Below are 55905 nucleotides of genomic sequence, written 5' to 3' on the forward strand. Positions count from 1 at the left end.
GCACGACGGCTTCGTTCGCGCGGCGCGCTCCTCTGTCTCGCAGCGAGGGCGGCTCGATGCTCCCTGGCGCGTGCTGAAGGTCGTGCGCGAGCACGCCGGCTCGGTCCCGATGCGGCGGCTCCGTGATGCGTGCGCCTTGCAGGCCGGCGAGCACGTCTCCATCGATCCGGAGCAGGCGCTGAAGCTCCTGCGCGCGGCCGGTCTGGTGAGGGTCGAGGGCTCAATGCTCGCCGACCCCGCAGCAGCCTGGCCCATCGCCTCGATCTTGAACCTGCCGGAGCTCCCGGCGAGTTCGGGCGACCCTATCGATCGTCTGATCCAGGACGTCTGCGCGGCGCTGGCGAACCTGCGGCGCGTCGGGCGCGATTTTCACGGCAAATCCGGGCTGCTGGAAGAGCAGGTGTTCAGCTCCTTCATCGCGGCGGTGCTGGCTGTCCTCGGATGGGAGACGGAACGCGAGGCAATTCAGGTGGCGGGTTTCACCGACGTGAAGGTGCGCCTGACGCGGCCCGGCCTCGACGGCCACGCCCTGATCGAGACCAAGATCTGGCGCGGCGCGGCTCACAACCAGGGAATCCAGGAGCAGATCGACGACTACCGCGTCTCGGACAGCCTTCACGGCATCGCCGTGACGCTGGGCGTGCGTGACGCGTCGGGCTGGCCGGAAGCGTATGAGCGGATGTGCCTTGCGGGCCGCAGCATGGAGCGACTGCCGACGCCGCCGGATCTCGTGGGCCGCTGGCGGGTCCAGCAGACCGACCCGGACGGCAGGGTGTGGCGCACCGACCACCTGGTGGTGCAGCTCCCGAAGCGCAGGTGATCCTGACGAGAGCGTGGGCTGGCGCGACCTCCGGCGCCAGGCCGCTGAGTGCGACCTACGCCGGAACAGGTGCGCGTGCGCCGACCGGCAAAGGGACCGCTCGCCGGCCCGCCCGGCGCTCCCTCCGGCAGGCGCTCACGCGGGCGTGCTCTCTTCCGCCTCCGGCTCCTCGGCGTCCCCCTCCTCCGCGGCGTCCTCCTCCGGCGCGGCGGCCGCCGGGGCGCGCTGCGGGCTGCGCTCCAGGAGCGCGAGGAACGGCGCGTGGAGCGCCTGGAGCAGGTCGCGCTGCTTGCCGCTCGGCGTGTGCTCGATGAGCCAGCCGAGCTCGCCGTGGATGGCGTTGAACGCCTGCGTGCAGCCGGCCACCGCCTCGCGGATGCGCTTCGAGCGCGCTACCGCGCGCTTCTGGCCGGAGGTGCGGCCGAGGCCTCTGGCGAGCGCCTCCGTCGCCTCCTCGACGCGCTTCAGGTACGCGCCGGCGCCGACCTTCTTCACGTCGGCGGCGAGCGGCGGCTTGCCCGCGAGCGCGACCTGGTGCCAGCCGTAGTCGACCTCGGCGTCATACGCGTACTGGGTCTGCTCGGTGCCCGCCCCCGCGAGCAAGGCGCCGCGGAGCCGCACCGCCGCGTCGCGCTGCGCCGGGTCCTTGCTCTCGGCCGCCGAGGCCAGGAACAGGTGCAGCGCCCGCTGGGCCGTGTCCCACTCCATGTCGAGCTCGGCGAGCACCGCGGCCGAGGCGACGCCGAGCGCCTCGTCGAGCGCCGCGATGCTCCAGCGCGCGCGCAGCTTCCAGACCACCGGCCTGGGCGCCTCGAAGAGCAACGTCGCCGGGACGCGGTTCGGGACATCGTACTTGTCTATCGAGACGCCCTTCCACGCTCCCTGCTCGAGATCCCGCGCGAACGCGCTGAACGCCTTGTCCGTGACGAAGCTGTATCCATAGGCTGCCATCGTTCTCTTCTCCGATCCTCCTCCAGGAAACTGGGCATCTTAGCGGGAGCGCCTCGAGCGGCCGCAACCGCTTTGCGCAAAGGGTCCTGTCGGAACCGTGCTCTGCACGGCCATTGGCCAGGGGCCAGAGGCCATTGGCCGGAGGCCGGAGGCCAGTGGCCATGGGCCAGTGGGCCAGTGGCCAGCGGTCAGCGGGCATGGGAGGGCCGCCGGGCCGTGGGCGCCCGGTGGTGGTCGGCGGTCGCGTCGTTTTCGAAGGGGGAGACGTCGATTGGGTGAGCACTCCGGCGGCGCCGTACCGACATGGGTAGGCGACGGCAGCGCCTCCAGAGGAGGGGCGCTCGCCCGAGAGGCACCCGCCCATGGACAACGCGATGCTCCCGCTCACGGAACCCACGAGACGGCCGGCCTTCGTCACGGCGGCGCTGGCCCTCACGGCGGACCTGCCCACCGCCGCGCTGGCCGTCACCGAGGCGTTCCCGCCGCAGCAGCCGGCGAGTAGGGTGGACGCTGGGAAGGAGCGTGACAGCGCCGTGAGCGACGCCGAGGAACCGATCGAGCGGCAGGTGTTCCAGCCGGGGCAGGTCTTCCACCAGATGGAGATCGTGCGGTTCGTCGGAGCCGGGTACTCCGGCGAGGTGTACGAGGTCCGCCACCGGATCAGCGGGGCGCGGTGCGCCCTCAAGATGATGCACCTGCGCGACCGGAAGGACGCGAGGAAGGCGGAGCGGAGCCTGGCCGAGGCCCACGGGACGTTCGGGATCCAGCACGCCAACGTGGTCGAGGTCTACGACATCGGCTGCGAGGCCGACGGCACGGCGTGGATGCTCATGGAGTTCCTCGACGGGCCGACGCTGAGCACCATCCTGGAGCGCCAGGGGAGGCTGTCGCCGCTGTTCGCGCTGCACGTCGCGCTCGAGGCCGCGTGGGGCTCGACGCGGCGCACGAGAACCAGATCATCCACCGCGACGTGAAGCCGGACAACATCGTCTTCACCGCGGACGGGATGGTGAAGGTCGTCGATTTCTCGATCGCGAAGGTCATCCCCTACGAGATGCGGACGACCCAGCGCAACGTGCGCCTCGGGACGGCCGCGTACATGGCGCCCGAGAACCTCGCCGGGAACGAGGCGGACGCGCGCGTCGACGTGTACTCGCTGGGGCTCGTGCTCTGGGAGATGATCGCCGGCCGCCACCCGTTCCGCGACGCCTTCGACGACCGGACGAAGCTCGTGAACTGGCAGTTCTTCGCGGATCCTGCGCCGCTGTCGGAGGTGGCGGGGCTGCCGGCGTACGTGGACGAGGTGATCCGGCGCGCGACGGCGAAGCAGCCGGCGGCGCGGTACCTGTCGATGGCCGAGATGGCGCAGGGCATGATCGCGCTGCGCAGGCGCCTCGAGCAGGACGAGGCGGAGGGCCGGATCTCGCTGGCGACGCCGCCCGGCGAGCCGCCGATCCCGGGCCGGCCGGGGCGGCGCGCGGTCTACCGGGCGCCGGTGACGGGGCCGACGCGGTCCTGGTGCCAGAGGCACGCCGGGCGCGACGCTGAACGGTGGCATGGGTGAGGAAGGAAGCACGGTCTGCACCGACGGGATTGCAGGCGAGAGCGGGCCCGAGGGCGGCCCTGGTGCGGGCGCGACCGGTCTCGGCGAGATCAGCGCCAGCGGTTTCACGGGCACCTCCGGCGGCGAAGGCGCGAAGGGCGGCACCGCGCAAGGCGGAGGCGGAGGCGGAGGAGCGAAGGGCGGCGCGGGCGCAGACAAGTGCTCGAGCGAAGCGTCGGCGGGCGGAGCGAGCGGCGGCTCTGGCGGAGCGGGCGGTTGCGGTGGAGCCGGCGGGAGGGGTGGCGGAGCGGGCGGATCGAGCATCGCGTTGATCAGCCTGAACGCGGAGCTGAGCTTCGATGCGGTGAAGCTGAAGACGGGGCGCGGCGGAGCGGGCGGGAAGGGTGGAGCCGGGCAGGAAGGCGGCGACGGTGGGGCGGGCGGCGTTGGAGGCACGAAAGCTGAAGGCGCGACGATGCTGCACGACGCGTGCGCCGGGGGCGTCGGCGGCAAGGGAGGCGCCGGCGGTCCCGGTGGCGGCGGTCGCGGCGGTCACGCGCTGGGGATCGCGTACAAGGGCGCGGCGCCGGCTGTGGAAGGAGCGACGGTGGAGCTCGGCGAAGCGGGCGCCGGCGGTCCGGGCGCGACCGCGGAGGGCGAGGGAGCGGCGGGCGTGAAGGCCGAGGTGCAGGCGTTCTGACGTGAGGTCGTGAGCGCTGCGGCTGCTGCGGCGGAGCGTGCACCGCCGCAGCGGCACGAAGCAGGGCGGAGAAGACGACGTGGAGACGGCGCGCTGAGGCAGGCGCGACGAAGGACGGACGTGTGCGCGCGGCGCGAGGCCGAGCGCGGCGCGTGAGCGAGCAGCGAGCACGTGGATGGCGGACGTTGCGAGGACGAGGGAGCGACCGTGAAGCGAGAGCTGCAGGCGGGGTGGTTGGCGATGTCGTTGTTGCTCGCGAGCACGGCGGCGACGACGAGCGCCCGCGGAGACGAGGAGCGAGCGACGCCGGGGCCGAACGCGGAGAGTGAGCGTGAGCGGGCGGTGCGTGACTTCGAGGACGGGCGGAAGGCGCACGTGGCGGGTCGCTTGGAGGACGCGGAGCTCGCGTCCCTGCGTGCGTGGTCGCGGCTGATCTGTGAAGATGAGCGCGATGAGAACGCCGAAGGACACGAGCGTCTCGCCCAACGCCCGGGAAGCCTCCGTCGGCCGGTGGACCGATCCGGTGTGGTGCGCGATGACGCCGGAGGCGGAGAAGAAGCGCATCGCGCAGGTGGAGGCGCGACGGGCGATGGCAGCGCACGGGATCGAGGACGCCCGGCTGGAGGCGACGCTCGTGCAGCTGGCCGGTTGGGTGGAGAAGTGGGCCGCCGAGGAGCGCGAGGCAACGCAGGCGGACGACGACGTGTGGGTGAGCGCGGTGCCTGTGAAGGGTGAGGTCGACCAGCGCAGGTCGCGCCTGGCGCTCGTCGGCACGGTGCTCTTCGTGCTGGGGGTCTTGTGCGGCGTGGTGCTGGCAGCGCTGCGGCTGCGCTGAGGTAACGACGTAGCGAAGCCGCGCGCGGCGCGGCTTCGTCGGGTGCAGAAGAACGCGCGCCGCCGTCTGCGGCGCGCCATGGCTCGGCTCGTCCCGAAGACGAGCGCGCGAGGAGGACGATCGTGTATCCAACGCTCGCCATCGAGGCGGCAGCGCAGTCGGACGTGGGCCGGCGGCGCAGTCACAACGAGGACAGCTTCGCGGCGCTGCCGTGCCTGGGGCTGTTCATGGTGGCCGACGGCCTGGGCGGCAACGCGGCCGGCGAGGTCGCGTCCCGCATGGCCATCGAGGTCGTCAAGGGCTGCTTCGAGGTGGACGAGGATCTCGAGGAGACGTGGCCGTACGGCACGGGGCGTCCGCACGACCGGGACGAGGTGCGGCTGGTGATGAGCGCGCGGCGTGCGAACCGGGCGATCTACGAGGCGAGCCAGAAGAAAGAGGAGGTGCGTGGCATGGCGACGACGTTCGCGGGCGTGCTGCTCGGAGCAGGGATGGCGTACATCGCGCACGTGGGCGACTCGCGTGTGTACCGGATGCGCGGCGGCAAGCTGGAGCGGCTGACGCGGGATCACACGCTGCTGGAGGAGCTGCTGAGCGAGGGGGACGGCGCGCTTGCAGCGCTGGAGGCGCTGAACGGGCGGGCGGACGCGGTGACTCGCGCGCTCGGGTGCGACAAGAGCGTGGAGATCGAGTCGCGCGTGGAGCCGACGCAGCCGGGCGACGTGTTCCTCGTCTGCTCCGACGGCCTGTGGGGCCCGGTGCCCGAGGCGCGGATCGAGGGCGTGCTGGCAAGGCACCGGGACCTGAGCCTGGCGGCGAGCCTGCTGGTCGACATCGCCAACGAGCACGGCGGACCGGACAACGTCACATGCGTGCTGGCACGCCTTGGAGGCGGGTGACGTGTGAGGCGATGACGCGCTGCTGCCTCCCGTCACGGGCGCACCGAGACCCGAGTGGTGTGCGCGTGCGGCGAGATGCCGAATTTTTGAGAATTTCACGCAACCCAACGTAAATCTGGGCGATGTCTCGGATTCGGCGAGAGCGCGCTTGGCGAGCGGTTTCGTCAGCGGCAGAATGGGCGCCCTTATCCCAAGAGGAGCGCTCATGGCCAAGGCTCGGCGGTTCAGCGGCAGCGGCATGCGTCGTTCGGGCAACGTGATTCACGTGAGTCCAAGGCTCATGTGGGAGCTCGCGTGGCTGCGGAAGCTGGGGCTCGAGGACGTCGACTGGGATCCGGAGCTCTGTTGCCTGCACTGCAGAGCAGAGCGAGCCGAACGAGGGGAGCCGGTGGAGGACCTCGCGCCGCCCTCCGGGGCATGGCTCAAGCTCCCGCTGCACGACGACCAGCACGAATGATCGGCGGGCGCCGCTGCGAGGGCGCCCGTCCAGGCGAGCTCCGCGCTCACGGCATCACCCGCCCCTGGGTGGGTTGTCCTGGGTTCGGGCAGAAGGGCCTCTGATCTGTTGGCCCCTTCTGCATCGAGCGGCGAGCGCGGAGATCCTCGGACCGTCGCTCCGAGCAGCCCTTCAGCAGGTCGATCTATCGCGGCGTGGCAGCTGCCGTCGGTGGCTGCGGCGGGGCGGACGCGCCGCACCGGCCGCGAGCGCGTGGCGCCCGAGCCCTGCGCAGGCGGCTCGCCGCGCGCCACCGTCGCCAGGGTTCTGCTCGGGTCCGGAATGGCGTACATCACCTACGTGGGCGACTCGCGGGTTTACCCGATGCGCGGAGATGTGACGTGCGCGCTGGTGCGCCGCGGAGGCGGGTGACGTGGCGGGCGAGCACAGCGGCGCGCCGCGCGGTGGACACCCGGACGATGAGCGGCTGTTCGGCCCCGATGCCGTCCGGACGCTGCGCGTGGCCTTCGAGGAGGTGACGTGGCTCCTCGGCCGCGGCTATCCGCTGCGCACCGCGATCCGGACCGCCGGCGACCACCACCAGCTGGCCGCACGCCAGCGCCTCGCGCTGCAGCGGGCCGCGTGCTCGGACGCGCAGCGGGCGTCGCGCCTCGCGCGCTGCGCCACGTCCTCGTCGCTCCAGGGCGCGGAGGCGAACATCGACGGCTTCAACCTGATCATCACCCTGGAGGTGGCGCTCGCGGGCGGGCTGCTCGTGCGCGGGCCGGAGGGGGCGCTGCGCGATCTCGCGGGGCTGCGCGGCAGCTACGCGCCGATCGCGGAGACCGACGCAGCCATCGATCGGATCGGCGACGCGCTGTCCGGCGCCGGCGCGGCGCGCGCGCGCTTCCTCCTCGACGCGGCCATCCCCAGCTCCGGGCGGCTGCGCGCGCGGATCCTGGAGCGGCTCGGGGGCGCGCCCCTCTCGATCGAGGCGACGCTCGTCCCGGATCCCGACCGCCTCCTCGCGGGGGCGGCGGGCGTGATCTCGTCCGACAGCGTCGTCCTCGATCGCTGCGTGGGCTGGGTCAACCTCGCAGACGAGATCGTGGGCGCGCGCGTGCCGGCGGCGCGCGTGGTCGAGCTCGTCCCTCGCGGAGGCGGCGCCGGCGCGTGAGGGCGCGGCGCGCCCGTCACCGGCAGAGTCCGAGCCGCCTCGTTTGCCAGGCGACCTGCGCCGCGAGCCCCTCGCGCAGGGGCACCCGGGGCACGTACCGGAGCGCCGCCTGCGCCGCCGCGGTGTCCGCCCAGGTGCGCCGGACGTCGCCGGGCTGCGGCTCTCCCCGCTCGACGCGCACGGGGCCTGCGAGCTCCCCCAGCAGCCCGAGCGCGTCGTTGAGGCTCACCCGCGAGCCGCCGCCGATGTTGAACACGCCGACCGCGCCGCCATCCATGGCGTCGACGTTGGCCTGCACCGCGTCGCTCACGTACGTGAAATCGCGCGTCTGCTCGCCGTCACCGTACACGCGGACCGGCTCGCCCTTCAGCACGGCGGCGATGAACCGGTGAAACGCCATGTCGGGACGCTGCCTGGGGCCGTACACCGTGAAGTACCGGAGCGAGATCGTGGGCAGGCCGAAGTTGCGCCGGTACAGCTCGCAGAGCTGCTCGGCGGCGAGCTTCGTCACCCCATAGGGCGAGTGGGGGGCGGTCCGGCTGGATTCGTGCATGGGCATATCGCCCGTGTTGCCGGAGGGGTCGCCGTAGACGGAGGAGGACGAGGCATAGACGAGCTTGCGCACCTGGCCGTGCGCCCTGGCTGCCTCCAGCAGCCGCTGCGTTGCGAGCACGTTGTCGCGCAGGTAGACTTCGAAGCTCTGTCCCCAGCTCGGGCGCACGCCTGCCTGCGCTGCCTGGTGGAAGACGACCTCGCGGTCCGAGAGCAGCGGGCGGAGATCGTCTGTCGCGAGGTCGGCCGTCGAGAGCGAGAAGCGCGGTTCGCCGCGCAGCCGTGCAAGGTTCCCCTCCTTGAGCTCGCGGGCGTAGTAGTCGGTGAAGCGGTCTACCCCGAGCACCTCGTGTCCGAGCTCGATCAGCCGCTCCGCCAGGTGGGAGCCGATGAATCCGGCCACCCCCGTCACCAGACAACGCATCCGCCTTCCGTCCTGGTCCTGCCGCGTCGCGGCCTCGCGTCCTCGTCCAGCCGCGCCGCGGCCTCCGGTCCCGGGCCTGCCGCGTCGCGGCGCGGCGATGCTAGCACCTTGGGCCGTCCGTTGAGTCGGGCAGCAGCCCGCCGCGCCGCTGAGCTCGCTTCGGGGTTCGGGAACCGAGCGGGGACCGACCGGGGTTGAGGACCGACCGAGGTTGAGGACCGACCGAGGTTGAGGACCGACCGAGGTTGAGGACCGACCGACCGAGGTTGAGGACCGACCGAGGTTGAGGACCGACCGACCGAGGTTGAGGACCGACCGACCGAGGTTGAGGACTGAGGACTGAGGACTGACCGACCGAGGTTGAGGACCGACCGACCGAGGTTGAGGACTGACCGACCCGGGAGGGGGGCGGCCTGAGCACGGGCTCCGCGCTTCCTGCCCTCTGTCAGCCCTCTTGCAACAGCACCCCCCACGCTTCTTGCAAATACGCCCACCTTTCCGATGTGTATTTCTGAATCTGGTTGCGCCTACCCGCCCGGCGGGCGACGCTGGTGCGCGCTCGGGCCCCTCGCTTTTTCTGTCCGAGGCGCGGTCGAGACGGGTCGGAAGGCTAGCTGTTGCTTATGGGAATTGTTGTCGAGCGGCTCACGAAGCGGTTCGGTCCGAACAAGGTGGTCGATGACGTCTCGTTCGAGATCGAGAGCGGCGCGCTGGTCGCGCTCCTCGGGCCGAGCGGAGGTGGCAAGAGCACCGTCCTGCGCATCATCGCCGGGCTCGAGAGCCCCGACTCCGGCGAGGTCATCCTGAACGGCAAGAACGCGACCACCACCCGCGTCCAGGACCGGAACATCGGCTTCGTCTTCCAGAACTACGCGCTGTTCAGGCACATGAGCGTGCGCGACAACATCGGCTTCGGCCTCAGCATCCGGAAGCGGCCACGGAAGGAGATCGCGGCCACCGTCGACGAGCTCCTCAGCCTCGTGCAGCTCGACGGGCTCGGCGGCAGGCTCCCGCACGAGCTCTCCGGCGGCCAGCGGCAGCGCGTCGCGCTGGCGCGCGCGCTCGCGCCAGGCTCGTCGCTGCTCCTGCTCGACGAGCCGTTCGGGGCGCTCGACGCCAAGGTCCGCCTCGAGCTGCGCGAGTGGATCCGGAGGCTCCACAAGGAGCGAGGGATCACGAGCGTCTTCGTGACCCACGACCAGGAAGAGGCGATGGACCTCGCCGATCGGGTCATCGTGCTGCACAAGGGGCGGGTCGAGCAGATCGGCACCCCGGAGGAGATCTACGATCGTCCGGCGACCGAGTTCGTCGCGAGCTTCGTCGGGTCGATCAACGTGCTCAAGGGGGAGGTGCGCGACGGCCAGGCGGCGCTCGGGACCCTCGCGGTGCACGCTCCCCCCGGGACCGGCGACGGCGCGAGCGTGCACGCCTTCGTGCGTCCGCACGACATCGAGGTCCACACCCGGATCGACTCCTCGAAGACGCCTGCCGCCGACGACGCCAGCGTCGCGCGCGTCGAGCGGCTGTCGCGGGTCGGGTGGATGGTCAAGGCGGAGCTCCGCCTCTCCGACGGCCAGCCGCTCTCCGTCGAGCTGACCAAGGATCGCGTCGCCGAGCTCGGCCTGTCCGAGGGGGACAGGGTGCTGGTAAATCTCCGAGACGCCAAGATCTTCGTGCAAGATTACTCCATCTAGCCCGCTGGCCGGCGCTCCCGTCCGGCCAACGGCCACCACGGGAGGCGGCACGTGGCTTCAATCTTCGACGACATCGCGGCGACGATCGGGCGCACCCCCCTCGTCCGCCTGAGCTCTGCGGGCAAGGGTCTGCGCGCCGAGCTGATCGGCAAGGTCGAGAGCCGGAACCCCGGCGGCAGCGTCAAGGATCGCATCGGCCTCGCGATGGTCGAGGACGCGGAGCGGCAGGGCAAGCTGAAGGCCGGGAGCGTCCTCGTCGAGCCGACGAGCGGCAACACGGGCCTCGCGCTGGCGATGATCGCCGCGGCCAAGGGCTACCGGCTGATCCTCACGATGCCCGAGTCGATGAGCCCGGAGCGGATCGCGCTGCTCCGGGCGTTCGGGGTCGAGGTGCTGCTGACGCCCGGGTCGCTCATGGTGCAGGCCGTCGCGCGGGCGCGCCAGATCGTGGAAGAGACGCCCGGCGCGGTGATGCTCCAGCAGTTCGAGAACCCGGCGAACCCCGCCGCGCACCGCGTGACGACCGCGCGCGAGATCTGGGAGGACACGGACGGGACGGTCGACGTCGTGGTCGCCGGCGTGGGGACCGGCGGGACGATCACCGGCGTGGGCGAGGTGCTCAAGCAGAAGAAGCCGGGCGTGAAGATGATCGCGGTCGAGCCCAGGAACGCGGCCGTGCTGAGCGGCGGCCGCGTGGGCGCGCACCTGATCCAGGGCATCGGCGCGGGTTTCGTCCCGAAGATCCTCCGGCGCGAGCTCATCGACGAGGTGGTGCCCGTGTCCGAGGACGAGTCGTTCGACGCCGCGCGCCGGCTCGCCAAGACCGAGGGCATCCTCGTCGGCATCTCCGGCGGGGCGGCGATGGCGGCGGCGCTGTCGATCGCGGCGCGCGACGAGATGCAGGGAAAGAGGATCGTGGTGATTCTCCCCGACGGCGGGGAGCGGTACGTCACCTCGCCGCTCTTCAAGGAGCTCGTCGGCTGCGCTCGCGCGGCCGTGCCCCGCTGACCCGCCAGGGAAGGCCGCCGCACATCGGGTCGCCTTCCCTGCAGAAGCACTCCGTCTTCCTGGGCGCCTGCGGCGCCGCCGGTCTCGCGGCCTCGATCACTCGATGCGGACGGCGACGAGGACCTTCATCCACACCCCTTCGGGCGGGATCGTCTTCGTCAGATCGACCTTGCCTTCCCAGTCGACGTGCACCGTGTAATCGCCGCTCTCGTCGTCCTTGTAGAAGAAGGGCCGGATGTCGTCGTGATAGACCCGATCGAGCGGGACGATGCGCTCCCCGGCAGGCATCGGCGCCTTCTTGGCGACGACGGTCGACTTGCCGTCGACGACGGCCGAGGCGGAGACGCTCTTGAGGAAGGTCAGGTCAGGCACGTTGTCGTCGCGTGCTTCCAGCCGGATGTACATGAGCTCGGCCCTGTCGACGGAGCTCGGGTCCTCCGAGACGGAGAGCTCGCTCCATCCGGAGAAGGTCGACTGCGAGGTGGGCTTCACGAGGAACTTGGTCTCCACCTCATGCTCGCCGATGACCGCGGTACAGGCGCTCGCGCCGAGCGACAGCGCCACGGTGAGCGCCGCGCCGGTGCGCGCGGCGAGGCAGTGCGAAGCGAGCCCACGGCGACAGGTCAACATAAGCATCCTCCTTCGCAAGACATAGCATGGCGAGCTCCGATCGACGCGCGGGGCGCGGCCGGCTATCGTCGTCGGCCGAGGGCGACCAGATGGCGGCGGAATCAGGCGCGGGTATTGACGGCGGTCAGGGCACGGCCCCTGCGTCCTTCGAGGCGAGGCTCGAGCTCGCCCAGCGGACGAGCACGCGGCTGCGAGACGCGATCGGGCAGGCCGTGGTCGGGCAGGACGACGTCATCGAGCAGACGCTGTGGGGGATCCTCGCGGGAGGGCACGTCCTCCTCGAGGGGGCGCCCGGGCTGGGCAAGACGCTCCTCGTCAGGACCATCGCCGGCTGCCTGGATCTCGCGTTCTCGCGCATCCAGTTCACCCCGGATCTCATGCCGAGCGACGTGACGGGCACGAACGTGCTCGTCGCGGCGGCGGACGGCTCGCGCCACTTCTCGCTGCACAAGGGGCCGATCTTCGGGCAGGTGATCCTGGCCGACGAGATCAACCGGGCGACGCCGAAGACGCAGAGCGCGCTGCTCGAGGCCATGCAGGAGCACGCGTGCACCATCGCGGGCACGCGGTACGCGATGGAGGAGCCGTTCTTCGTGCTGGCGACCGAGAACCCGATCGAGATGGAAGGGACCTACCCGCTGCCGGAGGCGCAGCTCGATCGGTTCCTGCTCAAGGTGCTCGTGCCGAGCCCGACCGAGGATGAAATGACCGAGATCCTCGCCCGGACCACGGGCCACGATCGCGGGCCGCCGCCGCGGGTGCTCACCCGCGACGACGTGCTCTCGCTGCGGTCGCTCTGCCGCGACATCGCGGTCGCCGAGCCCGTCATGCGGTACGCGTCGCGGCTCACCCGGGCGAGCGATCCGGCCGCCGAGGGGGCGCCCGAGATCGTGCGGAGGTCGCTCCGGTTCGGCGCCGGCGTGCGCGGCGCGCAGTCGCTGGTGCTGGCCGCGAAGGCCGCGGCGCTGCTCCAGGGAAGGGCGCACGTCGCCTTCGCCGACGTGCAGCGGGTCGCGAAGCCGGTGCTCCGCCACCGGATGATCCGGTCCTTCGAGGGCGAGGCGGAGGGGATCACGACCGATCAGGTGATCGCGGCGCTCCTCTCCGCGATCGAGGCGCGGCCCGAGCCCGTGGCGCAGGCGATCCGGCGATGAAACGCGTGCAGGAGCCGCGGGGGCAGGCGATCCGGAGCGGGTCGCTGAGGAGAGGCGCGAGGGGTCTTGCGGGGGCGGCGTGGCTCGCGGCGCTCTTCTCGGCGGGGCCCGCGTCCGGGCAGGCGCCGCCCCTGTCGACCGCGGCGGCGCTCGTCGTCGACGTGGCGCCTGTGCTCGGGACGAGCGGCGGGATGCCCTGGGGCTGGAACCAGGTCGTCGTGCGCGTCCAGAACTACGGCGGCCGGGCGGCCAGGGGCGAGGTCGAGGTCGAGTCGAAGCGCTACTCCGATGACCGCGTCTTCGTCGCGTCGGCGCCGTACGCCGTCGGGGCTGGCGCGTCGGTCGACGTGCGCGTGCCGGTGCACGTGTCGCCTTTCGGCGACGTGCAGGTGCGGGCGCTCGATGAGGGCGGAGCGCAGGTGTCGTCGCAGGGGCTCCCGTCGACCTCGCAGCACGCGGTGGTGCTCTTCGACGTCAGCGAGAGGTCGCTGCTCCGCGGGGGCCTCCACGACGCGCCGATCGCGCCGCTGTACATATCGACCAGCCGCGCGCCCGGGGGGACGCCGAGCCCTGTCCTCTGGGTCGGGCAGCCTCGCTTCGACAGCGCGACCGGCGACCCGCTGCTGCCCGACCGGGCGGCCCTGTACAACGCGGCGGACGCCGTGCTCATGCGCACCGACACGCTGTCCAGGCTGGGCGGCTCCGAGCTCGAGGCGCTCGCCGGCTTCGTCCTCTCCGGCGGCACGCTGGCGCTGTCCGTCGCCCGCCCCGAGGATCTGCGGCACCCGACGCTCGCGGCGTTCGTCGGTGGCGAGGTCGCGAGGGCGGCCATCGCGCCGCCCACCCTCGCGGAGATCGCGCCGCCCGGCGGCTCCAGCGGCTTTGGCAAGCAGGGCAACGTGCTCCTGCCCGCGCCGAGCGCGACCCCCGCGGTGGCCGAGTCGCTCTGCGGCTGGTCGGGCGGCAACCTGCGCGGGAGCGCGTATGGCAGCTCGGCGTTCTACGGCCTCGGCGAGGTGCACCTGCTCGCGTTCGACCCCACGCGCTCGCCCGCGGCCAGCGACCCGTGGGTGAAGATCCGGGTGGCCGATCTCGCTCGCCGAGCCTACGACCGTCGCTCCACGGTCGCCTTCCGCCCGGGGGAGGATGCGATGGGCGTCGACCTCGATCCGGTGCGGCGGGAGCTCGATCCGAACGAGAGCTCCCGCTGGGCGATCGGGGTCTCCGCGCTGCTGCTCTGCATTTACGCGGTGCTCGCCGGTCCGATCAATTTCTCGCGCGCCGCGCGGCAGGGGAGGCCGCTCCGCGCGCTCTGGCACCTGCCGGTGCTCTCTGCGGTCACGTTCGCGGTGATCGTCGGCGTGGGCCTGCTCGCGAAGGGGGTGCGCGGCCGGGCGCGCCACCTCACGCTGATCGAGGCGGGGGCCGGCATGACGAAGGGGGCGGTGCGCCGGTTCCGGGGCTTCTTCGTCGCCAGCGCGGAGGAGCTCACGGTCCGCACGACCGACCCGAGCGGCGTGATCAGCACGGCGGTGGCCGCCGAGCTCTCGGAGCGGCGCGACCGGCTGCTCGTGGATCGCGACGGGGCGCGGCTGACGAAGGTCGCGGCGCTCCCCTGGCAGACGGTGATCGTGCGTGAGGACGGGGCCGCGTCGCTCGGGGACGGCATCGCGCTCGTCGCCGATCCGAGCGGCGACGTCGTGGTGAGCAACCGGAGCGGCCGCGATCTCCGGGCCGGCGTCCTGTGGCTACCGGAGGGCGCGGCCCGCTACTTCGCCCGCATCGGCGACGGGGAGAGGGTCTCGTCGCGCGCGGGGGTCGATCTCGCGGCGCGGAGCGAGGGGCAGGGCTGGCTCTCGCACGCGGGCTTCGGGCGGCGGGTCGGCGGCATGGACGTCCACGACCTCGGCGGGAGGCTGCTGGCTCCGCTCCTCGAGCCCGACGCGCCGGGGCTGGGCGCCGCGTGGCTGGCGATCGAGGAGGCGGCGGGCGGATCGGTCGACTGGTTCCCGGTCGGCGTGCCCGTGCTGTTCGGCCAGCTCGACGGCGGCGAGGGGCGCGCGAGCGACTCCGGGTTGCGGATCGACAGCGACCGCGTGCTCGTGCGGGTCGTGGGCTACGGAGGCCGGCCGTGAGCGCGGCGCTCGGCGGCGCTCCGCCCTCCACGGCCGCGGCGCAGATCGAGCGGCCTCGGCCGACGATCCGCGTCCGGCACCTCTCGCACCGCTTCGGCGCGCTCGACGTGCTGAAGGACGTCACCTTCGACGTGGGCCCCGGCGAGATCTTCGGCTTCATCGGGCCGAACGGCGCGGGCAAGACGACGACGATCCGGGTCATGGCGACCCTGCTCGAGCCCATGGCGGGGCGGGTCGAGATCGACGGCGTCGACGTGACGATCGACCCCGCGGCTGTCCGCCGCAGCATCGGGTACATGCCGGATCACGCCGGCGTCTACGACAGGATCACGGTGCGCGAGTACCTCGAGTTCTTCGCGGACGCCTTCCGGGTGCCGTCGCTCGACGTGGTCGACGCCGTCCTGGAGCTGACCGACCTCGGCAAGATCCAGGACCGGATCGTCGCCACGATGTCGAAGGGGATGAAGCAGCGCCTCCAGCTCGGGAGGATCCTGCTGCACGATCCGAAGGTCCTCATTCTGGACGAGCCGGCGAGCGATCTCGATCCGCGCGCGCGCATCGAGATCCGCGATCTCTTGCTCGAGCTCCGGAGCCTGGGGAAGACGATCTTCCTCTCGTCGCACATCCTCACGGAGCTCTCCGACGTGTGCACGTCGATCGGCATCCTCGAGAAGGGCCGCCTCGTCGTCGCCGGGCCGATCGGGGAGATCGCCGCGCGCCTCGAGGCGGTGCGCGCGGCGCAGGCGCACGGGCACGCGCCGCCGCGCCACGGCGCCGCGCCGGGCGCGTACGGGGCGCAGGCGCACGGGCACGCGCCGCCGCGCCACGGACCCGAGGCGGCCACGCCCGACGGCGCGCCCGTGGATCCGGCCTCCGCCGATCGCTCGCAGGCCGGCGGTCCGCCGCCCGGATACGGCCAGCACGCGCCGCACGCCGCTGCGCCGGCGAGCGCGGGGCAGGCGGCCTATCCGGCGCTCTCGCAGATCTCCCGGCGCAAGGTCAAGGTGCGGGTCCTCGGCGATCCGGAGGCAGCGGCCTTCCTGGTCAGGGGCGGGCCGGGGATCACCGACGTCGACATCGTCGCCGGAGCCGTGCACGTCGGTTACGTGGGCACCGACGTGAAGATCGCCGAGATCGTGCAGCACCTCGTGCGCAGCGGCGTCGGCGTGATCGGCGTCGAGCCGGAGCGCAATGAGCTCGAGAGGATCTTCCTGGAGGTCACGCAAGGAGAGGTGCAGTGAGCGTGCAGACTGGCACATCGCCGCCCGCCGGTCCGGCGTCGCGGCGGCTCGTCGATCGAGCGCGGCATCGCGTGGGGCACGTCCTGCGCGAGCCGAACCCGATCTGGATCCGCGAGCTCAAGCAGGCGGCGCGCCTCGCCCGCACGCCGATCATCCTGCTCGTGCTGGCCGTGCTGATGGCGCTGCTCGTGACGGCCATCGGCGGCATCGCGGCGAAGGAAATCGCGCCCGCGAAGACGGGCGTGATCCTGTTCCAGGTCTTCTTCTCGCTCGCGTACTTCGTCGTGGCGCTGGTCGGGCCGGCGGTCGCCGCGAACAGCATCGCTTCGGAGCGCGAGGGGCGCACCTGGGAGGCGGTGCTCCTGACGGGCATCCCGCCCGGCGAGATCGCGCGAGGCAAGTTCCTCGCCGCTTACACGGCGATCTCGATGTACGTGGTGATGCTCGCGCCGGTCGGGGCGCTGCCGTTCCTGTTCGGCGGGATCGCCGCGATGGAGGTGGTGATCGCCTTCCTGTTCCTCTTCTTGATCGCGCTGCTCAGCGTGGCCTTCGGCCTGGCGATCAGCTCGAAGATGGGGAGCCTGCGCGCGGCGATCCTCGTCACGCTGCTGCTCGCATTCCCGCTGTCGATCGGCCTGTTCTCGGCGGGTGGCTCGGGGCTCTCGTACGCGGCCCACCTGGCCTGGCCGGAGGTGCCCGAGGGGCCGCCCATCTGGCTCCCGATCGCCTACCAGCGCGCGCCGCTCGGCCTCGATTACGTGCTCTTCCTGATCCTCCTGCCGATCGCGGCGATCGGCGTGCCCGCGTGGTTCCTGTACCAGGTGACCGTCGCGAACCTCACGAGCGAGAGCGACGACCGCTCCTCCGGGCTGAAGACGTGGTTCGCGGTCTGCGCGCCCGTGGCGACCGCCGCCGTCGCGGTGCCGGCGTTCTCGGTGGACGCCTCCGATCGCCTGCCCGCGATCGTCGCGGGCGTGTGCGCGGCGCTCTCGTTTCTGATCTTCTGCGTGTTCCTCTTTGCCGGAGAGCCGATCGGCCCATCGCGCCGCGTCGAGGTTCACTGGGCTCGGAGCCGCGCCAGCCGGCTGCGTCGCTTCTTCGGCCCCGGCGTGATGCGCTCGGCGTACCTCCTCCTCGCGGTGGGGGTCCCCGCCATCGCCGCGCTCTGGGTCGTCGGGCACCGGCTGAGCCTCGGCGCGCCCGTCCCGATGCCGGCGATCCATGCGCAGCAGGTCCAGCACGTCGCCGTCTACGCGCTCGCCGTCTACGTGTTCCTCGTCGGGCTCGGCGCGTTCCTTCGCGCGCGGATCGCCTCGCCCCTGGTCACGCGGGCGCTGCTCCTGACGCTGCTCTTCACGATCGCGGTCGGCCCATGGATCGTCGCCGCCATCGCCGGCCTCGTCGCGGAGCTCGACACGAGCGAGAGCGCTCTCCTCGTCGCGGCCCCGTCGCCGTTCTATGCGTTCGTGATGCTCTCCAAGGCCGATCAGGGCGACGCGGGGTCTGTCCTCGCCGCCGGGTACACGGCCGCAGCTGGCTGGGTCGCCGTCGGGCTCGGCCTGCTCGCCGCGGCCCGCGCGCGCTGCGCTGCCGTGGTCGCGCAACGCGAGGCCGCCTTCACCGAGACGGACGCGCTCCTCGCCCGGGAAGACGAGGCGGCGCTCGCGGCGGAGCAGGCAGCAGCGCCGCCGCACGCGACCACGCCCGAGCACGCGGAGCCAGGGAGCGCCGCGGGCACCGCCGCCTGATCACGGGCGTGATCGCGGCGCGCTCCGAAATCGTACGCGCACGTCTCTTTGTGTGGAAATTTGGAACGCGACCGGGGAATGCGTCAGGATGCGCTGCGCGCGGATCTGTCGAAATCTTGAGCATCCCGTGGTGAGCGTGTGAAAAGAGCGCTCGCGCGCTCGAGGTCCGGGAGCGAGAGGGGATCTCGATTCCTCGCGTCGTGTGACGACGGCGGCACCACCTCGACCCGCAGAGGATGGCCTTGCCTTCGCACGAAGACTGCCGATGCGCGGCGCCTGAGCTGAGCGATACCCTGCTGGAGGGAACGCCGTACCGGCCCGTGCGCCGGCTCGGGCGAGGGGGAATGGGCGAGGTGATCGAGGCGGCGCACGTGGGCCTCGACAAGCCGGTGGTGGTGAAGCTCTTGCACCGCGACCTGAACCGCGAGCCGCGGCTCGTGGAGCGGATGCGCGTCGAGGCGCAGTCGCTGGCGCGGCTCGCCCACCCGAACCTGGTGATCGTCACCGATTTCGGGCGGACCGCCGAGGGGAGGACGTTCCTCGTCATGGAGCGGCTCTATGGCCGGACGATGCGCGAGGAGCTCGCGGCGCGCGGCGCGCTGCCGGCGGTGGAGGCGCTCGATCTCGTGACGCAGACGCTGGCGGGCCTCGCCGCGGCGCACGGCGCGGGCATCGTTCACCGCGACGTGAAGCTCGAGAACCTCTTCGTGTGCGACGCGGATGCGCAGGGTCGGCGCGTGGTGAAGGTGCTCGACTTCGGGATCGCCAAGGTGGTCGCTCCGCGCGGCGATGGGCGCGCGCCGGCGCCGTCGCTCTATCAGACGGAGGAGGGGGTGCTCGTCGGTACGCCGCGCTATCTCTCGCCCGAGCAGGCTTGCGGGCTCGCCGTCGATGCGCGCACCGACGTGTATGCGGCCGGCGTGGTGCTCTACACGCTGGTCGCCGGTCGCGATCCGTTCGAGCATGTGAGGCGCGTCCACGAGCTCGTGCGCGCCCACGCGAGCGAGGTCCCCGCGCCGCCGTCGAGCCACGCGCCACGACCGGTGCCGCCGGAGCTCGACCGCGCGATCATGAGGGCGCTGGAGAAGAGCCCGGAGCTCCGTTTTCCTGACGCAGCGGCGTTCGCGGCGGAGCTGTCGCGCATCGCCGCGTGGCTTTCGGGAGGGGTGGAAGGTGGGTCGGTCATGCCGTCCGGGTCGTACTGGCAGCGCACGGCGCCGCTGACGCTGCCGCCGGTCCGGGCGCCGGTGCTCCCACCGACGTTGAGCGCGACCGTGAAGGCGTTCGGCCTCATGGCGCCGGACATGGCAGCGCGGCCCGCCCCAGGGGCTGCGCCGCAGCGCGCCTCGGAGGCGCACAGAAGCAGGTCGCGGCGCGCGCGACGGCCCGCGCGCGCTCAGGCCAGCTGGGCGGCCATGGGATTGCTGGTGGTGAGCGTGGTGCTCTTCGGCTTCACCCTGGCGCTGCTGGTGAGCTTCCTGGGCTGACGGGCGGGTACGGCGTCGTCGCCGCGGATGCCAGGAACGTCACCCGGCGTGACGAACCCGCTACGATGCGGGCTGCGGAATGGGAGCGCCGGCGCTGAGAGGGCAACCTGGGTCGGAAGGGTCAACCTCGGAGGGGTCAACCAACCTGGTCAACCTCGCGGTGGAGGTCAACCTGGGTGCGGGCCACGAGGCAGCTCAACCTGGGTGCGGGCCAGAAGGCAGCTCGGCAGCTCAACCTGGGTGCGGACCGTGGACCGTGGATGCTGGATGGGTGCAAAAAATCGATGTCGTAGCACGCGGGAAGTTTGGCGGCGCAGTATTGGACAACACGCGCGTGGTTCGGTGCGGAAGCAAGAAGGTGGCCAGGGTCAACTTTGCGCGCCGTCGACCCGCGGAGCCGCGCCTCGCGCGACGTCATGGTCCGCGACACCGGCGCCTTCGGGCATCGGGAGCCGCCGCAGTCACGTCCGTGACGGCGGCGGCTCCCGATGCCCGCGCCCTGCCATGGAGCGACCTTGGCATCGCTCCGGAGGGGGTGGTGACGCTTGGGTGCGTGGTGGAGGCGGCCGGGTGGAGTATCTTCGGGTCCATGCCGTGGCCCTGTCCCCGAGCGAGCTCCGAGGTACCGTGCGCGGACCAGCGCACGTTCGACGCTGGCCTCCGGCGCCCCCGGGCTCGTCGGAGCGCTGCCGTGGCATCCGCCACGCCGTCTGCGGTGCAGCGGTCGAGGCAGATCACCTCGGGAGCGCGCCCATGACAGCGCGGCGTCTTGTACCGGGGGCTCGATGCACTGCTGCTCACGTGGGGCAGCAGCACGCCTTTTGCGCGTGGCGAGAGGGGCAGGCATGACCAACAGGAACGCGAACAAGAGCTCGCCAGGGCAGCCGGCGGCTCAAGGCGCTGCGGGCGACGCCGCGCCGCAGCAACCGACGCTGCCGCAGCAGCCGCCGCGCGGGTACGACACGCCGAATTTTGCATCGCAAGAGCACCCCTCACCGGCGCAACAGCGAGCGCTCACGCAGGAGCCGCGCCGCAGACCCGAAGAAGGAAACACCGGCCCCGCAGCGCCGCCCGCGGAGCGGATGGTGCAGTGGGGCGAGCCCAGGCCGCGGCGCCGCCAGGATCGCGAGGCGGGGCCGAGCGACAAGCAGGTGTATGTTCCTCCGGTCACGCTGCCTCCCAACCGAGCGCACCAGGCGATGGATCAGCAGAAGATCCAGGTAGCCCCGTCGCTGTTGAAGGGCGTCGACGAACGGAACCGGCCGACGATGCGCAGGATCCCTGTGCAGGGGTTGCCGGGCCCCCCGACCGGTGCTCCCGATGGGCAGGGCGGCGCGCGTCCCGGTGGCGTCCGCACGGCCCACGTTGGTGTGGGCAGCGGCGTCTGGCCGCCGCCCGAAGACGAGTCGTCCGGCTCGCGCGGGCAGTCGTCCCGGAAGCAGCGGCCGATCGCAGCGGCCGTTTCCCCGCCAGCAGCCAGCGCGCCTCGAGCGGGGCTGCAGCCGACCGCGGCGCGGTCCGACGACACCGCGGTGACCGCAGCGGCCGCCGCGGCGGTGCTCGCGGCGCGCCGCCGCCGGGCCCCGCTGGCGCTCTTCGCGTTGCTCGTGTTTCTGGGGAGCGCGACGGTCGCAGGCTTCTGGGTGCTATGGCGCGCCGCCAATCCGACGAGCGAGCAGGATCCGGCGCTGGCCGAGGGCGGCCGCGCTCCCACGCCCGATCCCGCAGGCCTCGCGACGCCCACCCCGAGCGCGCAGCCCGAACATCCGCCCCCGGTGGCGATCGAGCTGCCGCCCATCGCAGAGCGACCCGTTCCCGCCGCGCCCGAGGTTCCGACGGTATCGCCCACGGCGGAGCCGAGCTCGCCGCCCGCCCACTCCGCGGCCACGGTCGCTGCCCGTCCGTCATCACCGCGCCCTGCTGCGCAGGTGAGGCGCCCCGTCAAGCCTTCGACGGCGGCGGACGACATCTACGACTTGGCTGTGAGCCCTCCGCTCCCACCCCCGGTCCCGCCGTCCGCGCCCTCTGCGTCGCCCACAACGCCCCCGGGGACGACCGCTCCGCCGCGTCCGTTCCCCTGAGGCGTCGCCTCTCCGGATTGCATTCCTCCCGCCAGCCACCATGCGAAAGCCATTCTTGAAATACCTGTCTCTACTCCTCCCGTGCGCGGCGGTTCTTCTGGGGCCGAGCGTCGCGAGCGCGACCGGAGAGGCTCGGCTGATGCCGAACTCTCCGACCGACGCCGCGCCTGCGACGTCGCGCGCGGGCGAGCGCGCCGCGCAGCTCTACCGGGAGGGAAACAGGTTCTACGATGAAGCGCGATTCGCCGAGGCCGAGGCGCGTTATCAGGCGGCGTGGGATCTCCAGCAGAGCTTTGACGTGGCCGGCAACCTGGGGAACGTCGAGCTGGAGGTGAACCAGCCCCGCGAGGCGGCCGAGCACCTCCTGTACGCGCTCAATATCTTTCCGCTCGGCGAGAAGGCCGAGAAGAAGAGCTTCCTGCAGAAGCGCCTCGCCATCGCCAGGTCGCAGGTCGGCGCGCTTCGCATCAGCGTGAACGTCGACGACGCCGAGGTGCTGGTCGACGGCAAGGTCGTCGGGCATTCGCCCCTCGAAACCCAGGTGTTCGTCGATCCCGGCAAGCGCACGATCGAGGCACGCCGCGCTGGCGCCAGGACATCGACGTCGCTGCTCGTGGCGAGGGGCTCGGACCAGAGCATCGCCCTCAGCCTCGATTCGGGCCCGAACATTCCGCTGGTGGTCGCGGGCGGGGCCGTCGGGCTGCTCGGGCTCGCGTCGGGCGTGACCTTCGCGATCCTCTCCACGGCAAAGGGCGAGTCCGCAGCGACGGAGCCGTTCGGCAGCGCGAGGCGCACCGACCTGCGCGACGCCCAGACCACGCTCGCCAACGTCTCGTTCTGGAGCTTCCTCGGCGGCGGCGTGGTGCTCGCGGGGACGGCCTTGTACGCGTTCTCCACGTCGAGCCGCACGCCGGTCCCGAAGGCCGGGCTCCCCCGGCTGTATGCCGCGCCCTTCGTGAGCGCGGAGGCGAACGGCCTGGTGCTGGGCGCGAGCTTCTAGCGCGACTGCGGGGTAGAGCTAGGCTGGTCGGCGCTGCGCGCTCCACGTCTCGTCCCCGGACTCAGCGCGGCTGGAAGTAACGGCCTACCTGCTCGCGGTACTCTTCGGGGACATCGCTGCGCTCGACACCGCCGACCTCCTGGGGACCCACGACACCGAGCGCGCTCTCGCCGCGCACGTTGGCGGTGTCTCCGGCGCGCCCGGCTGCTCGGCCCGTCACGATCCCGGGCATCGGCCTACCCGGGTTGAGCCTCGCGCTGGCGCGTGAGCGCAGCTCACCCCCGGCGATCGCGCCCGTCTGCCCTTCGTGGCTGCCCGAGCCGCCGCCCTCCGAGTGACCTGGCTGCGCCGACCCCTGCTTGCCGGCCCCACCCCCCGACGAGCCCTGCTGCCCGCCCTGTCCGCGCTCCTGGCCGCCCAACCCCGGTTGGCCTGACCCGGGTTGGCCTGACCCGCCTGCGATCGGCACCGGGAGCGGCGTCCCCCCGAGCTGCCCCTCGGCCTCGCCCGCCCCGCGCTGTGCATCGTCGAGCGCTCGTTGGCGCTTCGATTCCTCGCTGCCCGGGCTGCCCTCCTGGGCCATCTGGCGCAGCTGTTCCTCGAGCTGCCGCTGTCCGTCCGGCGTCTCGAGCTGCCGCGCGAGCTCGCGCATCTGCTCCTTCGACATGGGCTCTCCGAGCGCGCTCTCGGGGGACTGCGTCATCCGCTGCTTCAAGCGGTCGGCGAGCCGCTCGCGCTCCTCGGGGCTCAATTGTTCGAGCGCCTTCTCGAGGCTGCCAGCAAGCCGCCGCGCGTCGCGGTCGCTGCCGGTCCGGGCGAGCTCGCGGAGCGCGTCGCGCCCCTCGTCGCCCAGTCCGTCGCCGAGCGCTTCCGCCAGCTCCCTCAGCGCGTCGGCCTGCTTGCCGCGCTGATCCAGCAGCTTGCGCTGTTCCTCGAGCGCCTTCGCCACGCCGGGGGCGCCGGCCCTCCTGGCGGCTTCGGTCGCCTCCTCGAGCACCTTCCTCGCCCGTTCGCGGTCGTCCCGTTCGAGCTTGTTCGCGAGCCGCGCCATCTCCTCGTCGAACGCCACGAGGTCGCGATCGCCGAGCGCCTTCGCAGCCCGCTTCAGCTGAGGGTCTTCTCCGAGCTTGCCGAGCGCCGACTCCATCCCATGACGCTGCTCGCCCTCGCCGAGCGATAGCCGCTCGGCCGTGATCGCGTCGCGGAGCCTGCCGAGCTCGGCCTGCGCTTCGCGGCGCTCGACGCCGCTCTTCAGCTTTTCGCGGAGCCTCTTCGCGTCGTCCGAGAGCTTTTTCAGCCGATCGCGTTGCTCTGCGTCCCGGGCGTCGATCTCGGAAAGCTGGACCACCCGCCCGAGGCCGGCGATCTCGGCGAGGCGTACCTGCTCGGCCCCGGGCGGGGGCGCTGCTGCGGCGGGCGCAGGTGGCAGGGGAAGCCAGCTGAGATAGCCAATGGCCGCTGCCGCGAGGGGCGCTCCGGTATGCCAGCGCCGCCACAGGGGCGTGCGGACCTGCCGGGCGGTCGCGGCATCGAGGGCCGCGGCCGCGTGGGCGAACACCACGTCGCGGGCCGCGGATGCGCTGGCACCGGGCGCGCCGTCCGCCGCGTCCTGGGCTGCTGCGAGCTCGACGGCCGTGGAGACCGACTCGGCGGAGCCGAGCTTGCCGTCGAGAAACAACGCGACGTTCGGGTCAGTCCACCGGCGCCGGCGCGCCACCGCCGCGCCAGCCACGGCGCCGAGCAGGCCGCCCGCGGCCATCCAGGGGCGCAGCGCGCCTTGCCGCATGTGCCAGGCGACCGCCGCGCCTACCGCGCCGAGCATCATCCCAGCGGCGGCGCCGGTGAGGACCAGATCGAGCGCGAGCCGCCGCCGGACGCGGCGAGACCACCGAACGAACGCGGCGCTGAACCTCCGCCGGGGAGACGCATCGACCATGGATCGAGGTGTACCTGCCGGCCGACGCGCCGGCCAGAGCTGCTTCGGGGCGCTCCTCCACGCCTCATTGCGGCGCGCTGTGCCCGACGCCGCGCCCGGTGCGAGCGCCTCGCGCGCTGTGGGGACGCCCTGTCGAGCGGCGTCGGTCGTCTTGCGCCACGACGCGCCGCGGAGGAGCTATCCTCGGACATATCGCGCTCCGCCCCCTCACGGGACAAAGCACCATTTCAAGTGGAATGACGCGAACTCGAGGCGCGCTGGGACAACGTCCTGGGCAGCGCCGAGCAAGTTCAGACCACAGTCAGCGAAAGAGAACTTGCATTCGTGCGAGTCCTCGGACGATGTCCGGAGCGTCGCGTGGCAAGAGCCATAGAAAAGCGCATCGTCGACGTACATTCGCATGTTCACGACAGCAGCGTCGCCGCCCTTGCGCTTGCTGTCGAGCAGATGGAGATCGAGGTAGTAGAAGCCCCTCCTGTCCTTCGAGTGATCCGCCAGCTCCAAATTGGTTTCGCCATTGAGGCGGGAGCAGTCAACGTCCCAGCTGTCGTCGAATCCGGCGACAGGCAGCTTGCCGCTATCCCCCGTGTCAAGCACCAAGCTCTCCCCGTTCACGGTCATGACCGCCATGCCGTACGCTTCAGGAATTTCCGGGCTAGTAGAGCACCCGAACGGCGAGAGCGACAGCACGAGGCCTTGGGCGAGGAGGGGTCGGTGCATGGGAGTTCTCCAGCAGCATGGCGGGCGAGAGCATCGCACGAGGTCGACAACCATGAACGCGCGCAATGTGGTTGATCCATGCGCCGTGCCAGATGTCAACCGGAAACGGAGGCCCCTGTTGGGCTCGTGCCACCGGAAACGGAGGCCCCTGTTGGGCCCGTGCCGGACTGCGGGGCTGACCGACGTTGCCGTTGACTGTCGACCTGACCGACGTTGCGGCGGGGCTGACCGGCGGGGCTGACCGACGTTGCCGTTGACTGTCGACCTGACCGACGTTGCCGGTCTGCCGGCCCGGCCAGTCTGACCGACGTTGCCTCGGTGGTGAGACCCGATTACGAGGCGGTCCCAGGCCTAGGCCATGGCGGGCGCCAGCGGAAAACAGTAGCCGCCAGGATCTCGAAGATTCAAGTGCGCGAAATCATTGACCGCAAGCCCCGGCACGCGTTTGGCATCGTCGGCAGCCATGAGCCAGCCTCGCGCAATCGTTGCAGGTGCCACCTATCTCCTCACGCGACGCGCGTTGCGACGACACCTCCTCTTCCGACCGGATGCCGCGATTACTCAGCTGATCACCTATGCACTCGCGGTTTCGGCCAGGCGCTACGGCATTCGTCTGCATGCATTGTGCGCCATGTCCACGCACATGCACATCGTCGTCACTGACGTAGAAGGCGTGCTTCCGCGATTCCTGCAGCTGTTTCATCGCCTCGTGGCGCTGGGGACCAAGGTGCTCCGAACCTGGGAGGGGCCGGTCTGGGGCCACGAAGCGACCAGCGTTGTTCGCCTCTTGACGCGGGCGGCCGTGGTGGAAAAGATTTCATATTCACTGGCGAACCCGGTGGAGGCGGGGTTGGTGCGACGTGCGAAGGAATGGCCGGGTGCGAAGGTGCTCGTCAACGAAATCGGCCGCGGCGAGCTGCGGGCGAGGCGTCCTGACGTCTACTTTGCTTCGAGCAATTCCGCATGGCCCGAGGACGCCGCCATTGCGATCTCGCTTCCGCCAGCAGTGGCGGATGATGACGCGGACGCCTTTCGGCGCGAGGTGGCGGCGGAGCTGGAGCGGAAGGAAGCCGAGGCGCACGCCGCGATGCATCGAACTGGCCGCGGTTTCCTCGGCCCCGAGCGCGCATGCGCGGTGTCGCCCGACGCTCGCGCGACGAGCTTCGAGGCGCCTCGCGGCCTCAATCCAACGTTTGCGGTGGGGAGAGGACATGCAGACGCACGAAGGACCGCGGTCGCCGCTGTCCGGGCATTTCGCGTAGCGTACCGCGAGGCGCTTCAACGATGGCGTGCAGGGCTGCGCAGCGTGGTGTTTCCGGCAGAAACGTGGTGGATGCGCGTATTCCATGGCGTGGCCGTGAACGATGAGCCGCTCGTGTCGTAAAAGGAACGATCGGGATGCCGACGCGGCACATGGGCTGCTGAACGAGGGCGAGTGGGCGGCAGACGCCCTCCGTTCGCGTGCATGAAAGCGCACCTGGTTTTCGTGTGAAACTACACGTCAAGGGCGCCGGGATTGCGTGAGTCGGCCTGGTGGTCGAGGAGGCGCGGGCGTTCCGTGCGCGTCGCTACAACGGTAAAGGGAGCTCGGTATACGGCTCCATGATCCGGCCGACGACGATATCGCGCACTTGCGTCCCATAGTATGTCGATCCCGATTGCGTGCTCCAGGCGTGTCCCACGATCGTCCCGTTGCCGTTGGCATAGAGGCGCATGACACCCCTGCCAACACCCGCGTGCCAGGAGCCGTCCGCGTTGCGCCGGGTGTCGGTTGTCCCGTGGCCCGTGGTGCTCGAGTCGAGGACGAGGAGCGAATACTGGATTGTCCCCGTGACGACCGGATTGGTCGCCGTGCGCGGCACCGCAGCGCCTGCCGCGATGGCGACGTGCCCGCTCGCCGTGCTCCCCGCCGGATACTCGATCGCAACGATATCGCCGGCCTCGATCTCGCTCACCGTCACGATCTGCTCGAAGCCGACCTCCTCGATGATCCTGTCGTGGTACAGCGCGGCGTTCGGGCTCATGCTACCGAACCATGTGCTGATGTCGTAGACGGACAGCTGATAGGCCTGCTTGAGGACGTTCGTGACGAACGACGCGCACAGGCTGCGGCTCCGATAATCCGTGGCTCCTCCGACGCCGGCCCAGTAAACATAGGTCGTGCCGCTTCCATATTCGTTGTTTGCCGGTGCGATGTGGGTCACGAGTGTGTCGGCCCAGTGGAAATGACCCGGCTCTCCGGCCGTCTGGCCCTCTGCCGGGCGCGACGCGAGCAGGCTCCCCCCGGCCAGAACGACGGCCGGGAGCGCGCGAACAGCGGCTCTCGAGCTCATGCGCTTCAATGCATTCATGATTTCCTCCCGTGTGGAATCGATGGCCCCGCGTAGGCTGGTCACACCGGTGTCGGCCTCATCGCGGGCATCGCCGCAGAGCGCCGGCAAAGCGAAGTTGCGCACCAAGCCACCGAACATACGCCGAACGAACGATCTCTTCAATCACCGGCACGAAGGCGGCACACGGGCCGTGCGCGATCCTGCGCGGAGAGTGTTCCCCTCATTTCCACAGGCTGTCTCCTCGGGGCGACCTCCGTGCACGTCTTCGTAGATCCGCGCGTCGATGCCTACCGCAGGGCGGCGCGGCGGCGGCGCGGGGATCACGGCAGGTACAGAGACGGCGCGGCCGTCGCGGCGCCCGACGCCGACCGTCGCGACCGACGTTGCGCCCACGTCGCCCGACGCGACCGACGTTGCGCCCGACGCGACCGACGTTGCGCCCGACGACGCCGACCGACGCGACCGACGTTGCGCCCGACGCCGACGTCGACCGGAGGGCGGCGATGTCGTACGGATCGGCCTCCCGGGCGCTCGGGGCTCGCGCTTGGCTCGCGCCCGACGCGCTGGCGAAGCGCGCCCCGCCCGCGCCGCGTGGCGCGTGGCGCGCGGGCGGGCCGGCTCGCCGCGGCCGAACTCCGCCGTTTTGTTGACAGATCCGCGCAGTTCGATTGGATGGCCGCGTGCCCCCCGTGAAGCGCGCATCGACCCACCTCCACCCCACCCTGACGCTCGGCGACGCGCTGGAGCACTACGCCTCCTGGCCGAGACCCACCGTGATTGTCTCCGACGGTGCTTATGGCGTATCCGGTTTTCCCGGCGATCCCCCGACGCACGACGGGCTCGCCGCGTGGTACGCGCCCCACGTCGCCGTCTGGTCGGAGCGCGCCTTGCCGTCCGCCACCCTCTGGTTCTGGGGGACGGAGATCGGCTGGGCGACGGTGCACCCGCTGCTCGAGCAGCACGGCTGGGAGTACCGGACCTGCCACGTCTGGGACAAGGGAATCGCTCACATCGCGGGCAACGCGAACACCCGGACGCTGCGCAAGTTCCCCGTGGTGAGCGAGGTGTGCGTGCAGTACGTGCGCAAGGTCCTCCTGGAGAGCGCCGGCGTGCGGCTGCCTCTCAAGACCTGGCTGCGGCATGAATGGGAGCGCTCGGGCCTCCCCCTGCGCCAGACGAACGAGGCGTGCGGCGTGAAGAACGCGGCCACGAGGAAGTACTTCACCCGCTGCCACCTCTGGTATTACCCCCCGGCCTCGGCGTTCGAGCAGATCGCCGCCTTCGCGAACGCGCACGGCCGCCCCGAGGGGCGACCCTACTTCTCGGTCGATGGCAAGCGGCCGTTGACGGGCGAGGAATGGGCTACCCTGAGAGCCAAATTCCATTGCGAGGTCGGCGTGACCAACGTCTGGCACGAGCCCGCGGTCCGCGGCCCCGAACGCTTCAAGGAGGACACACGGTCGATCCACGGCAACCAGAAGCCCCTCAAGCTGCTCGATCGCATCATCCGCGCATCGTCCGATCCAGGCGATGTCGTCTGGGAGCCATTCGGGGGGCTCTGCTCGGTCGCGGTGGCGGCCTTCACCGCAGGGAGGCGCTGCTACAGCGCCGAGATCGCGCCCACGTACCACGCCGTCGCGTCGCGCCGCCTCGCGAAGTGCGCGCCGCAGCCGCGCGTCGAGATCTCGGCGGCCTGACGGTCGGTATCGGCCCAGCTCGTCCGCATGGTAGCCTGCTCCCCCATGGCGACGCCGAAGATCGTGACCGTGGGAGGAGGGACGGGCCATTACACGCTCCTCACCGGCCTGCGTGACCTGAGCGTCCGCATCACCGCGATCGTGACCATGATGGACTCGGGCGGGAGCTCCGGCAGGCTCCGGGACGAGTACGGCCTCCTGCCGCCAGGCGACTTCACGCGTTGCCTCGTCGCCCTGTCCGAGCACCCGGAAGCGCTGAAGGAGCTGCTCGGCCACCGCTTCCGCTCGGGCAGCCTCGGCGGGCACACCCTGCGCAACCTGATATTCACCGCGGTGCAGGAGATCACCGGCTCGCTCCCCCTCACGGTCGAGCGCCTGCACGAGATCTTCTCCGTCAAGAACCGCGTCCTCCCGGTCACGATGGATCACGTCGATCTCGTGATGCACCTCGAGAACGACCGGACCATCCGCGGCGAAGCGTCGATTGACAACCTCTCCGATATGCTCGATGCGCCGGTGCTCTCCGTCTATCTGGATCCCGAGGCCCAGGCGTATCCAGCGGCGCTCGACGCGATCGCGGAAGCCGATCTCATCATCCTCGGGCCGGGAGATCTCTACACGAGCCTCGTGCCGAACCTCCTGGTCAAGGGCGTGCGCGAGGCCATCGCGGCGAGCCGCGCCCGCGCGATGTTCGTGTGCAACCTGATGACGAAGCCCAACGAGACCCCCGGCTACTCGGTCGAGGACTTCGTGGGGACCATCGCCATGTACCTCGGCGAGGCCCGGCTCGACGCGGTGCTGGTCAACGATGTCTGGCCCTCCGAGGGCCTCGCGGAGTACGCCTCCGCCGGCTCTGAGCCGGTCGTGACCTCGCCGGACAAACCGCTCGCCTCCGACCTCCTCGTCCCCGCGGACCTGCTGTTCGGCGGCAAGCTGATTCGCCACGACCCGCACAAGCTCTCCGCCGCGATCGTCTCGCTCGCCCGCCAGCGCTCGTGGTGGTGAGGCCCGGGCCCGGCTCCGCTGCGCCTGGCCCTACGCTCGACGGCCACCCGGGGCGCGGCGCTGCCGCGTCGGCCGGGCGGCCTCAGGCCGGCGCGGCCGCGCACGACGATCAGGCGGTCTCCGGTTCGTCGGGCAGATAAAAAGGCGTGTTGACGATCACGATGCCCTTCCCGCCCCGGAAGAGAAGGAGCCATTTGAGGATCGACGCCGTGTGGTTGTGGAGCAGGTAATGGTACCAGCGTGACTCGACCACCTCGGGTACGACGACCGCCACCTGCCGGTCCGGGTGGGCGCGCGCGAGGGTGGTGACGAAGCGGAGCAGCGGCCTGAAGAGCCGCCGGTAGCGGGACCGCACCACCGAAAGCCGCGGCGCCGGTACCCCCTTCTCCTTCGCGGGCTCCTCCACCAGATGGTGCCATTCGCCGCTCAGGTCCTCGACGCGAGGGTCGTCGAGGAGCACCTGGAGCGCGTAGACCTCGGGCGAGAGGCGGAGCGCGAAGCGGAGCCCCTTCTGCGCCACGAGGTCCCAGCGCCTGATCGGGACCACCACGATCGGCGGCGGAGGTGGGGTGAGGTCGAGCGGCGCGCGGGCGCGAACCGCCTCGTCGATATGCTTGTAGTGGCGTCGCACATTGCAGAAGATGAGAAAGGCCCCGAGCAGGAGCAGGGTCGAGATCCACGCCCCCTCGGTGAACTTCGAGACGATGATGACGACGAGCGTGGCGGCCGTGGCCGTGGCGCCGGTCGCGTTGACGGCGAGGTGGAGCCGGGAGCGCGCGCCGCCGACCCTGCGCCAGTGCGCGGTCATCCCCGCCTGCGACATCGTGAAGGCGAGGAACGCGCCCACCGCGAAGAGCGGGATGAGGGCGTCGGTGATGCCCTGGAAGACGACCAGCAGGAGGGCCGAGAGCCCGGCGAGGACGCCGATGCCGTACGAGAAGGCGAGGCGCCTGCCGCGGTGGATGAAGGGCTCGGGCAGGAAGCGATCGAGCGCGAGGAGCTGGCAGAGGCGCGGGAAGTCGGCGAAGCTGGTGTTGGCCGAGAGCATGAGCACCGCCACCACGGCGGCCAGGGTCACGTAGTAGAACGGGCCGCGCCCCACGACAGCGCCCACGATCTGCGAGACGATGCTCTGATAGCCGCTCTTGCCGGGCTCGGTGGCGGTGATGCCGTACGCCCGCGCGAGGATCGCGATCCCGGCAAGCAGGATGCCGAGCGAGGCGACGATGTACGAGAGCGTCCGGCGCGCCTGCTCGCTGCTCGGCTTGCGAAAGGCAGGGACGCCGTTGCTCACCGCTTCCACGCCGGTCATCGCGGTGCACCCGCTCGCGAAAGAGTGGCAGAGGAGCGCCAGGCTCGCGGTCCCGAGCGCGACCGGCAGCGAGGGCGGCGCGACCACGGGCGGCGGGTGCCCTCCGTGGAGGATCGTCTTCCCGATCCCGATCCCGATCACCGCGAAGAGACAGCCGAGGAATGCGTACGTCGGCGCCAGGAACACGAGGCCTGCGGTGCGGAGCCCGCGCAGGTTCGCCGCGGTGAGCAGGGTGAGGACGGCGAGGCAGAGACCCAGGGTGTGGGGCAGGAGCGCGGGCACCGCGGAGACCAGCGCGCCCACCCCCGCGGAGACGGCGACCGCGACGTTGAGCACGTAGTCGATGAGCAGCGCCGCCGCCGCGACGAGGCCGGCGCGCGTGCCGAGGTTCTCCTTCGCGACGATGTACGAGCCGCCGCCGTTCGGGTACGCGGCGATCGTCTGGCGGTACGATACGTAGACGATCGCGAGCAGCCCGATGACCAAGGCGCTGAGCGGCACGATGTAGTGGACGCCGAGCGCGCCGAGGGGGATGAGCACGGTGAGCGCCGCCTCGGGGCCGTACGACGCGGAAGCGAGCGCATCGAGGCCCAGGACCGAGATGCCGGAGAGCGGGCCGATCTGTTCTTTCTCCTCTTCATCCGAGGCCAGCCGCCGGCCGAACAGCACCGTCATGAGCGACATGGGTGAGGCAGCTCACGCAAGGCGTGTGCCGGGAGCGAGCGCCGTCGCGCGCGCGTCGCTCGGAGCGGCAGCGTGCAACCGGTGCTCCAGGCTCGCGCCGAGCGCTCGTCAGCGGTGCTGATCGAGCACGAGCGTCGCCTGCATGAGCGTGGGTGGAGCCCGCCGCGTTCGAGGTTTGCACGGCCAGCCTCTCCTCCGATGCGAGCCGATAACGTGTGAGCCGATCGAGGTGGGATCATTTGCCACGCCCGGCCAAGTTGCCTCATCGCAGGCGGTCGCGCAGGCGTGCGAGCGCGTTCGCCGCTGGAGCAAGCGGCTCGCCCGCTGCCGCGCGAGCCGCGCGGGCTCACGCGTGCTGCGCCCCGGCCACCCCGGCGCTCGCTGCTGGTATGTGCTTCGCATGGCGCCGGGGGCTATCGCCACTTCCGTGGCTCATCATCTCAGGACGAGGTAGAGCGCTATGAGCATCGGTAATGACCAGTACACTTCGGGTGAGTACAAGAATGGGATTCACGAGGGCGGCTCGCGGGAGTCCGGCTCGCACGAGCCTGGCGCACAGCAGACGCAGGGCGGCGAGGGCGCGGTGAGCCTCGACATGCTGCTGAAGTTCGCCAAGGACATCCAGACCAAGGTCAAGGATGTCCCGTACGTCGTGCCGATCGCGATCGGCGGAGCGGCGTTTGCGATTGGCGTGCTCGCCAGCTCGAGGATCCTGCGCCAGCTCACGCTCCTCGCCGGCGGCTACGCGGTCAAGTACGCGATCCAGAACGTCCCCAGGGAGCCGATCATCGACTTTGCAAAGAAGGTCGTGTCCGACTCGTACCGGGCGTCGTCGAGGGCCTGAGCCGGAGACGCGCTGCGGCGCGCGCAGGGGCGCTCGCCCGCCTGTAGCCGGCGCTGCGCGTATTGTCGTCCTCTCTCGTACGTCGTTGTAGATGTCGTCGTACGTGCCCCCGTCGCCATGAGCCGCTGCAGCCGAGTGTCTTCCCCCGAGAGCGTCGCGTGCGATACCCTGCTGCCTCTCTGAGCTCCAGGGAGAGTGCTCGTGTGATGAATGTTACTTCAGACGCCCTGTTCGCGGAGTTCTTCGCCTGCTGTCCTGAGCTGCTGTTCGTCGCCTCGACGGCGGGCGGACTGCTCCACGAGAACGATGCCTTGCGGGAGGTCATCGGCCCTGCGAGCCAGGGGGGAGTGACGTTCGCAGAGCTCGCTCACCCGGAGGATCGCGCAGCGCTGCTCGCGGCGTGGACGAACCTCGAGCAGACCGGTGAACCTGTCTCCTTTCGCGTCCGCCTTCGCGACGCGCGCGGGGCGTACCGTCCGCTGTTGTGCAACGCGAAGCGTTCGCCCGATCGCAGCGCGGTCTTCGGGTCGCTCCAGCCGACCTCCGAGAGTGATGACAAGGAGCTGGGGACCCTCCGTAACAAGGCGCGCATGCTGGACAGCCTCGCCGAGCACGTGGACAACATGGTGCTCTGGGCGATCGACAGGGATGGAGTCTGTTTCTATCACGGAGGCAAGGGGCTCGGGGCCGCCGGGCTCAAGCCCGGGCAGCTCGTCGGGGCCAGCTGGTTCGACATCTATGCGGACAAGCCAGAAACGACTGGCATCCACCTCTCCGCCGCGGATCTGCGCCAATGGTTCGACGGGGAGGTGCGCGGCTTCCGCACCGACGCCTTCGGCGTTTACTGGGACAACTGGATCATCCCGCTCCAGGACGAGCGCGGAGGGGCCGTGTGCGGCGCGCTCGGGCTGGCGCTCGACATCTCGGCGTCCAGGCGCACGGAGGAGGAGCTGCGCGCCCAGCTGCAGCAGATCGAGGCGCAGCAGAAGGTCATTCGCGATCTCTCCACGCCGATCATCGAGGTCTGGGACGGCGTGCTCACGCTGCCGATGGTGGGGACGGTCGACAGCATGCGCACCGCCGACGTGATGGACAGCCTGCTCTCGAAGATCGTGGAGAAGCAGGCGCGCTTCGCGATCCTCGACCTGACGGGCGTCGAGGTGGTCGACACGAAGGTCGCGAGCCACCTGATCGAGCTCGTCACGGCGATCCGTCTGCTCGGGGCCGACGGGATCGTCGCGGGCATCAAGCCGAACGTCGCGCAGACGATGGTCGCGCTCGGGCTCGACCTCTCGCAGCTCAACACGCAGCGCAACCTTCGCGCGGCGCTCCAGCATGCGATCCGGAGCATGACCCGCCCGGAAAGCCCCCCGCACAGCGGCGCTGCGACGCCCGGCCTGCGGGCGCGGGGCTGACCGCGGCCGTCACGGGAGCTCGCCGCCGCCGCAGAGCAGCGCGGCGAGCTCCTCCGTCCGCTCCGGCGTCGCGAGGTCCCCGGCTGCGACGCTGATCGCGCGGATCCCCTCGGCTCTCCAGCCGCCGTGCTCGCGCTCCGGGGCCGCCGTGATCCGGACGCGCATGAGCTCGCCGGACGCCACGACCGCGAGCTCCACCCCTTCGCCCTCCGGCCCGTCACCGCGGCGGATGGTCACCGCCACCGCGCCGCGCGCCGCGAGCGCCCGCGCGAGCCGGGCCTCCGGCGCCGCCGCTCCGCCGAGCGGGTAGAGCGCCGTGGCGAGCTCCACGGACGCGATCGCCTCGGAGGCGCGCGTCCCCGCGTCGCGCACCGCGCGCCGCAGGCGCTCCGCGCGCTCGCCGTCGCGGTCGAGCGCCGCGCGATCCGCTGGCTCGAGCCGCACCACGCAGCGCACCAGCGCGGCGCCCCCGCTCGCGACCTGCGCCGCCTCGAGCCGCGCGCGGCGGAGCATCGCCGCGCCCCGCGCGTCGCCCGACGCCTCGAGCAGAGCCGCCGCGCCGCCGAGCACCGCGTCCGGAGCCGGCCGCTCCGGCGCCGCCGGGAGGGCGGCCTCCCGGTAGATCTGGCTCCACCCGCGCCCGACGCCGGGCAGACGCAGCACCAGCGACAGATCGGCGAGCTCCGTCTCCGGCGTGCGGACCGCGCTCGCGAACGCCTCCTTCACCGCCGCGAGGCGGCTCGGATCCGCGGTGAGCGCCGCGAACTCGGGCGCGTCGACGGCCAGCGAGAGGCGCGACGCGCTCACCTCGCGCGACCCCAGCGTCCACCGCTGGGGCGGCGCGGCCAGCGAGAGCTCTCCGCCGGCGACGAGGGCGGAGAGCCCGCGCTCGCCGCGCGCCTCGAGCAGCGCCGCGACCGCGGCCTTGAGCGCGGTCAGCGCCGGGATCACGCCCCGCCCATGCGCCCGCGCCGCGCCGTCCGCTGCTCCTCGAGCGCCGCCTCCTCCTCGAGGGCCGCCTCGGCCTCGCGCTGCGCCTCGGCGTCGACCGGGCGTTGCCCCTGCTGGACGCGCACGGGCTTCGCCTCGGTGACCGCCGCCTCGGCCATCGCGACCGCCGCGTGCCGCACGTCGTCGTACGGCTTCGCGAGGTCGAAGATCACCTTGGTGTTGCCCTGGCTCAGGTTCGCCAGCGCCTCGAAGCGGCGCAGCTCCATCGCCCCGGGCGAGCGCGCGAGGATGCTCGCCGCCTCCGCGAAGTTCTTCGCGCTCTCCACGTCGGCCTCGCTCTTGATGACCACGTAGCGCCGATCGCGCTCGGCGATCGCGCCCTTCGCGAGCACCTCCTGCATCTGGGGCGGCAGCGCGATGTCCTGGAGGCCGATCATCTCCACGTGCAGGCCCCACGCGGCCGCCACCGCCTCGACCTGCGCGCGCACCTTGGCGGCGACCTCCTCGCGGTGCGCGAGCAGCTCGTCGAGCCGCGTCTCGCCCACCACGTCGCGCAGCACGACCTTCGCGCGATCCTTCATCGCCGTCTCGTAGTTCTCGACGGCCAGCGTGGCCTTCTCCGGATCGACGACGCGGTAATAGACGACCGCGTCGACCATCGTGGTCACGTTGTCGCGGGTGATCACCATCTGCTGGAGGAGATCGCGGTTCTTCATCCGCGTGTCGATGCGCCGCAGCTCCTGGATCCCCGGGAGGAACAGCGTCACCCCGGGGGATATGCGGCCCGTCAGCTTGCCGAGCGTGAAGCGCAGCGCGGCCTCCCACTGGTTGATCTGCCGCAGCCCCGACAGCAGGTAGAGCGCGGCGAACAGCCCGAGCACGGTGAGGATCAGGGACATCGCTCGCGACTCTAGCAGAGCGGATGGCGCCGGCCGCGCGAGCGGCGCGCGTCGGCGGGCGCTCGTACGTCCGGACGTTCGCGCGCGCTCGCGGGCGCCCAGGCGCGGCTTCGACCTGGTGTCGTTGCCCGGGCGGTGTACTCTCGCCCCCTCGATGGGTGCCGAGCCGAGCCAGGCGTTGCGCGACGGCCGCTACGCGATCACGCGCGCCCTCGGCGAAGGGGCTCAGGGGCACACGCTCGAGGCGGTCGACAAGCGGCTCGGCAAGCTCGTCGCGATCAAGCGGTTCCAGATCCGCGGCGCCTCGAGCTGGAAGAGCGTGGAGCTCGCCGAGCGCGAGGCCCGGGTGCTCGCGTCGCTCTCGCACCCGAGCCTGCCAGGTTATCTCGATCATTTCGAGGAGGACGGAGCGCTCTTCCTGGTGATGGAGAAGATCGAGGGTGAGAGCCTGGGCGCGATGCGCCGTCGCCGCGCGGTGCTCGGGCGGGACGACATCCTCCGCTTTCTGAGAGATGCCTCGGGCGTGCTCGACTACCTGCACGGCCGCGCGCCGCCGGTCATCCACCGCGACATCAAGCCGAACAACGTGATCCGCCGGCCCGACGGCTCGTTCGCGATCGTCGACTTCGGCGCGGTCCGCGATCGCATGCGTCCCGAGGGCGGGAGCACCGTGGTCGGCACGTTCGGGTACATGGCGCCGGAGCAGTTCCAGGGCCGCGCGCTGCCCGCGTCGGACGTCTATGCGGTCGGCGCGACCGCGCTCTGCCTGCTCACCGGCGAGGAGCCGGAGAACCTGCCGCACCGAGGGCTCGCGATCGACGTGCCCGCTGCCCTCGGCGATCGAGCCGATCCGCGCCTCGTCCGGGCGCTCTCCGCGATGCTGGAGCCCGACCCGGATCGCCGCGCCGGGCGCATCGCGCCGCTCCTCTCGGGGCTCGGAGCGGGCGGCGCGCCCCCCGGTACGCCGCGCGCCGGCGAGCCCGCGGAGGGCTCCGCGGAGCGCGGGGCGCGCAAGGAGGTGCGGCGCACGCGCAAGGACGAGCGCAAGGATGAGCGGCGCGCGCGCAAGGACGAGCGCAAGGAAGAGAAGCGCGCGCGCAAGGAGGAGCGGCGCGCGCGCCGGTACGAGGGGCGTCCGGCGCTCGATCGCGGCCTGGTGGGCCTGCCGCTCGTGGCCGCGCTGTTCGGCCTCACCGTCGCGCGCATCGCCGTCGGCCTCGCGCTCGGGGTGATCGTCCCGACGGTGCTGACGCTGCTGTCCCTGGTGTTCGGCCGCGTGCTGCGCGAGAAGGCCGCGCCGAACGTGCGCAGGGCCGGGCGGGTCGCCGATCTCGCGCTGCGCCGCGCCACACGCGTCGTCCGCGGGCACCCGGCGCCAGAGGACACGGCCCAGCGCGGCCAGGCCGCGGCGGGGCGCGTGCGCTTCGAGGAGCAGGAGGCCCCCGGTCGATCGCGCATCCACGACGGCGACGTCGCGCCGGACGAGGAGCTCGACGAGCCGGAGATCGACGAGCCGGGCCGCACGCACGCCGCCTCGCGGCCGCCTCGCGCGGGGGAGCGCTGAGCGCAGCGCGCGCTCGCGCTCGCGCGGGGCCGCGCGATCAGATGCGACCGCGCGCGGCGTCGAGCTTCAGGCGGAAGACCTCGACGATCGCCTCGGCGAAGATCCGGCGGCTCATCTTCGAGCGGCCTGCGCGGCGGTCGACGAACACGATCGGCACCTCGACCACGCGCAGCCCTTTGCGCAGCGCGCGGTAGGTCGTCTCGATCTGGAAGGCGTAGCCGTTCGAGCGCACGCTGCCGAGATCGAGCGAGAGGAGCGCGCGCCGCGTGAACGCCTTGTAGCCGGTCGTGAGGTCGCGGATGCCGACGCCCAGGATGGTCCGCGCGTAGAGGGAGCCGCCCTTCGAGAGCGCGTGCCGCCCGAGGCCCCAGCCCTCGACGCCGCCGCCCGGCATGTTGCGCGAGCCGAGCACGACGTCCGCGCCTCGCGCGATCGCGTCGAGGAACGCCGGCAGGTGGCGCGGGTCGTGCGAGAGGTCGGCGTCCATCTCGAACGCGACGTCGTAGCCGCCGTCCAGGGCGCGCTGGAAGCCCTCCAGGTAGGCCGTGCCGAGCCCGCGCTTCGCCGCCCGGTGGAGCACGCGGACGCGCCCGTCGCGCGCGGCGAGCTCGTCGCCGAGGGCGCCTGTCCCGTCGGGCGACGCGTCGTCGACGACGAGCACGTGCGCCTCCGGGGCCGCCGCGAGGACGGAGCTCACGAACTCGGCGAGGTTGTCTCGCTCGTTGTACGTCGGCGTGATGATGAGGGTTCGGGGGGCCATCCTGGCTCGGCGCCGCGCGAGCGGGCGCTCGCACGCGTGATCGTGCGTGCCGTGCAGCGTCGCGCGCCGGGTCCGCGGGCGTCCGCTCGCGCTCAGGCCTCCGCTGCGTCGGCCAGCGCGGGCGCTCCGGCGCCCGGCGATCTACCAAAACGACGGCGCAGGCGGAAGGTTTCACGGGGTGCGCCGCGAGCGCCTTGTGGGTTGCCGGAGGCGTGCGCGCCGGGTACTTTCCTTTCCCGACAGGGCGGTCCGCTCTGCATCGGGCCGACAGGCCGGCGCGGCCTCGGTCAACTCACGGGGCGCGCCCCGCGCATCACAGGCGCTGCCCCGAACATGAACAGCGCGGCACCGACGGAGACAATCATGGCAGGCGAGCACATCGTCACCTTCACCAACGAGAATTTCGAGTCCGAGGTCATCAACTCCCCGATCCCGGTGCTCGTGGACTTCACGGCCACCTGGTGCGGACCCTGCAAGCAGCTCGCGCCGATCGTCGAGACGATCGCCAAGGAGTCCCAGGGCACGCTGAAGGTCGGCAAGCTCGACATCGACGCGGCGCCCAAGCTCGCCCAGAAGTACAACGTCCGCGCCGTTCCGACGTGCATCCTGTTCCGGGGCGGCGAGAAGGCGGGCTCGTACACCGGCGTCGCGAGCAAGGAGAAGCTCCTCCGGGAGCTCGGCGTCTGATCCGCGGCCGCGCGTGACGCCGGCGGGACAGCGCCCGGCGGGACAGCGCCCGAGCGCGCCGGCGCTCCCCTTCCCACAGACCGAAACCACCCCAAATACGGACCGAAAGTCCTCCCGGCGGCGGGGCCGCTCCGGCCAGCCGGCCGCGGCCCCGCCGACGCCGGCGCTCCACGTCGCCGACGCCCCGCGGCTGAGGCTTTGCTTGACCGTCGCGCGCGAGGTGACTACGACTCGCGCCGGCCACTTTCCCAGGAGTTCGTGATGGCGACGAAGATCGCAATTAACGGTTTCGGGCGCATCGGACGCTGCATTGTCCGCGCGCTCTACGAGCGCGGCGTGAAGGATATCGAGCTGGTCGCCATCAACGACCTGACGGATCCGAAGACCCTCGCCCACCTCTTCCAGTACGACTCGATCCACCGCGAGTTCAAGGCGGCGAAGGTCGGCGCCGGCGACAAGCACATCAGCATCGGCGACCAGAAGATCGAGGTCCTCGCGCTGAAGGATCCGGCCGAGCTGCCGTGGAAGAGCCTCGGGGTCGACATCGTCCTCGAGTGCACGGGCCTCTTCACGGACAAGGCGAAGGCCGCCGGCCACATCAACGCGGGCGCCAAGCGCGTGATCATCAGCGCGCCGGCCAAGGGCCACGACCTCACGGTCGTGATGGGCGTGAACGACGAGCTCTACGACGCGCAGAAGCACACGATCATCTCGTGCGGCTCCTGCACGACGAACTGCCTCGCCCCCATCGCCAAGGTGATGCTCGACAACTTCGGCATCGTCCGCGGCCTGATGACGACGGTCCACTCGTACACGAACGACCAGCACCTGCTCGACGTCCCGCACCGCAAGGGCGACCTGCGCCGCGCGCGCGCCGCCGCGGTCAACATGATCCCCTCGAGCACCGGCGCCGCGAAGGCGCTGTCCGAGGTCATCCCGGCGCTCAAGGGCAAGTTCGACGGGCTCGCGATCCGCGTCCCCACGGTCGACGTCTCGCTCGTGGACCTCACCCTCGAGACCGAGAAGCCGATCACGAAGGAGAGCATCCACGCCGCGATGAAGCAGGCCGCCGAGCAGGGGCCGATGAAGGACGTCCTCAACTACACCGATCGGGAGCTCGTCTCGGGCGACTTCATCGGCTCGCCCGCGTCCAGCACCTTCGACGCGACCATGACGTCGGTCCTCGGCGATCGCTTCGCGAAGATCTTCTCGTGGTACGACAACGAGTGGGGCTTCTCGAACCGCATGATCGACCTCGCGCAGCTCGTGGCGAGGAAGGGCGTCTAGCGCCGTGAAGCTCACCGGAATCCGCTCCGTCGAAGACCTCGCCGCCGCCGGGGACGCCGCTGGCCTCAGCGGCAAGCGCGTCTTCATCCGCGTCGACTTCAACGTCCCGCTCGACAAGAAGACGGGCAAGATCACGGACGACTCGCGCATCCGCGAGGCGATCCCGACGATCAAGCTCGTCATGGAGGCGGGCGCGAAGGTGATCCTCGCGTCGCACCTCGGCCGCCCGAAGCCGGGCAAGACCGAGGGGCTCTCGCTGGAGCCGTGCGGGGGGCGGCTCAGTGAGCTCACGGGCTACGAGGTCCACCTGCCGGACGACTGTGTCGGCGACTCGCCCAAGAAGGTCATCTACGACCTCCGGGCGGGCCAGATCTGCCTCCTCGAGAACCTCCGCTTCCACGAGGAGGAGGAGAAGGACGACGAGGGGTTCGCGCGCCAGCTCGCCGAGCTCTGCGACGTCTACGTCGACGACGCCTTCGGCGCCGTGCACCGCGCCCACGCGTCGGTGCACGCGCTGCCGCGCCTCATGCGCGAGCGCGCCGCCGGCCTCCTCCTCCAGAAGGAGCTCAAGGCGCTGACCCGGCTCGTCGATCGCCCGGAGAAGCCTTACGTCGCCGTCCTCGGCGGCGCCAAGGTCTCCGACAAGATCGACGTCGTCGAGGCGCTCCTCAACGTGGTCGACACCCTGTGCATCGGCGGCGCGATGGCGAACACCTTCCTCGCCGCGCAGGGCAAGAACCTGCAGAAGAGCCGGATCGAGGAGGACAAGCTCCCGCTGGCGCGCACGATCATGAGCAAGGCGCGCGATCGGGGCATCCAGCTCCTCCTGCCCGTCGACGCCGTCGTCGCCTCGAGCATCGACGCGACGCAGGGCGAGCCCGCGTCCGTCGACGCGATCCCCGAGGGCACGATGGCGCTCGACATCGGCCCCCGCTCGATCGAGCAGTTCGGTCAGGCGATCGAGCGGGCGAAGACGGTGTTCTGGAACGGCCCGATGGGCCTCTTCGAGACGCCCGCCTTCTCCAAGGGCACGTTCGACGTCGCGCGCATCATGAGCGGCGCCTCCGGCTTCACGGTGGTCGGCGGCGGCGACAGCGCGGCGGCAGTCAAGCAGGCCGGCGAGCAGATCGCCAAGGGCTTCGATCACATCTCGACCGGCGGCGGCGCTTCGCTCGAGCTCATCGAGGGCAAGCGTCTCCCGGGCGTCGAGGCGCTCCGGTCGGCCGAGGTGAGCGAGTGAAGCCCGTGAACGATGGGGGCACGTCCGCGGAGGCGGGCGCCGCCCCGCGGGCGGCCTCGCGTCGTCCGCTCATCGCCGGCAACTGGAAGATGAACGCCGGGGGCCAGGACGCATGTCCTCTCTCGGCGGCCGTCGCCAAGGCGACGCGCGAGCTCACCCGGGCCGAGGTGGTGGTCGCTCCGCCGTTCACGGCGATCGCCGCCGTGGCCCACGAGCTCGCGGAGGCGAAGAGCGAGGTCGGCATCGCCGCGCAGAACATGAGCGCCGAGGTCTCCGGGGCGTTCACCGGCGAGATCTCCTCGGGCATGCTCAAGGACGCGGGCGCGACCTGGGTGATCCTCGGGCACAGCGAGCGGCGGCAGCTGTTCGCCGAGACCGACGAGTCGGTCGCCCGGAAGGTTGCCTCGGCGATGGCCGCCGAGCTGCGCCCCATCGTCTGCGTCGGCGAGACGCTCGAGCAGCGCGAGGCGGGTGAGACGCTCGCCGTGGTCGAGCGGCAGGTCCGCGCCGTCCTCGACGAGCTCGCGAAGCAGCCCGGCTTCGGCGTCATCGCCTACGAGCCGGTCTGGGCGATCGGGACGGGCAAGGTCGCGCGCGCCGAGGACGCGCAGGAGGTGCACGCGTTCATCCGCGGCCTGCTCGCGAAGGCCTCGGAGGACCTCGCGGGCGTCACGCGCATCCTCTACGGCGGCAGCGTCAAGGCCGACAACGCCGAGGCGCTGCTCGCCCAGGACGACATCGACGGCGCGCTGGTCGGCGGCGCCTCGCTCGACGCCGCTGGCTTCGCCAAGATCGTCGACGCCGCTCACCGACTGGCGGAGCGCGCGGAACAGGGGTAGATCGCAGGCCGCTCCCGTCTCGCCACGGGAGCGCCGGCCTGTCCTGTCGCCCACTTGCCCCTTGGGCCCCTCGCGCGGTCCAGACTCACCCAGCTGAAAGACGCCGATGCTTCACACGTTCCTCAACATCGTGCACGTGTTCGTCTGTCTGTTCCTGATCCTCGTCGTGCTCCTCCAGCAGGGCCGCGGGGGCGGGATGGGCTCGGCCATGGGCGGCGCGACGGCGCAGGTGTTCGGCGGCCGCGGCGCCGGCAACTTCATGACCCGCCTCACGGCCGTCTGCGCCGCCGTCTTCATGGCGACGAGCGTTTCGCTCGCCTATCTCTCGTCGGCAGGCGACCGCGAGCTGCGCGAGTTCGAGAAATCCCAGGAGAAGTAGGCTCGCGTGCTAGGGCCCGCCCCCGCGCCGGGGAGGGCGCTCGGCGCGAGGCCGTCCGTGGAGGCGGCGTCGGCCGTCTCCGTCCCTTACGCGCGCGACCTTGCCCTCGTCGTCCTCGCCAAGGCGGTCGTCTCCGCCCTGGTCCTCGCGCTCGGCTTCCGGGCGGTGAGCGATGACGACTTCGCGCGCGTGGTCCTCGCGCAGGCGTGGGCCCACGCGCCCCGGCTCGACCCGACGGGGACGAGCTGGCTGCCTGTCCCTTTCTGGCTCAACGGCGCGCTCTTCTGCGTTCTTGGGCGCGCCTTCGCGCCGACCCTCGAGGTCGCCCGCGCCATCGCCTTCGCCCTCGGCCTCGCTTCGGCCGCGCTCGTCCACCTCTCCGCCCGCTGGATCACGGGGGACCGCCGCGCCGCGCTCGCCGGCGCGCTGCTCGCCGGCGCCTTCCCCTGGAGCGCGTGCCTCGGCGTGGCGACGGTCCCCGAGCTGCCGACCGCCGCCCTCTCGCTGTTCGCGGTGGCGTCGCTCGTCACGCCGCCGGCCGGGCCCGCGCCCCCGGCCGGGCGCGCCCTCCTCGGCGCGTTCGCGCTCGTGCTCGCGACGCTCTCCCGCTACGAGCCCTGGTCCATCGCCGTCGCCTTCGCGGCGATGGCGCTGCTCGCTGCCGCCCGCCTCGGTCAGGGCCGCGGCGCGCAGGCGAAGCTCGCGCTCGCCGCGCTCGTCGCGCTCGCCGGGCCCGCCGCGTGGATCGCGTGGAACCGCGTCGCTCACGGCGACGCGCTGCATTTCCTGGCCCGCGTCGCCTCCTACCGCAACGCGATCGGCCCGGGCGGCGACGGCTCCCTTCTACGGCTCTTCGCGTACCCTGCCGCGATGGTCCGCGAGGAGCCGGAGCTCTTCGTGTGGCCCATCGCCATCGCCCTCGTCGCATGGCGCGCCCGCCGCGGCGCGGTGCCGGGGGCAGCCCGACCGCTTCCCCCGCTCCTTCGCGCGGCCCGTCCGTACGCGCTCCCCGGCGCCGTCGCCGCCTTCCAGATCGCGGCGCTCTCGCTCGCCCTCGTACGCGACGGCGCGCCCACCCACCACCCCGAGCGAGCGACCCTCCTCGCGTTGCTCTTGCTCGCCCTCGCCGTCGGGGATCTCTCGGCGCGCGCCTTCCGGGGCGCCTCGGCCGGCGCGCGGCGCGCCCTCGGCGGCGCGCTGCTGGTGGTGCTCGCCCTCGGCGCCTTCTTCCGCCCGCACCTGCGCCGCGAGCACTTCAATCCGCGGAAGGACGAGGTCGCCATCGGCCGCGCCGCCGCGGAGCTCACGCCGCCTTCCGCGCCCCTCCTCCTCGAGGTCGCCGACTATGGCCACCTCGCGGCGCTCGCCGCCCTGGGGCGCCCCGAGGGGGTGTTCCCCGATCGCTCGATCGATCCCCGTGATCCGCCCGTCCGCTCGAGCTTCGAGGACTCCGCCTCGCTCGCGCGCCGCGCCGCCGGCCTGGGCGCCGCCTACCTCATCGGGCGCGCCAGGCCGCCCGTCATCGATTTCGCCGGCCCGCCGCTCGCGACGCGCGGCGTCTGGGGGATCTGGCCGGTGCCTCCGGCAGGCGGCGCGCTGGGGGCCCCGCCGGAGGGTGGCTCCAGGGGCGCCGCGCACCCCGCGGACAGGGCGCCATGAGCGAGCCCGCAAAGCCCTTCTTCGCGCACCCGTCTGCGTGCATCGACGAGCCCTGCGACATCGGCGAGGGGACGAGGGTGTGGCACTTCTGCCATATCTCGGCCGGGGCGCGGATCGGCCGCGCCTGCGTCCTCGGCCAGAACGTCTTCGTCGCGGGCACCGCCGTCATCGGCGATGGCGTGCGGATCCAGAACAACGTGTCTCTTTATGACGGCACCCTGGTCGAGGACGACGTGTTCCTCGGCCCGTCCGCGGTGCTCACCAACGTCGTCAACCCGCGTGCCCCGATCGACCGCCGCGCGTTCCTCGACACGACGCGCATCCGTCGCGGCGCCACCGTGGGCGCCAATGCCACCATCGTCTGCGGCGTCACGATAGGGCGCCATGCGTTCGTCGGCGCCGGCGCGGTCGTCACGCGCGACGTGCCCGACTATGCGCTCGTCACCGGCGTGCCGGCCCGGCGTACCGGCTGGATGAGCCGCCACGGTCACAAGCTCGTCGCCTCGCGCGACGGCCTCCTGCGCTGCCCCGAGAGCGGCTTTCGCTACGAGCGTCACGGCGACATCGTCCGTTGTCTCGACCTCGACGAGGACGCGCCGCTCGCCCGGCCCCGCGCCGCGGCCACGCGCCATTACCGCGATCCCCTCTCCGCGGAGGACACCGACGGATGACCGCCCCTGTTCCCTTCTTCGATCGAGCCCGCGGCGATCTCGCCATGCAGGACGAGCTCTCCGCCGTGTTCCAGTCGGTCCTCCGGAGCGGCCACTACATCCTCGGTCCGGAGGTCGAGGCCTTCGAGTCGGAGTGCGCCGCGTACCTCGGCGTCCGGCACGCGATCGGCGTCTCTTCCGGCACCGACGCGCTGCTCGTCGCGCTGATGGCGCTCGGCGTCGGCGCGGGCGACGAGGTCGTGTGCCCCGCCTACACGTTCTTCGCGACCGCGGGCGCCATCCATCGCACCGGCGCCACGCCGGTCTTCGCGGACGTGCTCCCCGGCTCGTTGAACCTCGACCCCGCCTCCGCGGCGCGCGCCCTGACGGAGCGCACCCGGGCCATCCTCGCCGTCCACCTCTTCGGCGGCTGCGCGCCCATGGACGAGCTCCTCGTGATCGCGGGCGGCCGCGGCCTGCCGGTCATCGAGGACGCGGCCCAGGCCTTCGGCGCCGAGCGCGGCGGCCGCCGCGCAGGGGCGCTCGGGCTCATGGGGTGCTTCTCGTTCTTCCCGACCAAGAACCTCGGCGGTTTCGGCGATGGCGGGCTCGTGACCACCGATCACGACGAGCTCGCCGAGCGCGTCCGGACGCTCAGGGCGCAGGGCGCTCGGAGGAAGCACCATCACACCCGCGTCGGCGGCAACTTCCGGCTCGACGCGCTGCAGGCGGCGCTCCTCCGGCGCAAGCTCCCGCGGCTCGGCGCGCTCCTCGAGCGGCGGCGCGAGCACGCCGCGCGGTATGCCGCGCTGCTCGGCGGGCGAGATCTGCCGCTGACGCTGCCGGACGCCGGCGCTGCGGGGCACACGTTCAATCAGTATGTCATTCGCCTGAAGGATGCCTCTCTGCGCGATCCGCTGCGGAGCTCGCTTGCGGAGCAGGGCATCGGCACCGAGATCTATTATCCCGCGCCGCTCCACCTCCAGCCTTGCTTCGCGCAGCTTGGTCCGCCCGATGGCTCCCTTCCGGTCGCGGAGGCGGCGGCGCGCGACACGCTCGCGCTCCCCATCTTTCCTGAGCTCACAGGCGACGAAGTCACCCGCGTGGCGGCCGCCATCGCTTCATTTTTCGGTTGAACCAGACGCCTCGGCGCAGCGGCGTCAAGGCGCCGCGTCGGTGACCCTCCGCGCGCCGGGCCGCGCGCGGCGCTGACGGCGGACGGCGGCGCGGGCGAACCGGGAATCTCGCTGGGGCGGTGCTGCCCACGGGGCCGGGCCGCGCGACCCGGCCTGTGCTAGACGTGCGCGCCATGAGCGTCGAGGTTGGCATCGTCGGACTGCCCAACGTGGGCAAGAGCACCCTGTTCAACGCGCTGACGGCCGCCAAGGCCGAGGCGCAGAATTACCCCTTCTGCACGATCGAGCCCAACGTCGGCGCCGTCCCTGTCCCTGACGACCGGCTCACGACGCTCGCGAAGTTCATCAAGAGCGAGAAGATCATCCCCGCCATGGTGCAGGTGGTCGACATCGCCGGGCTCGTGCGCGGCGCGAGCACGGGCGAGGGGCTCGGGAACAAATTCCTCAGCCATATCCGCGAGGTAGACGCCATTCTCCACGTGGTCCGCTGCTTCACGCTCGCGGACGTCGTGCACGTCGACGGCGGGGTCGACCCGCTCCGCGACATCGACACGATCGAGACGGAGCTGATGCTGGCCGACCTCGGCTCCCTCGAGGGAATGCTGGAGCGCACGCGGAAGCAGGCCAAGGGCGACAAGGAGCTCCTCCCGAAGATCGCGCTCATGGAGAAGTGCCTCGAGGCGCTCCAGGCCGGCAAGCCCGTCCGCGGCCTCTCCTTCGACGACGAGCAGCGGAAGGTCGTGAAGACGTTCGGCCTGATCACGGCGAAGAAGGTCCTCTACGTGGCGAACGTCGACGAGTCCGACGTCTCCGGCACGGGCCCGCTCGCGGCGAAGGTGCGCGAGCGCGCCGCCTCCGAGGGCAGCGGCGTCGTGCCGGTCTGCAGCAAGCTCGAGGCGGAGCTGAACGAGCTCGCGCCCGACGAGCGCAAGGAGATGCTCGAGAGCCTCGGCATGAAGGAGCCGGCGCTCTCGACGCTCGCGCGCGAGGCCTACCGGCTGCTCGGCCTCCAGAGCTACTACACGGTCGGTCCCAAGGAGATCCGCGCCTGGACGATCCCGATCGGGTGCACGGCGCCGCAGGCCGCGGGGGTCATCCACAGCGATTTCGAGAAGGGCTTCATCCGGGCGGAGGTCTACAAGGTGGACGACCTCGTCGAGCACAGGACCGAGGCCGCCATCCGCGCCGCCGGCAAGCTGCGCGTCGAGGGCAAGACGTACGTCTTCCAGGACGCCGACGTCGCGCACTTCCTCTTCAACGTCTGACTGACCGTCCCTCCCACGAGCGCGCCCGCTGCAGTCGGTCTCCCCGAGCGGGGCCCGGTGCGCCCCTGCTTCGCGGGCGGCGCGGCACCGCCGTTGCTCCTCCGGCGTTCGCGCAGGCGCGGTGTGCCGGCCACGACCGCCGGCGCTCCGCGGACCTCGCGCTTCGGACGGAGGCAGGACGGTGCCCAGGGCGAACGTCGGTGCGTGGTGTGTGCTCGTTCTCCTCTCCTCGTGGGGGAGCGCCGCGGCGGGCTGCGTCGCGGCTGCCACCGACGTCCCGCCCGAGGAGGCGGGCGCCCCGGACCCGGGCGGCCGCGCGGCGCGGGCGCCTGTTCCGCCCGCGCGGTGCGATGTGCCGCGCGGGTTCTCGGAGGGCGCGCCGCCCCGCTTTCCTGCGGTGCCCGCGCCGGCCATCGGCCACAGGCCATCCGCGGAGCCCCGCGACGACGTCTTCGGCCGCTTCCTGCGAGCCACCGTCGTCTTCTGCGGGCCCGACGAAGAGCCGTATTTCCTTCACTATCGCTTTTACATCACGGGCCCGTTCTCGGGCCGCTGGCTGCGCCCGCCGCTGCTCCAGCCGCTCTGAGCGCGCCTCCCTGCCCAGCCCGCCTGGCGGCCGGGGCGATCGCTGTTCGTCGCCGTTCTTTGGACGATGGCGCCGATGGCCGCGGCGCCCCGTCCGGTTTTTTGACCCCCCGGATCCGCTCGGCTACCTCCTTCGCCTTCACGAGACGAAAGGACGATCATTTGGGCGCACTCAAAGGATCCATCTCATTCTCGAAGTTCTATGTCCGCGGCGAGCTCACCGAGGGGTTCCGCGACAGGTTCGTCGAGCGAATCCAGCTCCGCGCGTTCCGGCCGCTCACGGTCGAGGAGGACGCGGAGCAGCGCGCCGGGTGGTGCTCCATCGAGAACCCGCTCGACTGCGAGCTCGATCACGGCAAGATCTTCTTCAACTCGTACATCAACCTCGGCCTCAGGACCGATCGCTGGCAGGTGCCCTCCGCGCTCTTCAAGGCGCATTTCGCCGAGGCGGAGCGGGAGCACCTCGCGAAGCGCGGGCGCGAAAAGCTCGGGCGGCGCGAGAAGGAGGAGCTCAAGGCCGTCGTGTCGAGGAAGCTCCGCGCGCAGCTCATGCCGGTGATGAAGGTCGTGGATCTGTCCTGGAACCTGGAGGCCGGCGTCGTCCGGTTCTGGAACCAGTCGCCGCGCGCGCACGAGGGGCTCTCGGAGCTCTTCGAAGAGACCTTCGAGCTCGATCTCGTGCCGGAGAGCCCGTACACCGCCGCCCGTGAGCTCGGCTTGACGGCCGAGCAGCTGGCCGCCTTCGAGCTGCTCAAGCCCACGGTCTTCCACGCGGAATCGACCCTTGGAGGTGCCCTGTGAGCCTCGCTGAGCTGATCGAGCAGCGCCGGTTCGTCGGCCGCGAATTCCTCGTCTGGCTCTGGTTCGAGAGCGAGCTCTTCGAGGGCCGCTTCTCCCTGGACGCCCTCGGCGTCTGCGAGCTCTGGCTCGAGGGGCAGATCACGCTCGTCCAGGAGAAGGAGCAGAGCCGGCTCAAGGGCGCGGCGCCGAGCAGCGCCCCCGAGGCCCACGAGGCGCTTCGCCAGGGCAAGCTCCCGTCGCACGCGCGCGTCCGCGTCACGCGCGGAGAGCTCGAGTACGCCTTCCTGTTCAACGCCGACGCGTTCTCGCTCTCGGGCGTGAAGATCCCGAGCGTCGTCAAGGACGCCGCGGACGAGCAGTTCTACGAGCGCATGTACCTCATCGAGGAGCTCGAGACGCTCTTCACCGCGCTCTACGGCGAGTTCCTCGCGCTCCGCCTCGGGGCCGCCTGGGAGTCCGGGGTGGCGCCGTTCCTCCGCACCTGGGTCCGGGGCGAGCCGGTCGACACGGCCGCGTATCAGAAGCTCCGGGGCAAGCTCGCGCCCGTCCGCGGCGCGGCGAGGTCGAGGACGACCCCGCCGCCAGCGGAGAGGCCCGACCGCGCGGCGCGCGTGGTCGCCTGAGCGCGCCGGCCGCCGCGCGCCGGCCGCGCCGCGCGGGGCCGGCGCGCTCGCGCCGCTACTTCCCCTTCACCTTGCCGTGGACCTGCTTCGCCATCGCGAAGTGCTCCTGGAGCTGCGGCAGCGTCGAGGCGGCGAAGTGCTTCACGTCCGCGTCCTTCGCCTCCTTCGAGGCCTTCTCGAATTCCTCGATGTCGCGCTGGTGGTCATCGACCATCGCGCTCATGTAGTCCCTGTCGAACTCGACCCCTGTCTTCTTGGACAGCTTGTCGACGTCCTCGCGGTGTTTCTGCGTGAGCTCCTGCGGTACGAGCGCGTCCTTGCGGTGCGCGAGCTCCGCGAGCCGCTTGTTGATCGCCGTGTGATCGTCGACCATCCGCTGCGCGAAGCGCTTCACTTCCGGGCTCGCGGTGCGCTGCTTCGCGAGCTGCCCGAGCCGCACCTCCAGGAGCCCTCCCTGGCCAGCCTTCTCGACGAACTCCCGATCTGACTCGCTGAGCTTGGTTTGGCTGGCCTGGGCCTGCTGCCCTGTCGAGCCCTGCCCCTCTGCAGCGGCAGAGGCCGGCACGGACGCTGCCGCCATCATGATGGTGAATAGAACAGGCTTGAGCATCTCAGTCCCCTCCTTGTCACGGCCGCCTCCGGCGGCGGTGCCGATCGCTCCATCGCCCCGGGACGGCCGGACTCCACTGCTCGGCGCCCCCGGGTGATGCGCTCGCCGTATGTCGTGAGTCGCTGGCGCTCTGGCAAGGGGCAGCGAGCATGGGGCGGTCCGCTGTCCACGCGCCCGGCTTGGCGCAGCGGGCCGCGCCCGGCGGACGGGCAAAAGGCCCCCGAGAACTGGGCCCCGGCCGATCGCTCCATCTACGGTTGGCGCCTGTGGTCGGCGAGTTCTTCAAGCGCCTCACGAACGGCGTCGTCTTCCTCCTCGCCGCCCTGACCTTCTTCCTCGTCCCCATCGGCAGGAAGACGGCCGCGCAGCACCTCGTCGCGATCGTCTCGACGCCGCCGGCCAGGGAGGCCGCCTCGGCGTTTGCCCACATCGCTCGGCGCATCGCCACCGAGGCGCGCACGGAGCTGGACAAGCTCCGCCGCCCGCCGCCCGCGCAGCGCGAGCCGAAGCCGACGACCGCGAAGGTGAGGCCGCCGCCGTAGCCGTTCCTGCCGTCGTTGCGCGCTGCTCGCGCCGGGCGGCGCGCTGCTCGCGCGGCTCGACCCGCGCCGGGCGGCGCGCGCCGGAGCCTCAGCCCTTGCGCGGATCCTTCACGTTCGGGTGCTCGTTGTAGAAAGCGTCGAGGCTCTCGCGGGAGATCTCCGCCTCGATATCGCCGTCTTTCAAGATCTTCGCCTGACAGCCGAGGCGGCTCGTCGACCGGACGTCGAAGGCCTTGTCGAGGATGTCCTCCTCGTCCTCCTCGGCCTCGCTGAGGAGCTCGCGGCCCTTCGTGACGTAGACGTGGCAGGTGGAGCACGCGCAGACGCCGCCGCACGCGTCGCCCTCGGGCGCGCCCACGGACTTCGACGCCTGGAGGACGGACGAGCCCACCGGGGCCTCGACCTCCCACGCGCGTCCGTGCGCCAGAAATCGGACCTTGGCCATCAGCTCCTCCTCGCCTCGACGCCGGCCTTCGCTGGGCCAGCGCCGCCCGCCTCGACCTGCGCGTGGCTCGCGTCGCCCCCGCCGTGCTCGGCCAGGTGCGCGTCCACGCCCTTCGCCGCGGCGACCTTCGCCTCGACGTCCTCGACCTGCTTGCCCGCGATCGCCCTGGCCACGGCGCGGTCCATCCGCCGCCCCGCCCACCCGTGCGTCGCCTCGTCGAGCGCCTCCGTGCGCGCGAGGATCAGCCCCGGCTTGTCCCCGCGGATCGCCGCGTCGAGGCCCTTCAGCGCGCCCTCGATCACCTCGCGCTCGCCTGGATCGAGCAGATCGGCGTCCGCGGAGAGCGCCTTGCGCGTCGCCATCGCCACGCGCTCGCCCTCGACCCGCGCCTCGACCAGCCGGCGCTTGAGAAGGTCCTCCTCGCCATGGTCCAGCGCCGCGAGGAGCATGTTCTCGACCTCCTCGTCGGTCAGCCCGTAGCTCGGCTTGACCTCGACCTTCTGCTCGACCCCCGTCGTCAGCTCGCGCGCGGTCACGCCGAGCAGGCCGTCGGCGTCCACGCGGAACGTCACCTCGAGCCGCGCCATGCCCGCCGGCATCGGCGGGATCCCCTTCAGCACGAAGCGCGCGAGCGAACGGCAGTCGGCGGCGAGCTCCCGCTCGCCCTGCACGATGTGCAGATCGAACCCGGTCTGGTTGTCCGCGTAGGTCGTGAAGGCCTGCCGCGCCCCCGCCGGGATCGTCGTGTTCCTCGGCAGGATCTTCTCGGCGACGCCGCCCATCGTCTCGATGCCGAGCGACAGCGGCAGCACGTCGAGCAGGAGCACCTCGTCCGCGCGATCCATCGAGCCGGCCAGGATGTCGGCCTGGATGGCCGCGCCCAGCGCGACGACCTCCTCCGGATCGATGTCCTTGAGCGGCTCCTTGCCGAAGAGGCGCGCCACGTAGTCGCGCACGTGGGGCACGCGCGTCGCGCCGCCCACGAGGATCACGCCGTCGATGTCCGCGGCCTGGACGCCCGCGTCGCGGAGCGCGCGGCGGCACGCGACGCCCGTGCGCTCCAGGAGCGGCGTGATGAGCGCGTTCAGCTCGTCGCGGGTCACGGTGACCAGCTTCGACGCCGGGCCGCCCGTCGCCTCGGCCGCCTGCACGGGCAGCTCGATCTCGATCTGCGTCGCGTCGGTCAGCGCGTGCTTGATGCTCCGGGCGGTGTCGAGCGCGAGCCGCACCACCTCGGGCGTGCGCCGCGTCGCGCCCATCTCCTCGAGCAGCCGCTCCGCGAGCGCCCTGTCCATGTCGTCGCCGCCGAGCGAGCTGTCGCCCCCCGTGGACTTCACCTGGAAGACCCCGTTATCGAGCAGGAGCACGGTGACGTCGAACGTCCCGCCGCCGAGGTCGTACACGGCGAACAGGCCGTTCTGCTGCTTGTCGAGCCCGTACGCGAGCGCCGCGGCGGTCGGCTCGTTGAGCAGGCGCAGCACCTCCAGCCCAGCCAGCCGGCCGGCGTCCTTGGTCGCCTGCCGCTGCGCGTCGTCGAAGTACGCCGGCACCGTGATCACCGCGCCGCCCACGGAGCGGAGCTCGCGCTCCGCCGAGGTGCGGAGCTCTTTCAAGATCTCCGCCGACACCTCGACGGGCGTCACGACCGCGTCCCGCACCTTGAAGCGCACGCTCTTCGCGTCCTCGGGGCCCTTCGGCTCCGCGAACTCGTACGGCCCGAGCCGCCGCGTCTCCGGATCGTTCGCGCCGCGGCCCATGAAGCGCTTCACGCTGACGATGGTCTCGCGGGGGTGGCTCTGCGCGAGCCGCCGCGCGCTGTCGCCCACGACCGCGCGGCCGCGCTCGTCGTAGTGCACGACCGACGGCAGCAGCCGCTCTCCATTGCAGTCGTCGATGACCACCGGGCGGCCGTCGCGCACGCGGGCGACGAGCGAGTTCGTCGTCCCGAGATCGATGCCGATCGGGCTGGGCCTTGCCTTGGGATCGAAAATTTCGAGGAGGGTCATTTCAAATCTGCGAGCTCTTCTTCGATGGCGCTCACTTCTTCGAGGAACCGCCGGATGTAGCGGAGCTCGCTGAGCAAGGCGAGCACGCCCTGCAGCTGCTCCGGATCATTCCCTGCGGCGGCGAAGGCGCCCTGGATCGCCGTGAGGGTCGCCTGCTCGCGCGCGAGCATCGCCTCGCCGAGCCGCGCGATCCGCGCGGGATCGCGCCCCTTCGCCGCCTCGGCGAGCTCTTCGCGCGACTCCATCATCTCCATGAGCAGGGCGGGGGAGGCCTTCTGCTCGCCCTCCTCGCCCCGCGCGACCCCGGCGCGCTGGAGCAGCGCCTCGGCCCGGCGGATCGGATCCCTGAGGACGCGCAGGGCGTCGTTCGCCTCGATCGCGCGGCCGAGCGCGAGCCGGCGCTCGGCCGCGGGGGCGCCCGCGTAGCGATCGGGGTGGAGCGCGCGGGAGAGATCGCGGTGGCGCTGCTCCAGCGCGCGCAGGTCGAGGTCGAACCGCGGCTCGACGCCCAGGGTATCGAAGGGATCGGTCATGGCGTGCTCTGGGGAAGGCGCCTCGGAGGCGGGGCGGGCGCTCCCTGCGGCGGCCTCAGGCCACCGTGAACGAGTGCCCGCAGCCGCAGCGCGTCGCCTCGTGCGGGTTCTTGAACTTGAAGCCCTGGTACATGAGCGTCTTCTCCCAGTCGAGCACCGAGCCGCCCAGGTAGAGGATGCTCTTCTTGTCGCAGAAGACGCGCACGGTCGCCTTGTCCGGCTCGGCGAACTCCAGGACGAGGTCCCCGGACCGGGGCGGCTTGTCCTCGAACTCGATGACGTAGGAGAACCCGGAGCAGCCGCCGCCTCGGATCCCGACCCGGATGGCGCCCTCGGGCGTGCCGCGCTTCGCGAGCTGCGCCCGGATGGCCTGCACCGCGGCGTCGCTCACCGAGAGCGTCCGCTTCGACGTTGCCTCCGCCTCGCCCGGGGCCCCGTCGCCGCGCGCGGGCGCGCCGTCCGCCGTTGCGGCGTGCGCGGCGTGCGGCCCGGTGTCCGCCGCCTTGGTCGTGGTCTGCTCACTGCTCTGCATGCGTCGTTCCTTCTCCGGTTCCGGTTCCGGTTCCGGTGCTGCGGGCCGCCTCCGCCCCGAAGCCCCGGCGCTGTTACTCCGCGCTCGCCGTCGCGGCGGCCGCGGCGGGGACCGAAGACGCCGCGCCTGCGAGCTCCTTCCTCGCCTGCTGCTTGGCGCGGAAGTCGGCGATGGCGCTCTTGATCGCGTCCTCGGCGAGGACCGAGCAATGGATCTTCACCGGAGGCAGGTGGAGCTCCTCGGCGATCATGCTGTTCTTGATCGTCTCGGCCTCGTCGATCGTCTTGCCCTTCAGCCACTCGGTGGCGAGCGACGACGACGCGATGGCCGACCCGCAGCCGAACGTCTTGAACTTCGCGTCCTCGATGACGCCGCCCTCGCCGACCTTGATCTGCAAGCGCATGACGTCGCCGCAGGCCGGAGCGCCGACGAGCCCGGTGCCGACGCGCTCGTCATTCTTGTCGAGCGTGCCGACGTTGTGGGGGTTCTCGTAGTGCTCGATGACCTTATCGCTGTATGCCATGGCTCTCTCCTCGACCGTTTCCTTTCGTCTCGAAACCTTGCTCTGCCGGGCCGGCGGCGCCCGCGCCGCTCGTCAGTGGGCCGCCCACTGCACGGAGTTCAGGTCGATCCCCTCTTTGTGCATCTCGTAGAGGGGCGACATGTCGCGCAGCTTGTTCACCTTCCGGATCACGAGGTCAGCCACGTAGTCGACCTCCTCCTCGGTTGTGAAGCGCCCGAGCCCGAACCGGATGGACGAGTGGGCGAGGTCGTCGCCGATGCCCATCGCGTGGAGGACGTAGGAGGGCTCCAGGCTGGCGCTCGTGCACGCCGAGCCGCTCGAGACCGCCACGTCCTTGATCGCCATCATCATGGCCTCGCCCTCGACGAAGCTGAACGACACGTTGAGGTTGCCCGGCAGCCGCCGATCGGGCGAGCCGTTCAGCTGGATGGCGTCGAGCTCCTTCCAGAGCCGGCTCCTGAGCCGCTCGCGCAGCGACAGGATGCGCGCCGACTCCGCCTCGCCCTCCTCCATGAGGATCTCGGCCGCCCTGGCGAACCCGACGATGCCGGGCACGTTGAGCGTGCCGGACCGCATGCCGAACTCGTGGCCGCCGCCGTCCATCTGCGCGGTGATGCGGACGCGCGGCTTCGACCTGCGCACGTACAGGAAGCCGATGCCCTTCGGGCCGTAGATCTTGTGGGCCGTCACCGACGCGAGGTCGACCCCCATCTGCTCGACGTTGAACGGGACCTTCCCGACCCCCTGCACCGCGTCGGAGTGGAGGAGGATCCCCTTCGATTTCGTGATCTTTCCGATCTCGCCGATGGGCTGGACCGTGCCGACCTCGTTGTTGGCCAGCATGATCGAGACAAGGATCGTCTTGTCGGTGATCGCCCGGGCGACGTCGTCCGGGTCGACCATCCCGTACTTGTCGACCTTGAGGTAG

General features: G+C 71.5%; 52 protein-coding genes and 1 pseudogene (2 of these 53 only partly in view). 36 read left to right on the forward strand and 17 right to left on the reverse strand.

Translation table 11 applies throughout. The features are described from left to right. Positions 1-820: the 3' portion of an AAA family ATPase gene (locus ACSRUE_RS11705; protein WP_441291074.1), read on the forward strand. Its footprint begins 764 nt before the window's first position; 820 of the gene's 1584 nt are visible here — the last part of the coding sequence; its start codon lies off the left edge, out of view; it ends in the stop codon at positions 818-820. A 135-nt stretch (positions 821-955) separates the two neighbouring features. Here the strand turns inward: ACSRUE_RS11705 and ACSRUE_RS11710 are convergent, their stop codons facing one another. Continuing rightward, positions 956-1771, reverse strand: a complete 816-nt coding sequence (locus ACSRUE_RS11710) for a hypothetical protein (protein ID WP_441291075.1) — start codon at positions 1769-1771, stop codon at positions 956-958. Positions 1772-2367: 596 nt separating this feature from the next. Between ACSRUE_RS11710 and ACSRUE_RS11715 the strand changes: the two are divergent. The 7 genes and pseudogenes from ACSRUE_RS11715 to ACSRUE_RS11745 all read left to right on the forward strand — a co-directional run. Then, positions 2368-2643 (forward strand): annotated as a pseudogene (locus ACSRUE_RS11715) (protein kinase domain-containing protein); the annotation flags it as partial. Further along, positions 2592-3335 (forward strand): serine/threonine-protein kinase, encoded by a 744-nt coding sequence (locus ACSRUE_RS11720; protein WP_441291076.1) that lies wholly within the window; start codon positions 2592-2594, stop codon positions 3333-3335. The pseudogene ACSRUE_RS11715 and the gene ACSRUE_RS11720, both read left to right, overlap by 52 nt. Beyond that, on the forward strand, positions 3328-4014 hold the full coding sequence (locus ACSRUE_RS11725; RefSeq protein WP_441291077.1) for a hypothetical protein: 687 nt from the start codon (positions 3328-3330) through the stop codon (positions 4012-4014). Before ACSRUE_RS11720 ends, ACSRUE_RS11725 begins: the two co-directional genes overlap by 8 nt. Before the next feature lie 451 nt (positions 4015-4465). Next, positions 4466-4849, forward strand: a complete 384-nt coding sequence (locus ACSRUE_RS11730; RefSeq protein WP_441291078.1) for a hypothetical protein — start codon at positions 4466-4468, stop codon at positions 4847-4849. A gap of 122 nt (positions 4850-4971) precedes the next feature. Next, positions 4972-5748 carry a PP2C family protein-serine/threonine phosphatase gene (locus ACSRUE_RS11735; protein WP_441291079.1) on the forward strand — a complete coding sequence of 259 codons (777 nt, stop codon included), beginning with the start codon at positions 4972-4974 and terminating at the stop codon, positions 5746-5748. 205 nt (positions 5749-5953) lie between these two features. Continuing rightward, entirely contained in the window at positions 5954-6205 is a 252-nt protein-coding gene (locus tag ACSRUE_RS11740) for a hypothetical protein (RefSeq protein ID WP_441291080.1), read from the forward strand. 412 nt (positions 6206-6617) lie between these two features. Then, entirely contained in the window at positions 6618-7361 is a 744-nt protein-coding gene (locus tag ACSRUE_RS11745) for a DUF434 domain-containing protein (protein WP_441291081.1), read from the forward strand. Between the two features lie 16 nt (positions 7362-7377). Here ACSRUE_RS11745 and ACSRUE_RS11750 read toward each other — a convergent pair whose 3' ends face one another. After that, complete coding sequence (locus tag ACSRUE_RS11750; protein ID WP_441291082.1) at positions 7378-8337, reverse strand: NAD-dependent epimerase/dehydratase family protein; 960 nt, start codon at positions 8335-8337, stop codon at positions 7378-7380. Between the two features lie 623 nt (positions 8338-8960). Between ACSRUE_RS11750 and ACSRUE_RS11755 the strand changes: the two genes are divergently transcribed. Further along, positions 8961-10031, forward strand: coding sequence for a sulfate/molybdate ABC transporter ATP-binding protein (locus ACSRUE_RS11755; RefSeq protein ID WP_441291083.1), 1071 nt, complete (start codon positions 8961-8963; stop codon positions 10029-10031). A gap of 51 nt (positions 10032-10082) precedes the next feature. Further along, entirely contained in the window at positions 10083-11039 is a 957-nt protein-coding gene (gene cysK, locus ACSRUE_RS11760) for a cysteine synthase A (protein WP_437764240.1), read from the forward strand. Positions 11040-11135: 96 nt separating this feature from the next. On the opposite strand, the gene ACSRUE_RS11765 is transcribed toward cysK, so the two are convergent. After that, positions 11136-11669 carry a hypothetical protein gene (locus ACSRUE_RS11765; RefSeq protein ID WP_441291084.1) on the reverse strand — a complete coding sequence of 178 codons (534 nt, stop codon included), beginning with the start codon at positions 11667-11669 and terminating at the stop codon, positions 11136-11138. A gap of 89 nt (positions 11670-11758) precedes the next feature. Between ACSRUE_RS11765 and ACSRUE_RS11770 the strand changes: the two genes are divergently transcribed. From ACSRUE_RS11770 to ACSRUE_RS11800, 7 genes are all read left to right on the forward strand, one after another. Next, complete coding sequence (locus ACSRUE_RS11770; protein ID WP_437764242.1) at positions 11759-12823, forward strand: AAA family ATPase; 1065 nt, start codon at positions 11759-11761, stop codon at positions 12821-12823. After that, positions 12820-14958, forward strand: a complete 2139-nt coding sequence (locus ACSRUE_RS11775) for a hypothetical protein (protein ID WP_441291085.1) — start codon at positions 12820-12822, stop codon at positions 14956-14958. Before ACSRUE_RS11770 ends, ACSRUE_RS11775 begins: the two co-directional genes overlap by 4 nt. After that, positions 14955-16199, forward strand: a complete 1245-nt coding sequence (locus ACSRUE_RS11780) for an ATP-binding cassette domain-containing protein (RefSeq protein ID WP_441291086.1) — start codon at positions 14955-14957, stop codon at positions 16197-16199. The genes ACSRUE_RS11775 and ACSRUE_RS11780 overlap by 4 nt, the downstream gene beginning before the upstream one ends. Further along, complete coding sequence (locus ACSRUE_RS11785; RefSeq protein ID WP_441291087.1) at positions 16196-17947, forward strand: ABC transporter permease; 1752 nt, start codon at positions 16196-16198, stop codon at positions 17945-17947. Before ACSRUE_RS11780 ends, ACSRUE_RS11785 begins: the two co-directional genes overlap by 4 nt. Positions 17948-18183: 236 nt before the next feature. Beyond that, complete coding sequence (locus ACSRUE_RS11790) at positions 18184-19434, forward strand: serine/threonine-protein kinase (protein WP_441291088.1); 1251 nt, start codon at positions 18184-18186, stop codon at positions 19432-19434. An 845-nt stretch (positions 19435-20279) separates the two neighbouring features. Further along, positions 20280-21515, forward strand: a complete 1236-nt coding sequence (locus ACSRUE_RS11795) for a hypothetical protein (protein WP_437764247.1) — start codon at positions 20280-20282, stop codon at positions 21513-21515. A 139-nt stretch (positions 21516-21654) separates the two neighbouring features. After that, positions 21655-22515, forward strand: coding sequence for a hypothetical protein (locus tag ACSRUE_RS11800; protein WP_437764248.1), 861 nt, complete (start codon positions 21655-21657; stop codon positions 22513-22515). Positions 22516-22576: 61 nt separating this feature from the next. On the opposite strand, the gene ACSRUE_RS11805 is transcribed toward ACSRUE_RS11800, so the two are convergent. Next, positions 22577-24451, reverse strand: coding sequence for a hypothetical protein (locus tag ACSRUE_RS11805; RefSeq protein WP_441291089.1), 1875 nt, complete (start codon positions 24449-24451; stop codon positions 22577-22579). A 207-nt stretch (positions 24452-24658) separates the two neighbouring features. Beyond that, positions 24659-25171: a hypothetical protein gene (locus ACSRUE_RS11810; protein WP_441291090.1), complete on the reverse strand. Its 513-nt coding sequence runs from the start codon at positions 25169-25171 to the stop codon at positions 24659-24661. A 463-nt stretch (positions 25172-25634) separates the two neighbouring features. Here ACSRUE_RS11810 and ACSRUE_RS11815 point away from each other — a divergent pair, with 463 nt between their 5' ends. After that, positions 25635-26555: a transposase gene (locus ACSRUE_RS11815; RefSeq protein WP_441291091.1), complete on the forward strand. Its 921-nt coding sequence runs from the start codon at positions 25635-25637 to the stop codon at positions 26553-26555. 184 nt (positions 26556-26739) lie between these two features. Here the strand turns inward: ACSRUE_RS11815 and ACSRUE_RS11820 are convergent, their stop codons facing one another. Then, the gene (locus ACSRUE_RS11820; protein WP_441293079.1) at positions 26740-27627 is read right to left on the reverse strand and encodes a hypothetical protein; all 888 of its coding nucleotides are present in this window, start codon (positions 27625-27627) and stop codon (positions 26740-26742) included. A gap of 1274 nt (positions 27628-28901) precedes the next feature. Here ACSRUE_RS11820 and ACSRUE_RS11825 point away from each other — a divergent pair. After that, positions 28902-29201, forward strand: a complete 300-nt coding sequence (locus tag ACSRUE_RS11825; RefSeq protein ID WP_437769960.1) for a DNA methyltransferase — start codon at positions 28902-28904, stop codon at positions 29199-29201. A 45-nt stretch (positions 29202-29246) separates the two neighbouring features. Continuing rightward, positions 29247-30206, forward strand: a complete 960-nt coding sequence (locus tag ACSRUE_RS11830) for a gluconeogenesis factor YvcK family protein (RefSeq protein ID WP_441291092.1) — start codon at positions 29247-29249, stop codon at positions 30204-30206. 109 nt (positions 30207-30315) lie between these two features. Here the strand turns inward: ACSRUE_RS11830 and ACSRUE_RS11835 are convergent, their stop codons facing one another. Further along, entirely contained in the window at positions 30316-32202 is a 1887-nt protein-coding gene (locus tag ACSRUE_RS11835) for an APC family permease (protein WP_441291093.1), read from the reverse strand. Between the two features lie 460 nt (positions 32203-32662). Between ACSRUE_RS11835 and ACSRUE_RS11840 the strand changes: the two genes are divergently transcribed. Next, the gene (locus tag ACSRUE_RS11840; protein WP_437764254.1) at positions 32663-33046 is read left to right on the forward strand and encodes a hypothetical protein; all 384 of its coding nucleotides are present in this window, start codon (positions 32663-32665) and stop codon (positions 33044-33046) included. Positions 33047-33252: 206 nt separating this feature from the next. Further along, entirely contained in the window at positions 33253-34461 is a 1209-nt protein-coding gene (locus ACSRUE_RS11845; RefSeq protein WP_441291094.1) for an STAS domain-containing protein, read from the forward strand. Between the two features lie 9 nt (positions 34462-34470). On the opposite strand, the gene ACSRUE_RS11850 is transcribed toward ACSRUE_RS11845, so the two are convergent. Beyond that, on the reverse strand, positions 34471-35412 hold the full coding sequence (locus ACSRUE_RS11850; RefSeq protein ID WP_441291095.1) for a hypothetical protein: 942 nt from the start codon (positions 35410-35412) through the stop codon (positions 34471-34473). After that, positions 35409-36311 (reverse strand): slipin family protein, encoded by a 903-nt coding sequence (locus ACSRUE_RS11855; protein WP_437764257.1) that lies wholly within the window; start codon positions 36309-36311, stop codon positions 35409-35411. The genes ACSRUE_RS11850 and ACSRUE_RS11855 overlap by 4 nt, the downstream gene beginning before the upstream one ends. Positions 36312-36465: 154 nt before the next feature. Here ACSRUE_RS11855 and ACSRUE_RS11860 point away from each other — a divergent pair, with 154 nt between their 5' ends. Next, positions 36466-37875: a serine/threonine protein kinase gene (locus ACSRUE_RS11860; protein WP_441291096.1), complete on the forward strand. Its 1410-nt coding sequence runs from the start codon at positions 36466-36468 to the stop codon at positions 37873-37875. Between the two features lie 37 nt (positions 37876-37912). Here the strand turns inward: ACSRUE_RS11860 and ACSRUE_RS11865 are convergent, their stop codons facing one another. After that, positions 37913-38635: a polyprenol monophosphomannose synthase gene (locus ACSRUE_RS11865; RefSeq protein ID WP_441291097.1), complete on the reverse strand. Its 723-nt coding sequence runs from the start codon at positions 38633-38635 to the stop codon at positions 37913-37915. 363 nt (positions 38636-38998) lie between these two features. On the opposite strand from ACSRUE_RS11865, the gene trxA reads away from it, so the two are divergent. The 12 genes from trxA (at position 38999) to ACSRUE_RS11925 (ending at position 49786) form a co-directional block, all read left to right on the forward strand. Then, the gene (trxA, locus tag ACSRUE_RS11870) at positions 38999-39322 is read left to right on the forward strand and encodes a thioredoxin (protein ID WP_012239959.1); all 324 of its coding nucleotides are present in this window, start codon (positions 38999-39001) and stop codon (positions 39320-39322) included. Positions 39323-39583: 261 nt separating this feature from the next. Beyond that, the gene (gene gap, locus ACSRUE_RS11875) at positions 39584-40609 is read left to right on the forward strand and encodes a type I glyceraldehyde-3-phosphate dehydrogenase (protein ID WP_437764260.1); all 1026 of its coding nucleotides are present in this window, start codon (positions 39584-39586) and stop codon (positions 40607-40609) included. 4 nt (positions 40610-40613) lie between these two features. Next, positions 40614-41849: a phosphoglycerate kinase gene (locus ACSRUE_RS11880; protein ID WP_437764261.1), complete on the forward strand. Its 1236-nt coding sequence runs from the start codon at positions 40614-40616 to the stop codon at positions 41847-41849. Beyond that, positions 41846-42688, forward strand: a complete 843-nt coding sequence (gene tpiA, locus ACSRUE_RS11885; RefSeq protein ID WP_441291098.1) for a triose-phosphate isomerase — start codon at positions 41846-41848, stop codon at positions 42686-42688. Before ACSRUE_RS11880 ends, tpiA begins: the two co-directional genes overlap by 4 nt. A gap of 106 nt (positions 42689-42794) precedes the next feature. Continuing rightward, positions 42795-43067, forward strand: a complete 273-nt coding sequence (gene secG / locus ACSRUE_RS11890) for a preprotein translocase subunit SecG (protein ID WP_437711363.1) — start codon at positions 42795-42797, stop codon at positions 43065-43067. Positions 43068-43073: 6 nt separating this feature from the next. After that, on the forward strand, positions 43074-44726 hold the full coding sequence (locus tag ACSRUE_RS11895) for a hypothetical protein (protein WP_441291099.1): 1653 nt from the start codon (positions 43074-43076) through the stop codon (positions 44724-44726). Beyond that, positions 44723-45397 (forward strand): acyltransferase, encoded by a 675-nt coding sequence (locus ACSRUE_RS11900; RefSeq protein WP_437764263.1) that lies wholly within the window; start codon positions 44723-44725, stop codon positions 45395-45397. Before ACSRUE_RS11895 ends, ACSRUE_RS11900 begins: the two co-directional genes overlap by 4 nt. Further along, a complete protein-coding gene (locus ACSRUE_RS11905; protein ID WP_441291100.1) occupies positions 45394-46512 on the forward strand; it encodes a DegT/DnrJ/EryC1/StrS family aminotransferase in 1119 nt (372 codons plus the stop codon). Before ACSRUE_RS11900 ends, ACSRUE_RS11905 begins: the two co-directional genes overlap by 4 nt. Before the next feature lie 173 nt (positions 46513-46685). Further along, positions 46686-47777: a redox-regulated ATPase YchF gene (gene ychF / locus ACSRUE_RS11910; protein WP_437764265.1), complete on the forward strand. Its 1092-nt coding sequence runs from the start codon at positions 46686-46688 to the stop codon at positions 47775-47777. 211 nt (positions 47778-47988) lie between these two features. Continuing rightward, on the forward strand, positions 47989-48363 hold the full coding sequence (locus ACSRUE_RS11915) for a hypothetical protein (protein WP_441291101.1): 375 nt from the start codon (positions 47989-47991) through the stop codon (positions 48361-48363). Positions 48364-48524: 161 nt separating this feature from the next. After that, complete coding sequence (locus ACSRUE_RS11920) at positions 48525-49163, forward strand: hypothetical protein (protein WP_441291102.1); 639 nt, start codon at positions 48525-48527, stop codon at positions 49161-49163. Continuing rightward, positions 49160-49786, forward strand: coding sequence for a hypothetical protein (locus ACSRUE_RS11925; protein WP_437764267.1), 627 nt, complete (start codon positions 49160-49162; stop codon positions 49784-49786). The genes ACSRUE_RS11920 and ACSRUE_RS11925 overlap by 4 nt, the downstream gene beginning before the upstream one ends. A gap of 55 nt (positions 49787-49841) precedes the next feature. On the opposite strand, the gene ACSRUE_RS11930 is transcribed toward ACSRUE_RS11925, so the two are convergent. Then, complete coding sequence (locus tag ACSRUE_RS11930) at positions 49842-50396, reverse strand: DUF4142 domain-containing protein (RefSeq protein WP_441291103.1); 555 nt, start codon at positions 50394-50396, stop codon at positions 49842-49844. A 266-nt stretch (positions 50397-50662) separates the two neighbouring features. Here ACSRUE_RS11930 and ACSRUE_RS11935 point away from each other — a divergent pair, with 266 nt between their 5' ends. Next, positions 50663-50938: a hypothetical protein gene (locus ACSRUE_RS11935; protein ID WP_437769962.1), complete on the forward strand. Its 276-nt coding sequence runs from the start codon at positions 50663-50665 to the stop codon at positions 50936-50938. 88 nt (positions 50939-51026) lie between these two features. Here the strand turns inward: ACSRUE_RS11935 and ACSRUE_RS11940 are convergent, their stop codons facing one another. From ACSRUE_RS11940 to ACSRUE_RS11965, 6 genes are all read right to left on the reverse strand, one after another. After that, positions 51027-51383, reverse strand: coding sequence for a 2Fe-2S iron-sulfur cluster-binding protein (locus tag ACSRUE_RS11940; protein ID WP_437295123.1), 357 nt, complete (start codon positions 51381-51383; stop codon positions 51027-51029). Further along, on the reverse strand, positions 51383-53389 hold the full coding sequence (gene hscA, locus ACSRUE_RS11945; RefSeq protein WP_441291104.1) for a Fe-S protein assembly chaperone HscA: 2007 nt from the start codon (positions 53387-53389) through the stop codon (positions 51383-51385). Before hscA ends, ACSRUE_RS11940 begins: the two co-directional genes overlap by 1 nt. Then, entirely contained in the window at positions 53386-53922 is a 537-nt protein-coding gene (gene hscB / locus ACSRUE_RS11950) for a Fe-S protein assembly co-chaperone HscB (RefSeq protein ID WP_437853137.1), read from the reverse strand. The genes hscA and hscB overlap by 4 nt, the downstream gene beginning before the upstream one ends. Before the next feature lie 55 nt (positions 53923-53977). Continuing rightward, a complete protein-coding gene (locus tag ACSRUE_RS11955; RefSeq protein WP_437764271.1) occupies positions 53978-54454 on the reverse strand; it encodes a HesB/IscA family protein in 477 nt (158 codons plus the stop codon). 73 nt (positions 54455-54527) lie between these two features. Beyond that, positions 54528-54977, reverse strand: a complete 450-nt coding sequence (gene iscU / locus ACSRUE_RS11960; RefSeq protein ID WP_441291105.1) for a Fe-S cluster assembly scaffold IscU — start codon at positions 54975-54977, stop codon at positions 54528-54530. A 72-nt stretch (positions 54978-55049) separates the two neighbouring features. Continuing rightward, positions 55050-55905: the 3' portion of an IscS subfamily cysteine desulfurase gene (locus ACSRUE_RS11965; RefSeq protein ID WP_441293080.1), read on the reverse strand. The gene runs 362 nt beyond the window's last position; only the last 856 of its 1218 coding nucleotides appear in the window; its start codon lies beyond the right edge, outside the window — the gene reads right to left on this strand; its stop codon occupies positions 55050-55052.

The sequence above is a fragment of the Sorangium sp. KYC3313 genome (genome assembly GCF_052075895.1).
In the GTDB taxonomy this organism is placed as follows: Bacteria; Myxococcota_A; Polyangia; order Polyangiales; family Polyangiaceae; genus Sorangium; species Sorangium cellulosum_B.

Bases quoted from the DNA above. Each gene is read 5' to 3' on its own strand.
- ACSRUE_RS11710 (WP_441291075.1), bottom strand. From the start codon at position 1,771: ATGGCAGCCTATGGATACAGCTTCGTCACGGACAAGGCGTTCAGCGCG.
- ACSRUE_RS11725 (WP_441291077.1), top strand. From the start codon at position 3,328: ATGGGTGAGGAAGGAAGCACGGTCTGCACCGACGGGATTGCAGGCGAG.
- ACSRUE_RS11730 (WP_441291078.1), top strand. From the start codon at position 4,466: ATGAGAACGCCGAAGGACACGAGCGTCTCGCCCAACGCCCGGGAAGCC.
- ACSRUE_RS11740 (WP_441291080.1), top strand. From the start codon at position 5,954: ATGGCCAAGGCTCGGCGGTTCAGCGGCAGCGGCATGCGTCGTTCGGGC.
- ACSRUE_RS11750 (WP_441291082.1), bottom strand. From the start codon at position 8,337: ATGCGTTGTCTGGTGACGGGGGTGGCCGGATTCATCGGCTCCCACCTG.
- ACSRUE_RS11755 (WP_441291083.1), top strand. From the start codon at position 8,961: ATGGGAATTGTTGTCGAGCGGCTCACGAAGCGGTTCGGTCCGAACAAG.
- ACSRUE_RS11765 (WP_441291084.1), bottom strand. From the start codon at position 11,669: ATGTTGACCTGTCGCCGTGGGCTCGCTTCGCACTGCCTCGCCGCGCGC.
- ACSRUE_RS11770 (WP_437764242.1), top strand. From the start codon at position 11,759: ATGGCGGCGGAATCAGGCGCGGGTATTGACGGCGGTCAGGGCACGGCC.
- ACSRUE_RS11775 (WP_441291085.1), top strand. From the start codon at position 12,820: ATGAAACGCGTGCAGGAGCCGCGGGGGCAGGCGATCCGGAGCGGGTCG.
- ACSRUE_RS11790 (WP_441291088.1), top strand. From the start codon at position 18,184: ATGGCCTTGCCTTCGCACGAAGACTGCCGATGCGCGGCGCCTGAGCTG.
- ACSRUE_RS11795 (WP_437764247.1), top strand. From the start codon at position 20,280: ATGACCAACAGGAACGCGAACAAGAGCTCGCCAGGGCAGCCGGCGGCT.
- ACSRUE_RS11800 (WP_437764248.1), top strand. From the start codon at position 21,655: ATGCCGAACTCTCCGACCGACGCCGCGCCTGCGACGTCGCGCGCGGGC.
- ACSRUE_RS11805 (WP_441291089.1), bottom strand. From the start codon at position 24,451: ATGGTCGATGCGTCTCCCCGGCGGAGGTTCAGCGCCGCGTTCGTTCGG.
- ACSRUE_RS11810 (WP_441291090.1), bottom strand. From the start codon at position 25,171: ATGCACCGACCCCTCCTCGCCCAAGGCCTCGTGCTGTCGCTCTCGCCG.
- ACSRUE_RS11815 (WP_441291091.1), top strand. From the start codon at position 25,635: ATGAGCCAGCCTCGCGCAATCGTTGCAGGTGCCACCTATCTCCTCACG.
- ACSRUE_RS11830 (WP_441291092.1), top strand. From the start codon at position 29,247: ATGGCGACGCCGAAGATCGTGACCGTGGGAGGAGGGACGGGCCATTAC.
- ACSRUE_RS11835 (WP_441291093.1), bottom strand. From the start codon at position 32,202: ATGTCGCTCATGACGGTGCTGTTCGGCCGGCGGCTGGCCTCGGATGAA.
- ACSRUE_RS11840 (WP_437764254.1), top strand. From the start codon at position 32,663: ATGAGCATCGGTAATGACCAGTACACTTCGGGTGAGTACAAGAATGGG.
- ACSRUE_RS11845 (WP_441291094.1), top strand. From the start codon at position 33,253: ATGAATGTTACTTCAGACGCCCTGTTCGCGGAGTTCTTCGCCTGCTGT.
- ACSRUE_RS11855 (WP_437764257.1), bottom strand. From the start codon at position 36,311: ATGTCCCTGATCCTCACCGTGCTCGGGCTGTTCGCCGCGCTCTACCTG.
- ACSRUE_RS11860 (WP_441291096.1), top strand. From the start codon at position 36,466: ATGGGTGCCGAGCCGAGCCAGGCGTTGCGCGACGGCCGCTACGCGATC.
- ACSRUE_RS11865 (WP_441291097.1), bottom strand. From the start codon at position 38,635: ATGGCCCCCCGAACCCTCATCATCACGCCGACGTACAACGAGCGAGAC.
- trxA (WP_012239959.1), top strand. From the start codon at position 38,999: ATGGCAGGCGAGCACATCGTCACCTTCACCAACGAGAATTTCGAGTCC.
- gap (WP_437764260.1), top strand. From the start codon at position 39,584: ATGGCGACGAAGATCGCAATTAACGGTTTCGGGCGCATCGGACGCTGC.
- secG (WP_437711363.1), top strand. From the start codon at position 42,795: ATGCTTCACACGTTCCTCAACATCGTGCACGTGTTCGTCTGTCTGTTC.
- ACSRUE_RS11900 (WP_437764263.1), top strand. From the start codon at position 44,723: ATGAGCGAGCCCGCAAAGCCCTTCTTCGCGCACCCGTCTGCGTGCATC.
- ACSRUE_RS11905 (WP_441291100.1), top strand. From the start codon at position 45,394: ATGACCGCCCCTGTTCCCTTCTTCGATCGAGCCCGCGGCGATCTCGCC.
- ychF (WP_437764265.1), top strand. From the start codon at position 46,686: ATGAGCGTCGAGGTTGGCATCGTCGGACTGCCCAACGTGGGCAAGAGC.
- ACSRUE_RS11930 (WP_441291103.1), bottom strand. From the start codon at position 50,396: ATGCTCAAGCCTGTTCTATTCACCATCATGATGGCGGCAGCGTCCGTG.
- ACSRUE_RS11940 (WP_437295123.1), bottom strand. From the start codon at position 51,383: ATGGCCAAGGTCCGATTTCTGGCGCACGGACGCGCGTGGGAGGTCGAG.
- hscA (WP_441291104.1), bottom strand. From the start codon at position 53,389: ATGACCCTCCTCGAAATTTTCGATCCCAAGGCAAGGCCCAGCCCGATC.
- hscB (WP_437853137.1), bottom strand. From the start codon at position 53,922: ATGACCGATCCCTTCGATACCCTGGGCGTCGAGCCGCGGTTCGACCTC.
- ACSRUE_RS11955 (WP_437764271.1), bottom strand. From the start codon at position 54,454: ATGCAGAGCAGTGAGCAGACCACGACCAAGGCGGCGGACACCGGGCCG.
- iscU (WP_441291105.1), bottom strand. From the start codon at position 54,977: ATGGCATACAGCGATAAGGTCATCGAGCACTACGAGAACCCCCACAAC.